Raw genomic sequence first — 57,671 nt, 5'->3', positions numbered from 1 at the left:
TCGCGGTGTTGTTGGCGAGTGCAAGAAAAGCCTAGTTAGCACAAAGCATTAGGCAAAATGCGCGCAGTCAGTTGGCTGCGCGCAGGCAAGATGAAATCTTATCGAGAAATAATCAGGTGGATGCCGAAACCGGTGAACAGCACGCCCGCCACGCCATCAATCCACTTCGCTAAACGCTGATAACCACGGCGCATCACAGGCATTGCAAACACCATCGCCACCACGGAGAACCAAGCAAAGGTCTCGGCGATGATCAGGATAAACAGCCCCCAGCGCTCGCCACTTCCCACGTCATCACCCACAAACAGCGAGAACACGCTGCCGAAGTAAATCACGGCTTTCGGGTTAGACAGATTGGTCAGGAAACCGCGCATAAAGGTGCGGCCACGCGCGGGAAGCTGCACCGGTTTTTCTGCCTCGGCTTCCACGCCAGCCTGCTTCTTAGCGCGGGCAGATTTCAGCAGCTGCCACCCCATCCAGCACAGGTAAATGCCGCCGCCGATGGTGATGACGTCATGCAGCCACGCCATTTTCTGCAAAATCAAATGCAGGCCCATCAAGGCAACACCGGCCCACACCACGATGCCGAGTGAAATCCCCACCACGCCCATCATCGCCTCTTTACGAGAACGGCTGGCGGCAGTTTGGGAAACGAAAAAAAAGTCAGGGCCTGGGCTCATTAACGCAATCAGATGCACCATCGCCACGGTCAAAAACAGAATTAACATAGCTCGTACTCAGTGTGGAAAAATAAAGAAAGAGCCCCGATCACTCGTCGCCATTATCAATGTGATCGCGAATCATCGCCATAAATGGTCTGCCAAACTTCTCGAGCTTGCGCTGGCCGACGCCGGTGATATCCAGCAGGTCGCTTGGGCTGACCGGTAACTGCTCGGCCATCTCCAGCAGGGTGGTGTCATTGAAGACCACGTAAGGCGGCACGTTATTTTCATCGGCCAGGGTTTTACGCAGCTTGCGCAATTTGGCGAAAAGCTTGCGGTCGTAATTTCCGCCATAGGTTTTCTGGCTGTTGCTGCTTTTGATTTTCAGCGTCTGAATTCGCGGCACCGCCAGTTGCAGAGCCACTTCACCACGCAGCACCGGGCGCGCAGCCTCAGTGAGTTGCAAAGCAGAGTGCATGGCGATGTTCTGCATGATCATGCCGAGATGAATCAGTTGGCGCACCACGCTGGTCCAGTGCTCGTTGCTCTGTTCTTTGCCGATGCCGTAAACCGTCAGCTTGTCGTGCCCATACTCGCGAATTCGTTGGTTATTTGCGCCGCGCAGCACTTCAACCACATAGCCCAAGCCAAAGCGTTGGCCGACGCGCGCCACCACTGAGAGCGCCTTTTGCGCGTCCAGCAAGCCGTCATAGCGTTTTGGCGGATCAAGGCAGACATCGCAGTTGCCGCAGGCGTTCTGCTTGCCTTCGCCAAAGTAGTTGAGCAGCACCAGGCGCCGACAGGTCTGAGCTTCGGCAAAGGCATTCATCGCATTGAGCTTGTGGCGCTCGACGTCCTGCTGCGGCCCGGCTGGCTTTTCATCCAGACAGCGACGCAGCCAGGCCATGTCGGCCGGGTCATACAGTAAAACGGCTTCTGCGGGCAGGCCATCACGCCCAGCACGGCCGGTTTCTTGATAATAGGATTCGATATTGCGCGGAATGTCGAAATGGACCACGAAACGCACGTTGGGTTTGTTAATCCCCATGCCGAACGCCACGGTCGCCACCACGATTTGCAAGTCATCGCGCTGGAAGGCTTCCTGCACATTGCCACGGGTTTCATTGTCCAAACCGGCGTGATAGGCCCCGACGCTCAAGCCACGGCTTTGCAGACGTGCGGCGGTGTCTTCGACTTTCGCCCGGCTATTGCAGTAGATAATGCCACTTTTGCCGCGCTGGTCTTGCACGAAGCGCAGCAGCTGGTCCAGCGGCTTGAACTTCTCCACCAAAGTATAGCGAATGTTAGGACGGTCGAAGCTGCTAACCTGAATCAGCGGGTCGTTGAGTTCCAGCAGGCGAGCGATGTCGCTGCGGGTGGCTTCGTCGGCGGTGGCGGTCAGCGCAATCACCGGCAGCTGCGGATAACGCAGCTTAAGCTGGCCCAGCGCGCGGTATTCCGGGCGGAAATCGTGGCCCCATTGGGAGATACAGTGCGCTTCGTCCACGGCGAGCATCGCCGGATTCCACTGCTGTAGCTGCTCCATAAAGTCGCCCATCATCAGGCGCTCAGGGGCGATATAGAGCATTTTGATGCGGCCAGTGCGGCAGCCGGCCATCACGTCCATCTGCTGTTCGCGGGTTTGCGTCGAGTTGAGGCAACCGGCTTCAACCCCGGCGGCCATCAGTTGGTCGACCTGATCCTTCATCAGCGAGATGAGGGGAGAGACCACCAGCGTCAGGCCGTCCATCACCAGCGCGGGAATTTGATAGCACAGTGACTTACCGCCACCCGTGGGCATCACCACCAGACAGTCTCGTCCGGAGATAGCCGCATTGATGATGGTCTGCTGACCCGGTCGGAATTGCTGATAACCGAAGGTATCGCGTAATACCTGCTGTGCCAGCTCTTCTTTGTTTATCACTGCCGCCGTAGACACTCAATTCCCCAACTGTTCAAACCGCCCGGCGCCTAAAGAGACACCGAGAATGTACACTTATCATTACCCTAAATCCTGCGAGTCGCCTTAGGGCAACCTGTAGCTTGAAGTATGACGGGTAAATTACATAATGTCGTTCAGCATAATACCAACACCGACGCGAGTCTGCTTGTAGTTGTAATCAATCAATGACTCGCCGTAGCCGCTGAAGACTTTGGTATAGAAGCGCATGTGCTTGGTGATCGGGTAGCTTACGCCCACGTCAGCGCCGCCGTAGCCGGTGTTCCAGTTGTAACGACTCTCAACGCTAATGACGCTCTCGCCCAGCGCGTAGCCCACTTTCAGACGGTAGTAACCCATGTATTTGGTGATGTCCGGGTTGTCATCGTTTTTGTCGCTTTCGGGAATGCGATACCAAGGCTTGAGATCTAACTGCCAGTTACCATTTTGTGCCATCCAGCGCGCATACACGCGGTTCCAGCTGCGCGAGGTCGGGTCTGAGCGGCCGTTGGAGTCATGATTTACACCATACTCGGCTTCGCGCAGGGTCCAGCCCATAAACTGATAATCTGTCGCCCAGGCGATAAAAATTTGCGGCTCATAGTTGGTTTCACGGAAAGGGGAAGATTCCGCACGGTTAGAAAGCTGCCAGAACGATTTTTGCGTGTAAGACGCGCCGAGCAGGGAGTTATCACCGGCAATGCCGCGCCAAATCGGGAAACCGAGGCTAAGTTGGAACTCAACTTCATCATGGCGAGCATTGTCTGCCCAGTCATAAGACTTAATGGCGTCTTTATTGATGCTGCTGGTGTCGGTGTAAACTAAATAGTTGGTGTCGTAAGGATAAAGCGTAAAAGGGTTATCGTGCTCTTGCAGTAAGTTGGCGATAACGCTGCCACGAACGCTAGGTTTATCGTGCACTTCCTGAATTGTCGCTTCTGCCGCATAGCCCAACGCAGGCATTACCATCAAGGTTGCCCCAACAGCCCAATTTTTACGCATTATGTCTCCACTCAAAAGTAGGTGCCGGTAAACGGCTTTGATTTTATAGAGTTATCTCTTGCCTGCCCGCTGGCGGCTTCCTATCCTGGCCCCAGAAGGCGAAGCTATTCTACACAAAAACTTACAATGGCTGAGGATTGATTAGATTTAGCACTTACCGTATGGAAATCAATGATACCAAGGCCTAAAATCTACAATCTATTAACATTCAAACCGGTATTCACCGCGACACCCTTCAGGAAATTGTCATGTCCGCATCTCTTAGCCACGAGGCTGCTCGCCAGCTCATTGGCGAAATTTTCGTTTACGATATGCCGTTTAACCGCGAGCTGGGCCTTGAACTCAAACATCTTGACGGGGACAGCGCCGAGCTGACCTTCACCAATCAGACGCGTTTAGTCGGCAACGCCGCGCAGAAAATCCTCCACGGCGGCGTGATTGCCTCGGTGCTGGACGTGGCCGCCGGATTGGTGTGCGTGACCAGCTCACTCATTCGCCGCGATAAGCCAGACCACCCGCTGTTGGAAGACGAAATGCGCCAGCGCCTGTCGAAAATGGGCACCATTGATCTGCGCGTCGACTACCTGCGTCCGGGGCGTGGCGAGGTGTTTACTGCCAGCGCCAAGCTGATTCGCGCGGGCAATAAAGTCTCGGTCGCACGCGTGGATTTGCACAGCGACAGCGGCGTTCACATCGCCACCGCCAACGCCACCTATCTGGTCGGCTAAATCACAGCCTGAACATATCCTAAACCCGCGGCGGCAAGATTCAGTTAGACTTGTCGCCTCACTTTCGTTTCGAGCATGAACATGGACGCACAGCGCACCCGACAGGGCATTATTTTCGCCTTCGTCGCTTATTTCATCTGGGGGATCGCCCCGGTCTATTTCAAGTTAATCCATCAAGTTCCGCCGCCGGAGATCCTGACTCACCGGGTTATCTGGTCGTTCTTCTTTATGCTGGCCCTGCTCTCTCTGAGCCGCAGTTGGGGAGACGTCTGCCGCGTGGCGAAAAAGCCCAAAACCCTGATGCTCCTGCTGGCGACTGCGCTATTAATCGGCAGTAACTGGCTGATTTATATCTGGGCCATCAATAACAATCACCTGCTGGAAGCGAGCCTCGGCTACTTTATCAACCCATTGGTGAATGTGGTGCTCGGCATGCTGTTTTTGCGAGAGCGATTCCGAAGAATGCAGTGGGTGGCGGTGCTGCTGGCCCTGATTGGGGTGCTGATTCAGGTGTGGGTGTTTGGCTCGGTGCCGGTGATTGGTCTGGCGCTGTCGATGACCTTCGCCTTCTACGGCCTGCTGCGCAAGAAGATGGGGGTGGACGCGCAAACCGGCATGTTGATTGAAACGCTTTGGCTGCTGCCGGTGGCGGCTATTTACCTGTTCCTGCTGGCGGACAGCGCCACCAGCCACCTGACGGCCAACGCGTGGTCGCTGAACCTGATGCTTATCTCGGCGGGCATCATTACCACTATCCCGCTGCTGTTCTTCACCGCGGCCACCACGCGCCTGAAGCTCTCCACGCTGGGCTTCTTCCAATACCTTGCTCCGACCTTGATGTTCCTGCTGGCGATTTTCTACGGCGAGCAGGTCACGGCGTCCATGATGATCACCTTCGGCTTTATCTGGGCCGGGCTGGCATGCTTCATCGCCGACGCCCTCTACACCCAGCGTCGGTTAAGGCGCTGAGGAAGCAGGCTTGGCGCTGCGCGAGATAAACCTCGCCATCGCCGGGCCAGTGACAATGATGGTCAGCAGGCGCAAGGTCTGCATGGCCATCACGAAGCCCAAATTAACGTTACTCCCCGCCGCGATAATCGTCACGGTGTCCAGCCCGCCGGGGCTGGTTGCCAGATAGGCCGTCAGCATATCCACGTGCAGCACTTTGGTCAGCAGCCACGCCATCGCGCCACAGAGCACCATCAAGCCAATGATTGAAGCAATCATCTGCGGCAGCGTGCGTAACGCCAGTTTGAAAATCGGACGGGTGAAGCGCAAACCGACGCTCCAGCCAATCAGCGTGTAGGCAATCGCCAGTAGCCATTCAGGCACTTGCAGCGTCATGGTGCCGGTTGAGTGCAACACCGCGCCGACGAAGGCTGGCAGCAGCAGCGCGCCGGAGGGAATGCGCAAGCGCGGCCCCAGCCAGACGCCCGCCAGCGCCAGCAGCAGCGTTACGCCAAAGCGCCAGTCAATCGGCGGAAACCAGACCACTGCGGCGGCGGCCGAGGCGCTGTCTCCGAGGCTCATGCGCGCCACAAAGGCGGCGGCCGTGGCGACAAACAGCACGCGCAGATATTGCATGAAAGCCACTAAACGCACGTCTGCGCCGAAATCTCCCGCCATGGCAACCATCGCGCTGGCCCCGCCCGGCGATGAGCCCCAGGCACCCGTCGGCCCCGGCAAATTACTGAATTTCACCAGCAGCCAGCCCGACAGCCCACTGGCCATCAGCGTGGCGATCAGCACCAGCAGCACCATCGGCCAGTCATTGAGCAAGGGAGGAATAATCGAGGGAGAGAGGCTTTGGGCGATCATACAGCCCAGAATGCCCTGTGCGATTTTGAAGAAGATCGGCGCAATTCGCACCGTGGCTCCCAGCAAACCCATCAGAACGCCGATAATCATCGGGCCGAGCAGCAAGGCGGCAGGCACGTGGAAAGCCTGAAAAATAAAGCCGAGGATCAGCGAGGAGATCACCAGCAGCGTCCACTGGCCCCAGGGAGCAATCTTTTCCATCAACATGGTTTGAATCTACATCGGCATAAGCGGAGGCATAGTTTTAGCATAAAAACTATTAACAGAATTAGAACATCTGCGGGAAAAAGGGGATTTTCGCGGGAGGCAAACCGCCAGCCCCGAGAGGCTGGCTGATAAAAACTTACAGCCAGTTTTTACGTTTGAAGTACAGGTAAGGCGCGAGTCCGGCCAGAATCATCAAGCTGATAGCGCCCGGATAGCCGAAGCTCCACTTCAATTCCGGCATGAACTCGAAGTTCATCCCGTAGCTTGATGCCACCAGCGTTGGCGGCAGGAACACCACCGAGACCACCGAGAAGATTTTTATGATGCGGTTCTGCTCGATATTGATAAAGCCCATCGCCGCCTGCATCAAGAAGTTGACCTTCTGGAACAGGGATTCGTTATGCGGCAGCAGGGATTCGATATCGCGCAATACTTCGCGCGCCTGCTCCAGCTGACCTGCTGGCAGACGAGCCTTGCGCACCAGGAAGTTTAGCGCACGCTGGGTATCCATCAGACAGAGGCGAACTTTCCAGCCCACGTCTTCCAGCTCCGCCAAGGTAGAGAGCGCGGCGTCATATTCGTCGCCCTGATGCCCTTCCATGATAACCCGGCTAAGTTTTTCTAGATCGCTGTAGATGTTTTCGATTTCATCCGCCAGCTGTTCGATTTTGGTTTCGAACAGGTCCAGCAGCAGCTCATAGGCGTTGCCGTCGCCAAGCTTTTGATTTCTGGCGCGCATGCGGTACAGGCGAAACGCGGGCAGTTCACGCTCGCGCAGGGTGTAGAGACGCCCTTCGCGAATAGTAAACGCCACGGTGCTGTTGCCCGCGTGGTCTTCGGCATCTTCGAAATAGAAAAAGGAGTGAATATGCAGGCCGTCTTCATCTTCGAAGAAACGGGCCGATGCTTCGATATCGTCCAGCTCTGGACGGGTCGCCAGGCTTTGGCCTAGCTCACATTGAACGCGCTCACGCTCTTGCTCATCGGGTTCAATCAGGTCAACCCATAACGACGTTTTCAGGTCGTCTGGCTCGCCTTCTTCCAGTTCCAAACGGGATAAGCGGCTGTTTTCTAACTTAAAAGCACTCAGCATGTGTCCGTTCTCCCTAAGGTGACAGGTGTGGACAACGCATTGAAGCACAGAAAAATACGGGGGTTGAAAGTCACCAGTACGTTTCAGACCAAATTCAGATCCGACTCACAGCGACAGACGGGGGTCGCCGACAACCACTAAGGCTATCAGCATTGAGGATAGCCTTAGAAGTGGTACCTTAAGAACAGGTTATCGAGCCAGTATCTACTGGGTGTGTCCAAGGCGCAGTTCCTCATTGATATTCGTGCGCGCATGTTACGCCGAGAAGAAAAACAGTGTCAACAAAGAACAAAACGAATTTTGCAACATTTAGGCATAATTTTCTCAGCGCCCTAACGCCCCTCACAGGCTTATGTGATGCCCGCTTTTTGGCTACACTCGGGCAACTCTTTTTCGTGCTTCACCGCCACTCGCGGTACAGGAATTCCGATGATTAAACAGATTAGCCAAGACACCCTGTGTGACTTGATCACCAAGGCGACCAACTCCCCGCGCCTGCGTCAGAACCTTAACATTCATCCTGCACCGGAAGACGAGGTTCAGCGTCTGGCCATCGCCATGGAGCCGGGCACTTACGTGCGCATCCATCGCCACCCGCACACCTGGGAGCTGCTGACCCCGCTGCGTGGCCGTTTCTTGGTGCTGACCTATGACGAATCAGGCAAAGTCGCCGACCGCCTGTGGCTCGGCGGTGAGACTCGCCTGCTGGAGATCCCCGCCAATACGTGGCACAGCGTCCTGTCTCTGGATGAAGGCGGCGTGATTTTTGAAGTGAAGCACGGCGCCTATCAGCCGGTCACCGAAGAAGATTACCTGCCGGGCTCCGCGCCAGAAGGCGACGAGCGCGTCAAAGCGACACTGGAATGGTATGCGAATGCCGAAATTGGGGATGTGTTTGCTGTCTAGTCTGCCACAGAGTAAGCGTTAACGGCGCAGCAAGGTTGAGTTCGGCCAGCGCGGAGACACCGGAATGGACACAGAGGCCATGAGGATGTCGAACACTGCCCGAACTCAAGATTGCCGGTAAGTTAGCTTACTGCCTCTAACCTTGCGTAGGCCGCAACCAGCCACTTGATCCCTTCGCCGGGGAACGCGACCTGCAAGCGGCTGTGCTCGCCGCTGCCTTCCATGTTAACGATAGTGCCTTCGCCGAATTTCGGGTGCATTACGCGCTGGCCGAGTTTAAAGCCGGTATCGCTGGTGCTGACCGGCGTTCCCATGCGTTTATGGCTGACCGGGCGCGACACGCTGGCGCGCAGGCGGACTTCCTCGACGCAGTTTTCTGGCAGTTCGCCCACAAAGCGCGAAGGCCGGTGGAACACCTCTTTGCCGTACAGACGGCGCGTTTCGGCGTAAGTCAGCGTCAGCTTTTGCATGGCGCGGGTTACGCCGACATAGGCCAGACGGCGCTCTTCTTCCAGACGGCCGCCCTCGTCGAGCGACATCTGGCTTGGGAACATGCCCTCTTCCATGCCGACGATAAACACCTGCGGGAACTCCAGACCTTTTGCCGAGTGCAGCGTCATCAGCTGCGTGGCGTCCTGATTGGCATCGGCCTGCCCCTCACCGGCTTCCAGCGCGGCGTGGGAGAGGAATGCCTGCAGCGGCATCAGGTCCTGATCTTCATCCTGATAGCTGAACTGGCGCGTCGCCGTCACCAGTTCCTCAAGGTTTTCAATTCGCGCCTGGCCTTTCTCGCCCTTCTCCTGCTCATACATCATGAACAGGCCGGAATCTTTAATCACGCGGTCCGTCTGCACGTGCAGCGGCATATCGGCAGTTTCATGGGCCAGTGCGTCAACCAGTTCGCAGAAACGTTGTAATGACGCCGCGGCGCGGCCCGCCAGCACTTTCTCTTGCAGCAGCACGCGGGTGGATTGCCACATGGTCAGCTGTCGGTCACGGGCAGTCTGGCGCACCACGTCCAGCGTGCGATCGCCAATGCCGCGCGTCGGCGTGTTGACCACGCGCTCAAAGGCGGCGTCGTCATTGCGGTTGGCCATCAGGCGCAGATAGGCCAGCGCATCTTTGATTTCCTGACGCTCGAAGAATCGCTGCCCGCCGTAAATGCGGTAAGGCATGGCCATTTGCAGTAAAGCCTCTTCCAGCACGCGCGACTGGGCGTTGCTGCGATAGAGGATGGCGCAGTCTTTCAGCGCGCCGCCGTTGTCCTGCCACGTCTTGATACGGTTGACCACGAAGCGCGCTTCATCCAGCTCGTTAAAGGCGCAATAGAGAGAAATCGGCTCGCCCTCTGGGTCTTCGGTCCACAGATTTTTGCCCATTCGCCCGCTGTTGTTGGCGATCAGGGTGTTGGCCGCGGTCAGAATGTTGCTGGTGGAGCGATAGTTCTGCTCAAGGCGGATGGTGTGCGCGTTCGGGAAATCTTTCAGGAAACGCTGAATGTTTTCGACCTGAGCGCCGCGCCAGCCGTAGATTGACTGGTCATCATCGCCAACGATCATCACATTGTTGTTATTGCCTGCCAGCAGGCGGATCCAGGCATATTGAATGCCGTTGGTGTCCTGAAACTCGTCCACCATCAGGTTGGTAAAACGTTCGCGGTAGTGCTGAAGAATGTGCGGCTTGTTGAGCCACAGCTCGTGGGCGCGCAGCAGCAGCTCGGCGAAGTCCACCAGCCCGGCGCGGTCACAGGCCTCTTGATAAGCTTGATAGATGCGCAGCCAAGTGGCTTCCACCGGATTGTTGTACGTCTCGACGTGCTGCGGGCGCAAACCTTCGTCTTTTTTGGCGTTGATGTACCACATCGCCTGACGCGGCGGCCACTGTTTATCGTCAATATTCAATGCTTTAACGATGCGTTTCAACAGGCGCAGCTGGTCATCGCTGTCGAGGATTTGGAAGTCCTGCGGCAGATTGGCGTCCAGATGGTGGGCGCGCAGCAGGCGATGCGCCAGACCGTGGAAGGTGCCGATCCACATACCGCCCTGACTGGTGCCAATCAGCTGATCGATACGATGGCGCATCTCCGCCGCCGCTTTGTTGGTAAAAGTCACCGCCATGATGGAGTACGGCGAGCAGTTCTCTACCGACAAAAGCCAGGCAATGCGGTGTACCAGCACGCGGGTCTTGCCGCTGCCCGCTCCCGCCAGCACCAACAGATTGCTGCGCGGCGCGGCCACGGCTTCACGTTGTTTTTCATTTAAGCTGTCGAGCAGGTCAGAAACGTCCATAGGCACCGTAGGTCTGGATGAGAAAAGCATCCACGGGGGACGCTTTTCTACTGTGAATTTATACAGAGAATGAGGGGATTATAGCAATGCTGTCAGCGATGCCAACTGCGAAATCTCAATGTGGGGTAGCAGGCGGGCATCTTTGACCTGCATCAGGTTGCCTTCGCGCAGGTTTATCCAGCAGGCCTGCATGCCGCAGCTTACTGAACCGGCGACATCGGTGGTCAGGTCATCGCCGACGTGCAGGAACTGCTCAAGGGGGATGCCGAGCTTCTCAGACGCCGTTTGATACATGTCGACATAAGGCTTGGCACGCCCGTCCGGGCCACCGCGCAGGGTGAACTGGAAGTATTGCGACAGGCCACAGGCATCAGGATCGGCATTGCCATTGGTGATCGCCACCAGCGGCCAGCGTTTGGCTAAGGCCGCCAGCGCATCGTGGTTTTCCTGCGGAACGGTGATTTGACTGCGCCAATGGGCGAAGTTTTCCATCGCCGCATAGGAGCCTTCGCTGGCCTCGTTTTCGTTTAAGCCAGAACGCTTCATGGCGTGAAATACCGCCTGACGCCGCCACTCGGTAACATCGTGATAAATCTCGCCGTCCTGCTCCAGCAGCTCGGCGCGCACTTCGCGGATAAACTCGCTTTGCAGATTCGCCAGCGCGGGGTGATAGCCCTGAATAAATTTCAATGTTTCGACATCGGTGCGACGGATAACCGGATAATTGTCATAAAGCGTATCGTCTAAATCGAAGCTGATCGCCTCAATCCGGTTAAGCGGACGGTAAAACTTCATCAGGTTTTTCCTCGTTTAGCGCGTGGATGTGCGGCATCGTACACCGACGCCAGATGTTGGAAGTCGAGATGGGTATAGATTTGGGTGGTCGATAAATTCGCGTGGCCCAGCAGCTCCTGCACGGCGCGCAGATCCCCACTCGACTCCAGAACGTGCGTCGCAAAGGAGTGGCGCAGCTTGTGCGGATGAATATGGCTATTCACTCCCTGCTTAACGCCCCACTCGGCAAATCGCTTTTGTACATTGCGCGCCGAGATACGCTTGCCCTGGCTCGACAGGAATAAGGCGTCATCTTCCGGCCCAAACAGGTCGCGCAGCTCCAGCCAGTGCTCAATCCACGTCACCGCAGTGCGGCCTATCGGCACTTTGCGCTCTTTGCTGCCTTTCCCCACCACCCACACTTCGCCCGAGGCCAAATCCAGATGGCGCGTATTGACGCCAACCATTTCAGACAGACGCAGCCCCGCGCCGTACATCACTTCCAGCATGGCGCGATCGCGCACCGACAGCGGGTCGTTGAGGTCGATATCCAGCAATTTATTTACTTCATCGACGTCGATATTTTTCGGCAGATGCTTAGGCGCGCGCGGCGTGGCAATGCCTTTCGCCGGGTTGGCAGGCAAAACGCCTTGAAACACTAACCAATCGAGGAAGCTGCGCAGCGCCGACATGCGCAGAGCCAAACTGGCAGCGCCAAGCCCGGCGCGTTTGCTGCGAGCTAATAACATGCGGACTTTGGGGGCATCCAACTGCTGCCAGTTGGCGATATTAATTTCACTTGCCATAGCCACCAGCGTTTCGAGCTGGCGTCCGTAGCTGGTTGAGGTGAGCGGACTGAGCTGGCGCTCAACCCGCAGATAACGCAAAAAAGCCTCGACTGCGGTATTCAGCGGCGAGTCAGTTTGCTGGCTCATGCCCGTTCTATCCAGCGTTCCAGCAAGCCCGGCAGCATTCGCGCTAACTGGTTGAGCATCACTGTGCCCATCCCCGGCTGATAATGTTGCGGGTCGCGGCTGCTGAAAATTAGCATGCCTAGCTCGCCTTGTTCCCCCATCAGGGAGAGCGCCACGGAGCCGACGGCTTTGGCCTGCGGCAATACCAGCAGCAACTCGGGGCCATTCAGGCTGCCGAGGAAGTGGTGGGTATCGCCAAGGCGTTGAATACGCAGAGATTCAAAGGCGCTGCGGCTGAGCGCTAAATGGGTGAAGTCCGACGGCGCGCCAATGCGCCAGCTTTCGCTAAACAGACGCACATTGGCACCGGCGAGGCCCAGCCCGCGCGCCCAGCGTTGCAGGCGATTGAGCATATCTTGCAGACTGGTGGCCGCCGCGAGGGTGGCCTGCAGATCGATTAAGCGCCCGAACAGGGCTTCGTTTACCGAAGCCTGCTCCATCAATAAAGTGATCTCTTCTTCCAGTTGGCCGATGTGATGACGCTGACGCCCCAACTGCCATTCCACCAGGGAAACGCTGCCTTTAACCGGGTGCGGCACGTGCATCTGCTCGACGCTGCGCGCGTTACGGATAAAGAAATCGGGGTTTTGTAGCAAATACTGCATCACGCTTTCATCGTCTAGCTCGATGGCGGCGTCTAACTGGTCGTCAAGATTGTTCATAGATGAATAAATCCGTCGTATACGTGGGTGGCTGGCCCGGTCATATAAAGTGGATGACCCGGTCCTTTCCAGCGAATGTCGAGGCTGCCTCCCGGCAGTTCCACCTGAACTTCTTCAGCAAGTATGCCCTGCTGAATGCCGACGGCAACTGCCGCACAGGCGCCACTGCCGCAGGCCTGAGTTTCACCCGCGCCGCGCTCATAGACGCGCAGTTTGACCGAGTTTCGGTCAACCACCTGCATAAAGCCGACGTTCACGCGCTCAGGAAAACGCTCGTGGCTTTCCAGCAGCGGGCCTAGCAGCTCAACGCTTGCCGTGGTGACATCTTCGACCTGCAACACGCAGTGCGGGTTGCCCATCGAGACCACGCCGCAGAATACCGTATGTTCTTCAGCGCGAAGAATATAGGTCTTTTCCTGCTTAGGCGCGCGGAACGGCACCTGCTGAGGTTCAAAAATCGGCTCGCCCATATTCACTTGTACCAGTTCGTCCTCGGTGACGGTTAATACCATACGACCGGTTTGCGTACTGACGCGAATATCACGTTTATTGGTTAAGCCTTTGATACGAACAAAGCGGGCAAAGCAGCGCGCGCCGTTACCACACTGGGCAACTTCGCTGCCATCCGCATTGAAAATACGGTAATGGAAATCCAGTTCGGGATCGTAAGGTGGCTCAACCACCAGCAGTTGGTCAAAGCCAACACCGCGAAAACGATCGGACAGACGACGGATCAATTCTGGAGAGAAATAAACATTTTGAGTGACGGCATCGACGACCATAAAGTCGTTGCCCAGGCCGTGCATTTTGGAGAACTGCATATTTTACTCCGCTTACCGCTGGTCAAATCCAGTCGCAATGATCCCTTAATCTACTGTGTTTTCCGCTAAAAATCTTACCGGAAGCGCAATATGTTCACGCCGTTAGTCGCGCGTTCTAGTGCCGAGCTTTTCTGGTGAAACGCCATTTTCTTGTGATGAACCATCGCCCGGCGTGCCTTTGACCTGACCGTTTTTATTGGTCGTCGAGCCATCGGCTGGCGGGAAATAGAGTGGGCCTTTTAGACCACAACCAGAGAGCGAAAAGAGTAATGTCGCGGCCAAAGACCAGCGTAAAGCGTTTTTCATTTTATGAATGCCTGTAATTCATGCGACCAAGCTCTCTATAATCGCAGGTGGATCATGAAAAGCAATAGGAATGACGATTTCGGGCCGCAGGTTTTAGTCGTTTGCTGCGAAGAAAGCCTATCTCCAACGGGAGAGATTAATGCAGCTGGAAGCGTTGGGGCACTTTTGCCGATTCAGGCGCGTTGTCGCCCACGGTGGCGCAAAGATGAGACAGCGGGTTGTTGCGGAACGGGATCACCTGCGTGCGGTCATCAAGCGAAACAATCTGATAGAACTGCGGCAAGTTGAAATTGATAAAGCTCGAACCATAGGTAAAGCGGTCGTGGGAGGACGAGTAGAAGCGGCTCACGTCACGCACCAAATCCTCTTTACTGCCTTCACAGTGGTGGTAAACCTCAACGCGGTTGGCTTCATCCAGTATATAGATGTTGAAGCCCACCTCATCATTCCCCTCTTCAAAGAAGAACTGGATGATACCTTCGCTGGCATAGCCATCAATCACCGCCGGAAGGTGCGCCTGGTCGGTCTGCACTTTGACAGACAGGCCGTGCAGTTTGTTATTGGAAATCGCGCCGTAGAACTCAATGGCGTTTTCCAGCTTCTGCACCGACACGCTCAGGCGTTCGAAGAATAATCCCCAGGTCTGGCCGGAAACGCGCACGGCTTTGAAACGGCCCGGCTCGAGGCGTTTGCTCGACAGGCGCAGCTCGATGCACTCAGACACCAGTTGCTGAATACGGGTGCGAATCAAACCGCGCAGATGCTGGCTGTAGCAGAACACTTCCACCGATTCCGGCGGCGCGGCGTCCTGATGCATTTTGCCCAGAATGGTTTTCAGCGCTTCCAGCACCGCCTGCTCGCCGCTGAAATGCAGAGTACGCACTTCATTCCACGAGTTACGGTAAAGCAGGTCAATACTGCCCACCAGACACTGCTGTTGCTGGCCGAAGCTGAAAACGTCCAGCTTGCGGAAGTCGAAATGCACCACCTGATTGCGGAAGGCCGCGGTCGGGTCATGCTCAAGGTTGACGATGATCGCCAGATGGCGGATTTCACACGGGCTATAGAGCGCTTTTGGCGTCGGAGCAGGCAAACGCAGCGGGAAGTGGTGCGCCACGTCGGCCACCAGTTCACGTAACTTGGCGATATCGCACAAGTTGCCGCTCTTAATGTGCAGACGCGTGGTCGGCGTCAGCAGACCGTTGAAGTAGGCCCAGGCCACCAACTTGTTCAGATAACGGTTATATTCCAGCGGCTGATGGCTGACGATAGATTCCATCGACGGCGACTGGTTATACAGATACCAACCCGCGCGGTTCGCACGGCCAATTGGCACGTGGATGAAGGTCAGGTCGCTTTCTGATAAGTCAGGGGAGATCTGCGGGTTAACCAGCGTCACCTTGCCCGGCAGGGCTTCAAAAGCGGCGTACAACTTACGGGTCAGCACGCCGATATCCTGCGGGCTGGCGCTGACGCTTAAGTTGTTGCGGCGAGCGAAACGAATCAGGTTACGGTAGCTCTGCATCATGGCGTCGAGGAGCTCGTTATGTGCTTCGCGGACGCGCTCGATTTTCCAATTTGCGCGGTTATCCAGAATCGCCAGACGCTCTTCGCTCCAACCCCACTCGCTGACCAGTTGGGTCAGGATTTCGCGACGCCAGCCCACGGAAGCGCGGGAGCGCGACAGCTTTTCGCACACTTTTAAGTAGAAGCAGCGGCGGACTAAATCGAGGCGAGTAGTGTCTTCAATCTGGGTGAGGTAGCGGGTTACGCGGTCGAGCATCATGCAGTAGGAGTCGAGGCCGAAACAGACGATTTCGCCCTGATGCAGACGCTGTTTGATGTCCATCGCCAGCAGCTGGGTATTCGGGTACTCCCACGAATAGGCTTCCAGCAGCAGGGTTTTCAGCACCGCTTTGTACGGCGAATCGATACTTTTATAGAGCTGCCACAGGCTGGCACCGAAATACTCTTCGGCAGACAGCGTGCTCAGGCCGCCGAGATCCAGCCATTCGTTTGGCGTCAGCGCGCCCTGCGCGTATAGCGACAGGACGTACTCGTCGTAATGCCCCTCTTCCTCGCCCGGCACCATATTCCACAGAATACGTTTCCCAGCCAGACGCACGGCAGTACGATAGAATTCATCGAGCAGTAAAATGTGCTGGGTCGAACCACAGTCTTCGCCGCCAAGGCTGCCACTTTCATTGTGGCGGAAGCGGTTCTCGTCGATCAGGAAGAAGCTCAGTTCCACGCCCAGCGAAGCGGCCCATTTTTCCAATAGGCTGCATTTTTCCTGCAGGCGGTTGCGCTCTTCGTTGTCGAGCCAGGATTGGTGACACACCCAGATATCTAAGTCTGAGTTGTGACTTTGACCAATGGAGGAGGTGCTACCCATGGAGTAAACGCCGGTGATCGGCAGTTCGCCCTTGGCCATCTCATCAAGCGGGCTTCCCCATTTCTCTTGAAGATCAGCAAGATAGTCGTTTTGAGTATCATCAGGCGTGAAAATGCAGACGCCGTGAGGAACCTTACCCTCAAGGTATCCCGGCATCAAAGGATGATGGTGATGTAGTAAAACTGGCAGAAGACTGTAGACCTGTTGGAAAGCCGGCCCCATAGCCGCTAAGGCGCGATCTACGCGAAGTTGGTTGATCGCATCCAATCTCTGCTTCAATGTCTCGATATACAAGTACAAGACTTTTTCGCCTGATTTTCCAGTGTCTCGAAATAACCCCGTTCCAAAGCCGTCATTTGTCGAAAAGCAGAATTAGTTGACGGATAAATGCTGGAAACGTGATCAATTTAACACCTTGCCGATTGACCGTAAAGGAAGTAACGCACCACAATTATTCTTCTGCTACTATGCATTTTACTTCTTTAACACCTGCGTAACAATTCCCTTTTGTGCTGCTTTCTTTCCTTTATTACCTTTTAACAAAATCATGCAATTTACTACCCGTTTACAAATTATCGTCACAAAGCGATGGATGCTCGCGATGGCTTCTTACGCTGACAGCTTTCCTCTGTCGGTGGTAGGATGGTCAGCGAAATAGTAAAACGGTAACAAGCATGTTAGACAAAATCATTCGAATTGCCACCCGACAGAGCCCGCTGGCTCTGTGGCAGGCACAGTACGTTCAGAAGCAATTAATGGCTTGTCATCCCGGTTTGCAGGTCGAACTGGTTCCGATGGTCACCAAAGGCGACATCATTTTAGACACCCCGCTGGCCAAGGTGGGTGGTAAAGGTCTGTTCGTTAAAGAGCTGGAATTAGCCATGCTCGATGGCCGCGCGGATATCGCGGTTCACTCAATGAAAGACGTTCCGGTGGAATTCCCGGAAGGCTTAGGGCTGGTGACGATTTGCGAGCGCGATGATCCGCGCGACGCCTTCGTGTCCAACCATTACGCCAGCCTCGCCGACCTACCAGAAGGCAGCGTCGTCGGCACCTCGAGCCTGCGCCGCCAGTGTCAGCTGCGCGAACAGCGCCCCGATTTAGTGATTCGCGATTTGCGCGGCAACGTCGGTACCCGTTTGGCGAAGCTCGATAACGGCGACTACGACGCGATTATTCTCGCCGTCGCTGGCCTGAATCGCCTTAATTTGCAAGACCGCGTGCGCACCGCGCTGACGCCGGAAGAGTGCTTGCCGGCCGTGGGCCAAGGCGCCGTGGGTATCGAATGCCGTCTTGATGACAGCGAAACCCGCGAACTGCTGGCTCCGCTGGCACACCGCGAAACCACGCTGCGCGTGCTGGCCGAACGTGCCATGAACACGCGGCTGGAAGGCGGATGTCAGGTGCCAATTGGCAGCTATGCGGAAATCGACGGCGACCAAATCTGGCTTCGCGCCCTGGTCGGCGCACCCGATGGCAGCCAAATGGTGCGTGGCGAACGGCGTGGCAACACGGCAGACGCCGAGCGCATGGGGGTTGATCTGGCAGAAGAGCTGCTGGCCAAGGGCGCCCGTGAAATTCTGCAGGAAGTCTACCAAGGTAATCCGCCAAAATGAGTATATTGGTAACCCGCCCCTCTCCTTCTGGAGAACTGTTGGTCAGTAGACTAAGAACGCTTGGTCGGGTTGCCTATCACTCCCCTTTGATTGAATTTGCGCCGGGAAGGGAACTCGCGGTTCTGCCGAACCTGCTATCCTCTTTAAACCAGCATGACTTAGTGTTTGTGCTTTCCCAGCATGTTGTTAAGTACGCAGAACGTGCTTTACAGCAGGTAAATCAGCCATGGCCCGAGCACGTCAATTATTACGCGATTGGGCGCACCACCGGCCTGCTTTTCCATCGTGTGAGTAGCCTGCCGGTGATTTATCCACACGACGGCGAAACCAGCGAAGTGCTGCTCAACCTGCCAGATTTACAACATTTGGCGGGGAAAAAAGCGCTGATTTTGCGCGGCAATGGCGGACGTGAACTGCTGGCTGAAACGCTGCGGGAACGCGGCGTAGAAGTGACTTACTGTGAGTGTTATCAGCGCAGCCAGATTTATTACGATGGTAGCGAGCAAAGCTCGAGCTGGCAGCGCGCCGGTATCAATACGCTGGTGGTCACCAGTGGAGAAATGTTAGAACAGCTTTATACGTTAGTTCCTGATTACTATCGCCAATCTTGGCTACTACGCTGTAGCCTGATAGTGGTCAGTGAACGCTTAGCGACCCTCGCCCGCCAGTATGGCTGGCAGGATATTCGGGTCGCCGAAAACGCAGATAATGATGCGCTAATTCGTGCATTAAAATAACCTGACTAAGGGATGTGCCAAGATGACGGAACAAAAAAATCCTTCCGCACAGGATGACATGATCACCCCTGCGGCTGAGAGCCCCCAACAGCCAGATGTTGATCGCCGTGAAAAACCACAAGATATTCAGTTAGATCAGCAAAATGAGCAACTGAATGCTTTGCGTAAAAAACAACGCACTGCGCCAGTTCTGGGTGCTATCGCCATCGTATTGGTGATTGCCTTAGGGGCGGGTCTTTACTATCACGGACACACTCAGGGACTGAAGCAAACGGCGGCAGTTGATGAGTTACAAGACCAACTTATTGCCTTGCAGAAAACCCAGCAGCAGGACAAGCAGCAAATTGCCGACCTGCTCAGTCAACAGGACAAATCGCAGCAGACCAGCGAGCGTCAGCAAGCCTCTTTCAGCCGCCAGTTGAACGAGTTGCAGGATAAAGTCGCCAGCATTTCCGGCAGCGATGCCAAAACCTGGCTGCTGGCTCAGGCCGACTTCCTGGTGAAGCTGGCCGGCCGTAAGCTGTGGAGCGACCAAGACGTCACCACCGCCGCCGCGCTGCTGAAAAGCGCCGACGCCAGTCTGGCCGACATGAATGACCCAAGCCTGATTGAGGTGCGTCGCGCGCTGAATGAGGATGTGTCGAGCCTGTCGGCGGTCACACAGGTCGACTTCGACGGCATCATTCTAAAGACTAATCAGCTGACGAATCAGGTAGATAACCTGCGTCTGGCCGACAACGACAGCGATGAAGCGCCGATGGATGACGACGGCACCAGCCTGTCCAGCTCCCTCAGCGAATGGCGTCAGAACCTCACCAAGAGCTGGCATAACTTTATGTCAGATTTCATCACCATTCGCCGCCGCGATAGCAGCGCAGAGCCTCTGCTGGCACCGAATCAAGATGTCTATCTGCGCGAGAATATCCGCTCCAAGCTGCTGATTGCCGCCCAGGCCGTGCCGCGCCATCAGGATGAGATCTACAAACAGTCGCTTGAATCCGTTTCCACCTGGGTTCGCGCCTACTTTGATACCAGCGACCCGGCAACCAAAGCTTTCCTTGAAGATGTGGACAACCTGAGCCAGCAGTCTATTTCGATGGACGTCCCGGACCAGCTGAAAAGCCAGCCGATGCTGGAAAAACTGATGCAAACCCGGGTGCGTAATCTGCTTCAGCAGCCCGCAGCCTCTACTCAGGGGGAATAACGCATGCTAAAGGTCTTAGTGTTATTCCTGATTATCATCGCCGGGATTGTGGTCGGCCCGATGCTCGCTGGGCATCAGGGTTATGTGTTGATCCAAACCGACAACTACAACGTTGAAACCAGCGTTACCGGCTTGGTTATCATGTTCGTGGTGCTGATGCTGGTTCTGTTCTTCATTGAATGGATCCTGCGCCGCGTGTTCCGCACCGGCGCACGCACTCGCGGCTGGTTCGCCGGGCGTAAAAGCACTAAGGCGCGTAAACAGACGCAGGCTGCCATGTTAAAACTGGCGGAAGGCGACCATCGTCAGATGGAAAAACTGTTGGCGCGCAATGCTGACCACGCCGATCAGCCGGTAGTGAACTACCTTCTGGCGGCGGAAGCGGCGCAGCAGCGCGGTGATGACATTCGCACCAATCAGTATCTGGAACGCGCCGCCGAACTCGCCGATATCGACCAGATGCCGGTGGATATCACCCGCGTGCGTATTCAGCTGGCGCAGGGAGAGATCCACGCGGCGCGCCACGGCGTGGATCGTCTGATTGGTCAGTCTCCGCGCCATCCGGAAATCCTGCGTCTGGCCGAGCAGGCCTATCTGCGCACCGGGGCTTATGCCTCATTGCTGGAGATTTTGCCGTCTATGGCAAAAACGGGCGTGCATGACGATGAAGAGCTGCGCGTGCTGCAAGAACAAGCCTATATCGGCTTGATGAATCAAATCATGGCCGAGGAAGGCAGCGACGGACTGAAACGTTGGTGGAAAGACCAGAGCCGCAAAACTCGCCATGAAGTGGCCTTGCAGGTCGCCATGGCGGCGCATCTGATTGAATGCAACGATCAGGACTTAGCGCAGGAAGTGATTCTGGACGGCATAAAGCGCCAATATGATGAACGTCTGGTCGCCATGATGCCAAAACTGCGTTCAGGTAATCCTGAACAGCTGGAGAAGGCGCTGCGTCAAATCATCAAGCAAAATGGCTCAACCGCGCTGCTGAGCAGCACGCTGGGGCAGCTGTTGATGAAACACGGCGAGTGGGCGCAGGCGGCGGACTCCTTCCGTGAAGCACTCAAACAGCGCCCGGACGCCTACGACTACGCATGGCTGGCCGACGCGCTGGATAAGCTCCACAAACCGGCAGAGGCCGCAGAAATGCGCCACAAAGGCTTGATGCTGACACTGAACAACTCGCAAGAGCAGTAAGCTTCGAGCGGCTAGAAATACTTATTGCAGAAAGGCTCCTTCGGGGGCCTTTTTTATTTCTGTCAATAAGATACGAGTTACCAGTGATTCGGGTAAGGGAGTGCAGCCAACGCCTCTGCGGCTTCAAGGATGACGGGTATTTAGGCAAAAAAAAACACTTGCCGATAGGCAAGTGCATAAAACAATCAGGTCTAAGACAACAGGGGAGTGCCTCACTCAACGATTTGCCTGCTGGTTGATAAATGCCTGATGAGAGGCGCTTATCGGTCAGATAGACAATAGGCACTATAAAGTGGCTCTGCGTCATTCCCAGTTTTATGAAGCCCTAAGGCAAACATAGGAGGTGGAATGAGCATCTACGCAGTAATTATTGCAGATTGCGTGCCACAATTCTAAAAATCATCTCCAATTGACTCAATAAATATTTATCATTTTGATTTTAGATGAATTTATAAGAGATAAATTTTCTCACGCCTTTGCGCGCTGAACCTCCCCCTAAGCCAATCCCCGACTTAAATGAAATAAGTGTTGCTGGCAAACGACACCCTTCTCAAGTGCTCTATAAGACCATAAATTTCAATGAATTAAGTGTCACCGGATAGCGACAAGCATAGGTATGGATGTTGCTGAAGGGAGACAAGAGTTGGAAAGAGGGAATTGATAAACTCCAGACGAAAAAAAACCTGCTTTAAAAAGCAGGTTTCTTCGAATTGGTCGGCGAGAGAGGATTACGCGCATCTGCGATGCTTGCCCTGCGGGCCGTTGCTAAAGCAACGTGGTCTCGCTGCGCTCGGCTCAAACCTCCTTCGGAGGTTCTCATCCTCATAAACTTTAGACGAAAAAAAACCTGCTTATGAAAGCAGGTTTCTTAAATGTGGTCGGCGAGAGAGGATTCGAACCTCCGACCCACTGGTCCCAAACCAGTTGCGCTACCAAGCTGCGCTACTCGCCGATGTCGTGCATCTTACTACTTTTTAATGCTAACAGCATCATTTAAATGCGTTTTGTGTGTGGTGCGAAGGGAGGGACTCGAACCCTCACATCCTAAGGACACTAACACCTGAAGCTAGCGCGTCTACCAATTCCGCCACCATCGCATGTCACATTCACAAAATCATTTAAAAAATTTGGGGTGGCTAATGGGACTCGAACCCACGACAACTGGAATCACAATCCAGGGCTCTACCAACTGAGCTATAGCCACCATTTCAAACTCTTCCACACGTGAACTGTTCAACATCAAACAGTACCACCGCAACTCTAGCGCAAACTTAATGGTGCGCCCGACAGGATTCGAACCTGAGACCTCTGCCTCCGGAGGGCAGCGCTCTATCCAGCTGAGCTACGGGCGCTTAGCGCCGTTGCGGGTGGGGATACTACGGTTTTAATGCCACCCTGTCTAGTGCTTTTTATTGGAAAAGTTGCGTTTGATTGCTCTTTGTCCAATACGCATTAAAAGTAGGCGTCTTACCTTCCCCACCCATGACTTACGACGTTATTTTAGGCTTTCTGCCGGTAGAGATGCTCGCTTGTGCATCCCCAGCCCGAAGTATATCAAGCTGATCGCCGCGATGAAAATACCGCCTACCAGCAAAGATACCCGCGTATCGGGGTTTATCGCCATTCCGACCAGCACGCAGGCCAAAAATGCCAGCGTCAGATAGTTGACGTAAGGGAACAGTATCGATTTAAACGGATGGTCTTTCAGCTTCTCTTTGTGCGCCTCGCGAAAACGCAGCTGGCTGACCAATACCACGAACCACGGCACCATGCCCGGCAGCACGCTGGCGCTGTAGACATACACAAACACTTTCTCGGGGTTGGGAATGACGTAATTCAGGCATGACCCTACCACCAGCACCGCGATAGACACTGTGATGCCATGCACCGGCACGCCGCTTTTCGACACTTTCCCCAGAAACGCCGGAACCTGACGATTCTTCGACAGCGCGTAGAGCATGCGCCCGCAGCTGTACATCCCGCTGTTACAGCCCGACAGCGCCGCCGTCAGCACCACAAAGTTAATAATCCCCGCCGCCGCCGTGATACCGATTTTGGCGAAGGTCAGCACAAACGGGCTACCGTGGGTGCCCATCTCATTCCACGGGAAGATAGTGATGATGACGAAGATTGCGCCGACGTAAAAAATCAGAATACGCCACAGGATGTTATTGATGGCGCGCTTTAGCGTCACCTGCGGGTTCTTGGCCTCACCGGCAGTGATACCCACTAGCTCGACACCCTGATAGGACGCCACCACGATACACAGGGCGAACAGGAAGCCTTTCCAGCCGCCGGCAAAGAAACCGCCGTGCGCCGTCAGGTTGCCAAAGCCAATGGGCTGGCCATGGTTGCCGAAGCCAAAGAAAATCACCGCCAGCCCCACCACGATCATCACAATAATGGTGGTGATTTTGATCAGCGCGAACCAGAACTCAAACTCGCCGTAGAGCTTAACCGCCGCCAGATTGGCCGCAGCGACGATAGCCACGGCGGCAATCGCCGGTATCCACTGGGGTAAGTCTGGGAACCAATATTGCGCATAAACGCCAATGGCCGTGATTTCAGAGATGCCCACCGCTATCCACATGAACCAGTAGCTCCACGCGGTCAGATAGCCATAGTAAGGCCCGAGATACTTGTGCGCATAAACTGCAAAGGAACCGGCGACCGGCTCGAGATGCAGCATTTCGCCCATCGCGCGCATGATGAAGAAGACGAACACCCCGGCCAGAATATAAGCCAGTAAAACCGAAGGTCCTGCCCATTTCAGCGTACTCGCCGCCCCCATAAACAGACCCACGCCGATCGTCCCGCCCAGGGCAATCAGCTCTATATGACGGGCTTCTAGCCCTCGGTGTAGACCACCTTTTTCCTCGTTACTTGCCATAAATCCTCAATGATATCGTTATTGTGTTTGCCTTCCGGATTGCCCGGAATGTTATTTTTATAGTCTGCTTTTCCCGCTCGGGAGTTAAAACGGGCAGTATGGTTTCGCATTTTGTGATCAGTTGCAAACCACGAATTGAGAAGCTGCGCCTCGGTTGACAACGGGCGCTGCAATAATCGGCAAATGGGCAGGAAAAACGAGAGGTGGCGCGCCGCGATAGTGAAAAAACCGCGACGCAAAGCGGGAATTAGAGCTGGTTGGTGTAGTGGTAGCGCAGATATTTGAGCAGTTTTAATTGGCGGCCCAGTCGGCTTGGCTGGCGAATCAGGCGATACAGCCACTCAAGGCCGAGCTTTTGCCAGACTTTCGGCGCGCGCTTCACATGGCCGGTGAACACATCGTAAGTGCCGCCAATCCCCATATATAAGGCCTGAGGGTGAACAAGCTGGCAGTCGCGCATCAAGATCTCTTGCTTTGGCGACCCCATCGCCACGGTGACAATTGCCGGCTGTAACGCTTTCACCTGTTCCAACAGCGATTCGCGCTGCTGCGGCGTAAAATATCCATCCTGACTGCCAACAATGTTGACGTTCCACTGCGCCCGCAGCTTGGCTTTGGTCTGCTCCAGCACCTCGGGCTTGCCGCCAATCAAAAATACCGGCGTCCCCTCCTGCCCGGCGCGCTGCATTAAGCCTTCCCACAGGTCGGCTCCTGCGATACGCGAAACCTTGGCTGCAGGGTATTTCCGACGAATAGAACGCACAATGCTGACGCCATCGGCATATTTGTAATCCGCCTGATTAATCAGCTCGGCGATGTCGGGGCGGCTTTCCATGGTCAGCACTTTTTCGGCGTTAATCGCCACCAGAGAGCCAGTTTTCAGCTGCGGACCGTCGAACAGGTAATTGATAAAGTGGTCCATATCGTAAAAGCCGCATAAATTTATGCCGCGAATGGAATACGTTGGGATGTTGTTATTTGAAATCATGAATATTCCTGCGACGACGCGGGCGTCGTTGGGTTCCCTTTAGTTGAAGCATGGTCAAGCAAGCGGCGTGGGCGGATAAGCCCGATGGCATCAAACATCCAGTAGAGTAATTTTGCGACCACCAGACACAAGCCAAAAATCATGCAGAAAAACACCACGCGGGAGAAGAAAGAGTCCACCCCTTCGCGCGCCAGCACGATCATATTGAATACCGCGCCGAAACAAAAGCTTTGCAAAATGGCGGCTTTATAGGGGTTGGTCTCGGCTTTGCCCAACTCATAGAGCCAGTCGAACCATTTGATGATTAACCCCACCACCACCGCGCCGAGCGGGATAAACCACACGCCGCCCATCACCACCAGCGAGCCAATTAGGGTCGGTGAAATCGCCAAACCAGAGTGGTTATTCAGCACGTCCCAGGTGAAGTAGTTGGCCGAGTTCAGCACCACCGCCGGGCGTTCCGGCCACAGCCAGCTTGGGATAAACACGTAAAAGTCGCGCACAATCGGCGCCAGCCCCTGAAAACTGATTTTGTCGTAGTTTTGCAGCAGCAGCCCGAGGTTTTCCCAAGGGGAGAAGGTGTCGCGAGTCAGATAGAGGAAGGTGTAGAACGCCTCGGGGCCATTCACATTCATGCCATAGCGTTTTAGCGCCAGCCAGAACATGCCGACCACCGCCATCACGCCCGCCGTCGCCAGCATCCACAGGGAAATCCAGCCGCGCACAATACCAATAAACAAGAATAAGGCGAAGGCGATGATAATGTTGGCCCGCGTGCCGCCAACAATCACATAGGTGAGCAGCCCAAAAGCCACGGTGCTGACCAAGAAGAACAGCCAGCTGCGGCTGTTTTGGCGCAGAAAATAGACCACCAGCATGGCGGGAATAAAGAAGTAGAAGAAGCGTTTTAACGCCACGCCCGACACTTCGCTGGAGAAGATCTGGCTGTAAGACTTAAGCTTAAACAGCAGAAAACCGTTGTGCAGGAAGAAGATAGACACCGTCACGATAGCCACCAGCGCCAGTAGCATCCACGTCAGGTGGGTTTCCACCCGATTCATGGTGAAAATTGGCACGCGGGGCTTGTCAGACTTCGCCCTGAGGCGCGTTTTGTAGCAGACGTAGTAAATGCCGTAGAAGCAGGTGGCCGCCAGCATAGCTTGCAGCAGATTCTCGACCGGCACCACTTTGACATCAAAACGAAACACCAACAGGCAGGTCAGCGGGAAGCCGAAATAGAATGTCAGCAGATAAAGCATGGAGAAGAAGACGTTGAAGTTAAATCTGACGCGGCGAAACTCTTTGTATGTCAGCGTCAGAATAAAAATCAGAGAGAGCGCGTAAACCAGGCTCAGACCGCCAAACTGGGTCAGCGTCATGATGCCGCTCCGCCTGTAACCAGCTCGATTGCCTGCTGCCAGCCCGCAATGTAGTTCGGGTTGAAGAAGTCGATATTCTGCCGATCGGCGCTGAGTAATTGGCGGCGGGCCTCGGCCACTGTCGCGCTATCCAAGGTATCGCCGTAAAACAGCACCGGCAGGTGTTGCTCCGCCAGATCCTGCCAGAACGGGTTTTTACGGCTGACCACAAAAGGCACGCCGAACTGAATCAGCAGGCAAAGAGTGCCAATCGCCTGTTGGCGGTCGAAAATGAAATAGCCCAGCGAGCAGCGACGCAGCAGGTTGAGATAGGCATCGAAGGGCATGGCGTCGGTCAGTAACTCAACATTCTCTGCCGGGAATAAGCCCAGCGCGGCGGCTCTAACCTGTTCAATGTATTGCTGATTATCCGCCGGATAGCCCATGGGGATAATCACCTTAATCTCCGCGCCAAACTGCTGATGCAGCGAGTTCAGTGCTTCAATGTGGCGATTACTGCGATCGCCGGAGTTGCCCACCAGCACGGTCATTGGCCCGGACGGCGCAGGCTGTTCGGCTGGCTGGGTCAGCGCCGGGTCCATGCGCGTCGGGAAATAGAGCAGTGATGACGCCACGCGCGGGTGCCGCTGGTGATAGTGATTCAGGTCGCCGCGAGTGCCAAACACGCGGCCAATGCGCCCCTGAGCCAAACGGCGCAGCAGATAGAACAGGCGGAATTTCAGGCTGCCAGAGGCTTCGTATAAATCCGCGCCCCAGATATGCCAACACGCCTGACGCGCTTTAATCTTGCCACTGAGCAATGCGAGCCACAGCGTCGGGTTGAACTGCCCGTGCAGGAAGAACTTCTGCTGACGGTTAGCCTGCGCTTGGGCAATCACCGCCTGCGCCAGCGCTTTCTTATCCTGATAGACCTCGATATTCAGCCGGGTAAACTCGCCAAAGGCTGATTTATCGGCGGCCGCCACCATAAAGCGTCGAACCTGCTCCGGCGGCAATTGCTCCGCCAGCACATCATTGAAGAAGCGCAAAACGGTAAGATTATGGTGCGGGATATCAGATCCCAAAACGTGAATCAGCGTCGTCATGCTCGTCTACGATAAATAACAAAAACGATGCTACACAGGGTGAAATAGACGATGTAAGTCGCCATGTAGGCCTGCGCAGCGCCAAGAGAACCCTTCAATGGGATCAGCCAGTGGGAAAACGCCGTCAGCAGCGCGAATTGGCTAATCTCGGTCAATATATAAAAGCGCAAAGAGGCTTTGGCAATCACCAGATAGCCAAACACATAGGAGCCCACTTTGAGCACATCGCCGACCAGCTGCCACGCAAACAAATCGCGCATGGCGGTGAACTGGTGCGAGAACAGCAGCCAAATCGCGAAGTCACGCAGCAACCAAACCACAAAGCTGGCGCAGGCCACGGCGGGAATGACAAACTTCAACGACTTCACTATTTCGCGTGAAATGGCCTGTTTATCGGTCAACCGCGACAGCGTCGGCAACAGGTAAACGCTAAAAGAGGCGGTGATGAACTGCAAATAGGCGTCAGAAATGCTGCTCACGCCCTGCCAGATCCCCACGGCGTCCCAGCTGTAATACTTCGCCAGCAGGTTTCGCATCATCACATAAGCTACCGGCAGGGTCACTGAGGTGATGAGGGCCATCAGAGTGAATTTGCCCAGATGGCTGGCTATCGCGCGATCAAAACCCAGACGCAGGAAGTGCAGAGGAAAAGGCTTACGCCGCCAGAGCATCGCGCCAGCAGGCAGCACCACCAAAGCTGGCACCAACGCCAACCCGGCCAACGCGCCTTCATAGCCGCCGAGCTTGAAGCAGAGTAAATAGGCCAGCAGGCCAATCAGACTGCCGCCAATCACCGCCAGCGCATTGCCTTGCGCGTCCCGATAACCTTTCAGGATGGCTTGGAAGTAGTTGGCGTAGGCGATGCCCATCTGGATAAAAGCCACGGCGCGCACTACCGATTGATACCTGTCGTGACCAAAAAGCCCGATGCTTATCGGCGCGGCGGCCAGCAGAAACACCAAGGCCAGCGCGGTAGAGAAAAACAGGATCAGGCTGGAAGCCGTGCCCAGTACCTCCTTTAAGCGCGCAGGGTCATGCTGGTGCTCTGCGACATACTTGGTGACGCCGTTGAAAATCCCGGCCCCGGACAGCACGCCGAGCACCGTCACCATCTGGCGGAAATTCCCCGCCTGCCCCACGCCGCTCGGGCCAAAGGCGACTGCCAACAGCTTGACCACCAGCAGGCCCGCCGCAATTTTTATCAGCGTCGAGCCAGCCGTCCATACCGATGCTTTTGCCAGTGACATATCAGGCGAAGTATTTCAGCATGGTTGCGATCACGGTCTGCTGCACGTCGTCGGTCATGTTATAGAACAACGGCAGACGCACCAGACGCTCGCTTTCTGGCGTCGTAAAACGGTCTTCGCCACTGAATCGGCCGAAGCTTAGCCCGGCAGGGCTGGTGTGCAGCGGGATATAGTGGAACACCGTCAGAATATCGGCCGCTTTCATATGGGCGATAAAGGCGTCGCGGTCGGTGATATCGTTCAGGCGCAGATAGAACATGTGGGCATTGTGCACACAGCCCTCAGGAATGGCCGGAAGCGTAATGCGCCCGGCCTGTGCCAGCGGCTGTAAGGCGCTGTGGTAGTTATCCCACAGGGCCAAACGGCGCTGGTTAATTGGCTCGGCCGCTTCCAGCTGCGCCCACAGGTAGGCCGCCTGTAGGTCGGACATCAGGTAGCTGGAGCCAATATCGCGCCAGGTATATTTGTCAACTTGCCCACGGAAGAACTGGCTGCGGTTAGTGCCTTTTTCGCGAATGATCTCAGCGCGTTCAATCAGCGCTTTATCATTGATAAGCGTCGCCCCGCCCTCGCCGCCCGCCGTGTAGTTTTTGGTTTCATGGAAGCTAAAACAGCCAATGTGGCCAATCGCCCCCAAAGCCTTACCTTTATAGGTCGACATCACGCCCTGCGCGGCATCTTCCACCACGAACAGGTTATATTTCTCGGCCAGCTGCATGATGGTGTCCATCTCACAGGCCACGCCCGCGTAATGCACCGGCACGATGACGCGGGTCTTGTCAGTGATCGCGGCTTCAATCAGCGTTTCATCAATGTTCATGGTGTCTGGGCGCACATCGACAAAGACGATTTTCGCTCCGCGCAGCACAAAGGCGTTGGCCGTGGAAACGAAGGTGAAGCTTGGCATGATCACTTCGTCGCCTTCTTTGATATCCAGCAGCAGCGCCGCCATCTCCAGCGACGCAGTGCATGACGGGGTCAGCAGAACTTTCGCGCTGCCAAAACGCTGCTCAAACCACTGTTGGCAACGCAGGCCAAACCCGCCGTCACCACACATTTTCCCGCTGCTCATCGCCGAGCGCATGTAATCAATCTCAGTACCGAAAACCGGAGGGGCGTTAAAAGGGATCATATTTTCACCTGTACAACCAATATGCCGAGCGGGTGATTTTCCCTCCGCTGGCGAGATAGAGATTAAGGGCCGCGACGTTGCCCGTTTGGGTTGCGACATGCAAATGCGACAAACCCTTCGCCACACACCACTGCTTGGCGGCGGCCATCAACTGCTTGCCAATGCCGCAGGATTGCCACTCGGGCAACACCGCCAGCAGGCCAATTCGCGCCTCACCCGGCCCAATTTCTCGCAGTGAGACAAAGCCTTGTAAGTCACCTTGCGCGTTTTTAATCAGCAAACACTGATGATCAAAAGTGCCTCGCACGGCCTTCTCGGCCCACACTGCGTAGAAACGCGCGCTATCCCCGGCTTGATACCAGGGAGCGCGGAAACGGCTGTGGGTGAACGCGGCCGAGGCGGCGGCGGTGACTTGTGGGATATCGGATTCTAAGGCCGGGGTAGCCGCGCTAACGGAGTCGGTGCCACCATTGAGCGCGATGCAAACATCAATCTCGCCCTCGGCGAACTGGAAACCTGCGGCCTGAAGCGCATTCAGCGCCGCCACGTCATTCGCGCCTATCTTGGCCTGCACCAACTCAAAGCCTGAGAGGTGCGCGACGTCCAGAGGAGGCGAGCCAGGGTCAGCGTGAAACTTTGCCGTTCGCAGATGGAAAAAATCGCTTTCCCATTCAAGAAATTCGAGCGTTCCACAAAGACTCATGCTTACCTCCGGCCAAGATGATCAGCGCCAAACCCCTTTGGTATCAACAATCCAGGACTGTTTAACCCGATCGGCGGGGATCGCTTTAAAGATTTTGTGATCGACCAGCATGACCAGCAGATCGGCATGCTTCAGCGCGTCGTCCAATGAATGCAGCGTAACTTTGTCGCTCAGCGACGCGGGAAGCTGATGCACGTGAGGCTCGACGGCCCACGTCTCACCAGCGTGCCAGTCAGCAATAAGTTTGCTGACTTCCACCGCCGGACTTTCACGCAGATCATCAATGTTCGGTTTGAAAGCCAAACCGAAACAGGCAATTTTAATCTCTGATGCCCGTTTGCCGGTGGCGGTAAGGCAGTCGGCAAGCTGAGCTTTCACCCGATCCACCACCCAGTGCGGCTTGCTGTCGTTAACTTCGCGCGCGGTGCGGATCAGCTTCGACTGCTCGGGGTTCTGCGCCACGATAAACCAGGGGTCAACCGCGATACAGTGGCCGCCAACGCCGGGACCGGGCTGCAAAATGTTAACGCGCGGATGGCGGTTGGCCAGCGCAATCAGCTCCCAGACATTAATACCCTGCGCATCACAAATCAGCGACAGCTCGTTGGCGAAAGCGATATTGACATCACGGAAGCTGTTTTCAGTCAGCTTGCACATCTCGGCGGTGCGCGAATTGGTCACCACGCACTCACCTTGCAGGAAAATATTATACAAATCGCAGGCGCGCTGAGAGCAAACGGCGGTCATTCCGCCAATTACACGGTCATTTTTAATTAATTCAACCATCACCTGGCCGGGCAATACGCGCTCAGGGCAGTAGGCAATATTGATATCAGCGCGGTCGCTCTCTTGCTGCGGGAAGCTCAAATCAGGGCGGCACTCTGCCAACCATTCGGCCATCTGCTCGGTCGTGCCGACCGGCGAGGTCGATTCGAGAATCACCAGATCGCCCTTTTTCAGCACCGGCGCAATGGAGCGCGCGGCGGCTTCAACATATTTTAAGTCCGGCTGATGCTGGCCTTTAAACGGCGTAGGCACCGCAATCAAAAAAGCATCGGCAGGATAAGGGCGGGTTGATGCTTCAAGGAAACCTTCATCAACGGCCTGCTTAACCAGCGCGTCGAGGTCAGGCTCGACGATGTGGATGCCACCACGATTAATGGTATCGACCGCGTGCTGGTTGATATCTACGCCAATGACTTTTTTCTGGCGCGAAGCAAAGGCCGCGGCCGTCGGCAATCCGATGTAGCCCAGCCCAATGACGGAAATCGTATGGAAGCTCATGGTGATACTCGATAATTCTTCAGTGCGTCTAAAATACGACGGCAAGCCTCGCCGTCGCCGTAAGGATTGTGCGCCCGGCTCATGCTTTGGTAGGCATTTTCGTCATTGAGCAAACGGGTCACTTCTTCGATCACTTTTTGCGTTTCTGTTCCGACTAATTTGACCGTGCCCGCGCTGACAGCTTCCGGCCGCTCGGTCGTCTCACGCATGACCAACACCGGTTTGCCGAGCGACGGCGCTTCTTCCTGAATACCGCCAGAATCGGTCAGGATCAGGTAGGACTTATCCATCAAATAGACGAAAGGCAGATAATCTTGCGGTTCAATCAGGATGACATTATCAATGCCATGCAAGATGCGGTTAACCGGCTCACTCACATTCGGGTTGAGATGGACCGGATAGACAATTTGCACTTCAGGGTGCTTCAACGCGATGTCGGCAAGCGCATTGCAAATCCGCTCAAAACCGCCGCCAAAGCTCTCCCGACGATGGCCGGTGACTAAGATAAGCTTCTTATTTTCATCGATAAACGGATAGCGGGCCGCCAACTTTTCGATCAGCGCCGCATCGCCCTGCACGCGGTCGCGAACCCACAGCAAGGCATCGATCACCGTATTACCGGTGACAAAGATGTCGTCAGCATCAATAGATTCGTGCAGCAGGTTGGCGCGGGAGGTCTCCGTCGGGGCAAAATGCCACTTCGCCAAGTGCGCCGTCAGCCGCCGATTCGCCTCTTCAGGCCACGGCGAAGAGAGGTCGCCGGTGCGCAGACCGGCTTCAACATGCCCGACGGGGATCTGCTGGTAAAACGCGGCCAGGCTGGCGGAAAAAGTGGTGGTGGTATCGCCATGGACCAAAACGATATCTGGCTTAAAGTCCTGAAGTACTGGCTTTAAACCCAGAAGAATGCGGCTGGTGATTTCGGTCAGGTCTTGCCCTGGCTGCATAATATTAAGATCGTAATCAGGTACGATACCGAACAGATGCAGGACTTGATCGAGCATTTCACGGTGCTGCGCCGTGACGCAGACTTTTGACTCAAAGGCATCATCCTGAGCCAACGCGTGCAGTAAAGGGGCCATTTTGATGGCCTCTGGTCGTGTGCCGAATATGGTCAACACTTTCACAATGAGTCTCTCTTTTCGGTTAGGCCGGGTGCGTTCCTACCGGCCAGACGAAATATCGTCTTTATTAAATGAGTTACGCGGCTGTGCGGCTCCGGCGTTTCGCCAATGCAATGCCAGCACCTACCAATGCGCCAACGGCACCCCACATGATCATCAGGAAAGCTCGGCGCGGACTGTCGCGTTTCACCGGCTCTTCAGGGGTACGCAGGTAGCGGTAAGTCTGGAAATGGGCCGTCAATGTAGGCCCAACATTTAGCGTCGCAAGCATGGCTCGGTTTTGGTCATAGTCGAGGTCGTAACTCGGCCCCGAGGCCTGTAGCAATTCAGCCCGCGCCTTGAGCATTGGCACACCTAACAGGAACATGTCGGAATTGGGCAACTGCTCGGCCGGGGTGTCCGTCCGGCTGCTGCTAATGTTCTGCTGTTGGGCTATCTTCAATGCTTGCTGGGTATTGTTCATTTGACGCTGGAAAATAGACTGCGCGACGGCTTCCTGACGTTTAACCTGCGCTTTCATCGACTGAGTTCTTGCAGCCCATGCGCCTTGCAGTTCATCAAACAGGTGTTGTGCCGCGCGTTTGCTGGCGAAATTAACATATTCACGCAGCAGTTTATTGGCATCAGCGGAGGTTTCGGCGGTCAGTTTCACGCTGTCGTTCGGCACTTTCAGCGCATCTCTTGCGGTAAACTGAATGTCGCTAATCATGTCATCGAGCAGGGCAGCATCGGCACGCGCGTCGCCCTCTTTACGCTGCTGGTAATAAGGGCTGTGCAGCCAGAAATCGCGACGCGTATCGTAGGAAGCCAGCTGCATCACAAACTCGCTGTAGGCGTCGTCAGAAATCGTTGGCTGGACGCCCAGCGGGGCTACCGCATTGCGCGTATCGAGATTGCGTAAGAACTGCGCCTGAGAAAAATAAGAAGCGAGGTTGTTAACCGTTGGCCGATCGGTGATCGCCGTCGAGCTCCACTCCTGCTTCATTAAATAGGAGGAACCCAAGGCGATAACGGCAAACAGCAGCCCAATACCTAAAATCCACAGTTTTCCGCTCCAAAGAGCGCAACATAAGCCACGAATATCCAGCTCATTATCGATGGATTGAACCTCGGTTACTTTCGTCTCTGACTTCATCAAAGCTTTCAAACCTCTAAATAATGACTGATTGATAACATCACTTTGCGTGGCGAAGACGTCTTTTAATCCGCTTCAACAAGCGAGCTACCCGCCATGCACGTTTAATGCAGTAGCCATAAAATAAAAATGCCAGCAGGAACAGTATCAACATTAACCATTCAGGTACAAACCCGAGATTTTCACCAATTACGCCAATGGCGGCCAACAACGCGGCGGCCAGTGTAATTAATACAAACGCCTGCCGAGGGCTAAAGCCCGCACGCATTATAAGATGGTGGATATGCTGCCTGTCCGGCGAGAAAGGGCTCATACCTTTGCGGAGACGGCGGTACATAATGGCAATCATATCCATCAGGGGAATAGCAATAAGCCACAGTGCCGTTACCGGGGTCATTGGCGCAGCAACGCCCTGAGTGCTTTGCAGCAAAATCCAAATGGCAGTGAAACCGATTAATGTACTGCCGGCATCCCCCATAAAGACTTTATACCTTGGGCCGAAAACGCCGAGATTGAGCAATATATAGGGTAATGTTGCAGCAATCATGGAGAAGCACCACAGAGCCAGCTCCATGTGCCCACTCCTATACATGACAATGCCCATTGCGCCGAAGGTTACGCTCGATAACCCGCCGAGCAGCCCATCAATACCATCGACCATGTTGAATGCGTTAATGGCCGCCCATACGGCAAATAGCGTAATAGGATAGCCAAACGGCCCCAATACCATGGCCCAAGGCCCGATAATATGGCCCAAATCCTTCAAAATCAGTCCGGCGAAGTACATCATCACTATCGCGACCAATGCCTGCACTAATGCGCGAATTTTAATACTGATATCAAAGCGATCGTCCATTGCACCGACAAATACCAGCAATCCCGCGCATCCGAGATAAAGCGAGCTATGGGCAATAGGGTAATCAGTGATCAGGAAAGTGAAACAGATCCCGGCAAATACAGAGATGCCACCCACCAGAGGGATCAAACCTTGGTGCTGCTTACGGTAATTAGGTTTATCAACTAAGCCGACTTTCTTGGCAACTTTTCGAGCCACAAATAAAAAGGCTAAAGAAAATAAGAAGATAATGAAGAGTTCAGTACTCATATTGAGTATGTTCACAGTAAACAGATCTCTGCAAATAGATAAGGCTGCTGATGGCCAACGTCATAAAATCTCATAGCCTTAGTGTCATATCCTTTGGTGACAATTAGGGTCTTTAACCGATAAATATGTCTTTTCCTAATCGCCAGGCAGGGTAGAGAAAGAGTCGCTGAAAGACTATCGGCGCTTATCCTAAATGTATCTCTTTTCAGAAGTTGCCATATCGTAGCCGCCATAAACAAAAAACGCCACGGATTAGCGTGGCGTTAGCTGACTTTTACAACAAATTGACGTCAAATTATGAACGTTTCATCATGTCGAAGAAATCATCATTGGTTTTGGTCATCGCGAGCTTATTAATGAGGAATTCCATCGCGTCAATTTCACCCATTGGATGGATGATTTTGCGCAGGATCCACATTTTCTGCAGCTCTTCAGAAGTGGTGAGTAACTCTTCTTTACGGGTACCAGAACGGTTGTAATCGATAGCCGGGAAGACGCGTTTCTCAGCGATTTTACGCGCGAGATGCAGTTCCATGTTGCCGGTACCTTTAAATTCTTCGTAGATAACTTCATCCATTTTAGAACCGGTATCCACCAGCGCCGTAGCGATGATAGTCAGGCTGCCGCCCTCTTCCACGTTACGTGCCGCACCGAAGAAGCGCTTTGGACGGTGCAAGGCGTTAGCATCCACACCACCCGTCAACACTTTACCGGACGCAGGCACCACGGTGTTGTAAGCACGAGCCAGACGCGTGATGGAGTCCAGTAAGATGATGACATCTTTCTTGTGCTCAACCAGGCGCTTCGCCTTCTCAATAACCATTTCTGCAACTTGCACGTGGCGAGAGGCTGGCTCATCGAAGGTAGAGGCGATCACTTCGCCTTTAACCAGACGCTGCATCTCTGTCACTTCTTCCGGACGCTCGTCAATCAGCAGCACCATCAGTACGCAATCAGGATGGTTGTAAGCAATGCTGGTGGCGATATTTTGCAGCAGCATCGTTTTACCGGCTTTCGGCGGTGCCACGATCAGGCCACGCTGGCCACGGCCAATTGGAGAAGCTAAGTCGAGTACGCGAGCGGTTAAATCTTCGGTGGAGCCGTTGCCGCGTTCCATACGCAAACGGGAGTTTGCATGTAACGGGGTTAAGTTTTCGAAAAGAATTTTACTGCGGGCATTTTCTGGTTTGTCGTAGTTAACTTCGTTAACTTTCAACAGGGCAAAATAACGTTCGCCTTCTTTAGGGGGACGAATTTTACCGGAAATGGTGTCTCCAGTACGGAGGTTGAAGCGGCGAATTTGGCTTGGAGAAACGTAGATGTCGTCGGGACCGGCGAGGTAGGAACTGTCTCCAGAGCGGAGGAAACCAAATCCATCCTGCAATATCTCCAGTACGCCATCACCGAAGATGTCTTCTCCGCTTTTCGCATGTTGCTTCAGAATTGAAAATATAATGTCTTGCTTGCGCATACGGGCTTGGTTTTCCAGCCCCATATTTTCGCCGAGTGCAATCAGGTCAGAGACCGGCGTGTTCTTTAATTCGGTAAGATTCATAATGGTGGGTTCTTAAACTCGGGGTATGTCTCGAACATCTGTCGTGAATGGGTATGGCAGGGTCATCCATGCCTGTTTGTGTAGGACACTCAATTAGCAGTTTCTGAATATAGGCCACAGGCAGTCGCACGCGGGCTATTCAAGATGGGAAGACTGATATTTGAAGGTGTCTTAAAGCCGATTTTGTCAAAACCGTTAGATTGTCAAAGCACAGTGCCGATTAAAGTTATTGTTATAAAAGCGACTTTATAGGTCTAGGCAGATGTTTTTGACACAGAGTAAAACGTTAGAATCAAACTACAGGTAAGCTCTATTTGCAGTGAGAGTAAACTTAACACGCTTATTGACAGGCGTCTAGCGGACAATATGAAAAACACGTCAGCCCGCTAAACACCTGGAGTGGGTCATCCCGACCGATTACAGATTTGCAGTCAGGAATTCTTTCAACTGACTTTTAGACAGTGCGCCAACCTTAGTTGCAGCGACTTCACCATCTTTAAATAACAGCAGCGTAGGAATACCACGGATGCCGTATTTAGGTGCTGTACCTGGGTTTTCATCGATATTCAGCTTCGCGATGGTCAGCTTGCCTTCGAACTCAGTGGCAATCTCATCCAGAATCGGAGCGATCATTTTACAAGGACCACACCATTCAGCCCAGAAATCGACCAGAACCGGCGCTGTGGCCTTCAATACATCATTGCCGAAACTGTCATCGGTTAGGTGAATAATTTTATCGCTCATGTTCTACTCCAAAGGATTATCTTTACCTTGTTGATGTAGCATTAACCAACATTAGGTTGACTTTATTTCACCGGATACGCTTTCGTAAAGCAATAGTTAGCTGATATTCTACCACACTATGAGCAAAACACACTTGACCGAACAGAAGTTTTCCGACTTCGCCCTGCACCCGCTTGCAGTTGAAGCCCTTGAAAAGAAAGGCTTTCATTACTGTACTCCTATTCAGGCATTGGCATTGCCAATCACGCTCGCTGGGCGTGATGTTGCAGGTCAGGCGCAAACCGGTACCGGCAAGACGCTGGCTTTTCTAGCGTCTACTTTCCATTATCTGCTTTCTAACCCGGCTGCTGAAGGTCGCCAGACCAATCAGCCACGTGCCTTAATCATGGCACCGACCCGCGAATTAGCCGTGCAAATTCACTCGGATGCAGAAGCACTTTCCGAGTCCACCGGTTTGAAACTGGGGCTAGCCTATGGCGGCGACGGTTATGACAAACAATTAAAAGTCCTGGAAAGTGGCGTTGATATTCTCATCGGCACTACCGGCCGCTTGATTGATTACGCCAAGCAAAACTACATCGATTTAGGCGCCATTCAGGTTGTGGTTCTCGATGAAGCTGACCGTATGTTCGATCTCGGCTTTATCAAAGACATCCGCTGGTTGTTCCGCCGCATGCCGCCGGCTAACCAACGCCTTAACATGCTGTTCTCAGCAACCCTTTCCTACCGTGTGAAAGAGCTGGCGTTCGAAAATATGAATAACGCCGAGTCGATTGAAATCGAACCGGAACAGAAAACGGGTCACCGAATTCAAGAAGAGCTGTTCTACCCTTCAAATGAAGAAAAAATGCGCCTGCTGCAGACGCTGATTGAAGAAGAATGGCCAGATCGCTGCATCATCTTCGCCAACACCAAACATCGCTGTGAAGACGTCTGGGGCCATCTGGCTGCCGATGGTCATCGCGTAGGTTTGTTAACGGGTGATGTGCCGCAGAAGAAACGCCTGCGCGTGCTGGAAGATTTCACAGCGGGTACCCTGGATATTCTGGTCGCCACCGACGTTGCCGCCCGTGGTTTACATATCCCAGCCGTTACACACGTATTCAACTACGACTTGCCTGACGACTGTGAAGACTACGTTCACCGTATTGGCCGTACCGGCCGTGCTGGCTTAAGTGGTCACTCTATCAGTCTGGCTTGCGAAGAATATGCGCTAAACCTGACGGCGATTGAAACTTACACCGGCCACAGTATTCCGGTTAGCAAATACAATAGCGATGCCCTGTTGACTGACTTGCCTGCACCAAAACGTTTGGCCCGTTCCCGTACTGGAAACAACGGTCAGCGTCGCAACAGCAATTCTTCATCACGCCGCAGCAGCGCGCCTCGCAATAATAACCGTAAACGCACGGGCTGATTTACTATGCTGAGCTCCACCTCATTATATGCCGCAATCGATTTAGGCTCGAACAGCTTTCACATGCTGGTTGTCCGTGAGGTGGCAGGCAGCATTCAGACGCTGGCGAAGATAAAACGCAAAGTCCGTCTGGCCGCCGGCCTTGATAAAGACAACCTGCTTTCTCAGGAAGCCATGCAGCGCGGCTGGCAATGTCTGAAGCTGTTTTCAGAGCGCCTGCAGGATATCCCTCGAGATCAAATTCGCGTGGTCGCCACGGCAACCTTGCGTTTAGCCAGTAACGCCGATGAATTCTTGCAAAAAGCGCAGGAAATCCTCGGTTGTCCGGTTCAGGTTATTGCTGGCGAAGAAGAAGCTCGCCTGATTTATCACGGCGTGGCACACACCACCGGCGGTCCCGATCAGCGTTTGGTGGTTGATATCGGCGGCGGCAGCACGGAATTAGTCACCGGAACTGGCGCACAGGCCACGGCGCTCATCAGTTTGTCGATGGGCTGCGTCACTTGGCTTGAACGCTACTTTGGCGATCGTAATCTGGGTAAAGAGAATTTCGACAAAGCGGAACAAGCCGCGCTCGATATGATCACCCCGGTTGCGCCTCGGCTATTGGCCAATGGCTGGCAGATTTGTGTTGGCGCGTCAGGCACCGTTCAGGCGCTGCAGGAAATCATGGTGGCTCAGGGCATGGATGAACGCATCACCCTCGCCAAGCTGCAACAGCTGAAACAGCGCGCTATCCTCTGCGGCAAGCTTGAAGAGCTAGAGATTGAAGGCTTAACGCTGGAACGTGCTCTGGTTTTCCCAAGCGGCCTGTCGATTCTTATCGCCATCTTCAAAGCTCTCAATATCGAAACCATGACCCTTGCTGGCGGCGCGCTTCGCGAAGGTTTGGTGTATGGCATGCTGCACTTGCCTATCGAGCAAGATATTCGCCAGCGCACCTTACGCAACCTCCAGCGTCGCTATCTGCTAGACAGTGAACAGGCTAACCGCGTCGCGCAACTGGCGGAGAACTTCTCGCTGCAAGTCGCCAGTGGCTGGCAGTTGGATGCCCGTGCTCGGGAGCTGTTGAACAGCGCCTGCCTGATCCATGAAATTGGCCTCAGCGTCGACTTCAGGCAAGCTCCGCATCATGCCGCGTATTTAATTCGCCATTTGGATTTACCGGGCTTTACTCCCGCCCAGAAAAAGCTGCTGGCAACGCTGTTGCAGAACCAGAGTCAGGCATTAGATTTGCCTCTGCTCAGCCAGCAAAACGCCGTACCGCCGCGCCAGGCCCAGCGTTTATGTCGCATCTTGCGACTGGCGATTATCTTTGCCAGCCGTCGTCGCGATGACACGCTTCCGGCCGTGCGCCTGCGCGCCAACGAGGACGATTTGAACGTGATTGTCCCTCATGGTTGGCTGGAGCAGCATCCACTGCGCGCAGAAGAGTTAGAGCAGGAGAGCCATTGGCAGAGTTACGCCCACTGGCCGTTGTTCATCGAAGAGAGTGGTAAGCCAGCTGTCTGATTGGCTCTGAAGTGACGTAAAATAGTAAAGGCGACCCAGGTCGCCTTTTTTGTTGCTGTTTTGCGAGCTGCTATTTTTTGGCGTTTGCCAGCTGAGCGCGGATCTTCTCCAGGTGGCTCTGCCCTTTGACCATACGCTCTTGCGCACTCACCACTTTACGCTCGGTTTCCCACTCAAGGTCATCCTGCGGAAGCTCCAGCAGGAAACGACTCGGCTCGGGGCGGATCAGCTCGCCGTACTGACGGCGTTCGCGGCACAAAGTGAAGATCAGCTCTTTCTGCGCGCGGGTGATCCCCACATAGGCAAGGCGGCGCTCTTCATCAACATTGTCTTCATCGATGCTGCTCTGGTGAGGCAGCAGCCCCTCCTCCATCCCGACCAAAAAGACGTAGGGGAATTCCAGACCTTTCGAGGCATGGAGGGTCATCAGTTGAACCTGATCCAGTTCTTCATCACTTTCGCCGCGCTCCATCATGTCTCGCAGGGTAAAGCGCGTCACCACCTGAGTTAGCGTCATCGGCTCGTCGAGATCGGTGCCTTCGAGCATTTCCGTCATCCAGCTAAAGAGCTGGTTAACGTTTTTCATGCGCATTTCTGCGGCTTTCGGGCTTGGCGAGGTTTCAAACAGCCAGCTTTCATAATCCACGCCGTGGATTAAGTCGCGCACGGCGGCCACCGGCTCTCTCTCAACACGGTCAGCGATGGTTCCCATCCAATGGGTGAAGCGCTGCAATGACTCCAGCCCGCGGCCGGTGAGATATTGGCTTAATCCCATGTCGAAGCTGGCTTTGAATAAGCCTTTATTGCGCTGATTTGCCCACTCCCCCAGCTTTTGCAGTGTTGCCGCACCAATCTCACGGCGCGGCGTGTTCACAATGCGCAAGAACGCGCTGTCATCGTCAGGGTTGGTCAGCACGCGTAAATAGGCCAGCAGGTCTTTAATTTCAGGCCGCGAGAAGAATGACGTGCCGCCGGAGATGCGATAAGGAATGCGGTTTTGCATCAGCATCTTTTCAAATAGCCGCGACTGGTGGTTGCCACGGTACAGAATGGCGTAGTCACCATAGTCAGTCTTATTCATGAAGTGATGGGCAATTAGCTCGCCCGCCACCCTTTCCGCCTCGTGATCTTCGTTATTGGCAGTGATGACTTTGAGTGCTTCGCCATAGCCCAGCTCGGAGAACAGACGCTTCTCGAACACGTGTGGGTTATTGGCAATCAGGATGTTGGCGGCTTTGAGAATACGTTGCGACGAGCGGTAGTTCTGTTCCAGCTTGATCACTTGCAGCGCAGGGAAGTCCTCTTTGAGCAGCACCAGATTCTGTGGACGGGCGCCGCGCCAGGAGTAAATCGACTGGTCATCATCCCCCACCACGGTGAAGCGCGCGCGACTGCCCACCAGCAATTTCACCATCATGTACTGGCTGGTGTTGGTGTCCTGATATTCATCCACCAGCAGGTAGCGCAGCTTGTTCTGCCAGCGTTCCCGCACCTCTTCATTGCGTTGCAGCAGTAAGGTCGGCAGCAGAATCAAATCATCAAAATCGAGAATATTACAGGCGCGCATGTGGTCGTGATAAAGGCTATAGCAGAGCGCGAAGATCTTGTCGCGCTCCGATCGCGCCAGATCGGCGGCGCGCGCTGGATCAACCAGATCGTTCTTCCAGTTGGAGATCGTCGAGATCAGCTGTTGCAGCAGCGTTTTATCTTGCTCCAGCCACTTCTCGCTCAGCTCCTTGAGCAGCGCTAACTGGTCTTGGTCATCAAACAGGGAGAAATTAGATTTCATGCCGAGCGCGGCATATTCCTTTTTGATGATCTCCAGACCCAAGGTGTGGAAGGTTGAAATCATCAACCCGCGCGCTTCTTTACGACCCAGCGTTTGCGCTACGCGCTCTTTCATCTCACGCGCGGCTTTATTGGTAAAGGTTACGGCGGCAATATGACGTGCCTGATACCCACATTGACGGATCAAGTGTGCGATTTTATTGGTGATCACCCTGGTTTTACCGGAACCAGCGCCGGCCAGAACCAAGCAAGGTCCGGTTACGAATTCGACGGCGTGTTGTTGACTAGGGTTTAATCGCATGACCTGTTTTTTGCTCACTTGATGGACAAGGAGGGCGATTGTAGCAGAAAGAGAAGCTGAGATTGACTGGCTTTAGCGCCCAATTTGCATCTATGGAACACAGGCTGGATTCCACTTGGCCGCTTGCAGGTGTTACATTACGCCTCTGGAAACTCTCTCGTAAAAAGGTCTTATCATGGCGAAAACTGCCGCAGCAATGCACATCCTCGTGAAGGAAGAAGCTCAAGCACAAGAAATTCTGGCCCAGTTGAAAAACGGTGGCGATTTCGAGAAGCTGGCTAAGAAACACTCTACTTGCCCGTCAGGCAAAAAAGGCGGCCACTTAGGCGAGTTCAAACAGGGCGCAATGGTCCCGGCTTTCGATAAAGTGGTATTTTCCGCTCCACTGATCGAGCCACAAGGCCCGCTGCACACCCAGTTCGGCTACCACATCATCAAAGTGCTTTATCGCAACTAAGTCGGCGATAACGTACCAAAAGAAAGGGCACCGCATTTTCATGCAGTGCCCTTTTTCATTCATACCCGTTCTAATGCTGGATATCCAAAATCATTCGAGTTGCGGGTAGGCGGCAACCGAAGTAAACCGATGAGCTTACACAAGTAAGTGATTCGGGTTACTAAGGGCAGCCAACACCCCCGCAGCTTGAAGGATGAAGAATATTAGCTTGCGACGGCGATACGCTTCATATCCGTCATATACCCACGCAGCTTATGGCCTACAGCTTCGATTGGGTGATTGCGAATGGCTTCGTTAACATCACGCAGCTGCGCGTTATCAACATTGGTGCCTGCAACAGATTTACCCAAATCGCCAGCTTGCAGCGTCGTCATGAACTCATTCAGCAATGGCACTGCGGCGTTAGCGAACAGGTAGTTGCCGTACTCAGCGGTGTCAGAGATAACCACGTTCATTTCATACAGGCGTTTACGCGCGATGGTGTTAGCAATCAGCGGCAGCTCGTGCAGAGATTCGTAGTAAGCAGACTCTTCGATGATACCAGCAGCCACCATGGTTTCGAATGCCAGCTCAACGCCTGCTTTAACCATAGCGATCATCAGAACGCCGTTGTCGAAGTACTCTTGCTCAGCGATTTTGCCTTCAAACTGTGGTGCGTTTTCGAATGCCGTCGCGCCAGTCTCTTCACGCCAGGTCAGCAATTTCTTATCGTCGTTAGCCCAGTCAGCCATCATGCCGCTAGAGAATTCGCCGGAGATGATGTCGTCCATGTGCTTCTGGAACAGTGGAGCCATAATGCCTTTCAGCTGCTCAGACAGCGCGTAAGCACGCAGTTTAGCCGGGTTGGACAGACGGTCCATCATCAGCGTAATACCGCCTTGCTTCAGGGCTTCGGTCACGGTTTCCCAGCCGAATTGCAGCAGTTTTTCTGCATAAGCTTCATCAACGCCGTCAGCGACTAATTTGTCGAAGCACAGCAGAGAACCGGCCTGCAACATGCCGCACAGAATGGTTTGCTCGCCCATCAGGTCAGATTTAACTTCCGCAACGAAAGAAGATTGCAGAACGCCCGCACGGTGACCGCCAGTTGCCGCAGCCCATGCTTTCGCAATAGCCATACCCTCGCCTTTCGGGTCGTTTTCTGGGTGAACGGCAATCAGAGTTGGAACGCCGAAACCGCGTTTGTACTCTTCACGCACTTCGGTACCCGGACATTTTGGAGCAACCATCACGACGGTGATGTCTTTACGAATTTGCTCGCCAACTTCAACGATGTTGAAGCCGTGGGAGTAACCCAGAGTTGCGCCATCTTTCATCAGGGGCTGAACGGCTTTAACAACGGAGCTGTGCTGTTTGTCTGGCGTCAAGTTAATAACCAAGTCCGCCTGTGGGATCAGCTCTTCATAAGTCCCTACTTTGAAGCCGTTTTCTGTCGCTTTACGCCATGATGCGCGTTTTTCTGCGATAGCTTCAGCACGTAAGGTGTAAGAAACATCCAGACCGGAGTCACGCATGTTCAAACCTTGGTTAAGGCCCTGCGCGCCACAACCCACAATCACGACTTTTTTACCCTTCAGGTAGCTCGCTTCATCAGCGAATTCGTCGCGACCCATAAAGCGGCATTTGCCCAATTGTTCTAACTGCTGGCGCAGGTTCAAGGTGTTGAAATAGTTAGCCATCGTAATACTCCGTTCTTTCTCTGAGGATGTTGTTATGTGTGGTTCACCGGTTTTGGGTGAACGCGATGAAATTACTATATGTTATGTACTGTGTTGCTTAAATTGATATATTGAGAAGATGACGTTGCAGAATATGCAACATGCTGTTCCGACTCACATTGGGGAAACCGCGCATGGATCTTCGCGATCTCAAACTCTTTTTACATCTGGCCGAAAGCCGCCATTTTGGGCGTTCGTCCAAGGCAATGCATGTCAGCCCCTCGACCCTTTCTCGCCAGATTCAGCGCCTGGAGGAAGAGCTGGGCCAGCCGCTGTTTCAACGTGATAACCGCACGGTACAATTGACCAGCGCGGGGGAGCAGCTTCGAAACTTTGCTCAGCAGACGTTGTTGCAGTACCAGCAGCTGCGTCACTCGCTCGACCAGCACGGGCCCTCGTTGAGTGGCGAGTTGCGACTCTTTTGTTCCGTGACGGCGGCATATAGCCATCTGCCGCCTATCCTTGATCGATTCCGCGCCCAGCATCCGTTGGTAGAAATCAAACTCACCACCGGCGACGCCGCAGACGCGGTCGAGAAAGTGCAGTCTGCCGAAGCCGACTTGGGTATCGCCGGGCATCCAGAAAACCTGCCATCCAGCGTCGATTTCATCCAAATTGGTGAAATCCCGATGATCCTCATCGCCCCGTCATTACCCTGCGCGGTGCGAAATCAAACCAGCGAGCCTCATCCGGATTGGTCGCAAATCCCGTTTATCCTGCCGGAGCACGGCCCGGCGCGTAAGCGAATCGACATTTGGTTTAAACGTAATCGCCTGATAAACCCACTCATTTACGCCACAGTGTCCGGCCACGAAGCCATCGTCTCAATGGTTGCCCTCGGCTGCGGCATTGCCCTGCTGCCTGACGTAGTGCTAGAGAATAGCCCCGAACCGGTGAGAAACCGCATTACCGTGCTGGAAAATGTGACGCTTGGCTCACCCTTAGAGCTAGGCGTGTGCGTACAGAAGAAGCGTCTTAAGGAGCCGCTCATCGACGCCTTCTGGCAACTGTTATAAACCTGTTTTGCGACAGAAAAAGGACAAATAAAAAGGGCCAAAAGGCCCTTTGATTTTCTAGCCCGCCAAGAAGAAACGGAAGGCCGGGTTTTCACTTTCGTTGTGGCAGTCATAGCCCAACGCGGAAAGATTTTTTTCAAACTCCGGCTCTTGCTCGGTCAGTTCAAAAGCGGCCAAAACGCGACCAAAATCTGTGCCGTGGCTGCGATAGTGGAACAGCGAAATATTCCAGTGCGTGCCTAAGGTTTGCAGGAATTTCAGCAACGCGCCCGGCGATTCCGGGAACTCGAAGCTGTAAAGCCTTTCGCGCAGAGGCTTGCTCGGGCGGCCGCCAACCATATAGCGGACGTGCAGTTTCGCCATTTCATCGTCGGAGAGATCAACGACCTGATACCCGCCGTGGTGCAGCTCGTCGATGATCTCTTTGCGTTCGACATTGCCACGCGTTAGGCGCACCCCCACAAAGATGCAGGCATCCTTGTCGTCGGCGTAGCGATAGTTGAACTCGGTGACCGAGCGCCCGCCGAGCAGCTGGCAGAACTTCAAGAAGCTGCCTTTTTGCTCAGGAATGGTCACGGCCAGCAAGGCTTCTCGCTGCTCGCCAAGCTCACAACGCTCTGAAACATAACGCAAACCATGGAAGTTCACGTTGGCGCCAGAAAGGACATGCGCCAGCCGTTCCCCCTGAATATTATGTTGTTGGACGTATTTCTTCAGCCCGGCCAAGGCCAGTGCGCCAGAAGGCTCGGCGATGGCGCGGACGTCTTCGAACAAATCTTTGACCGCGGCGCAAATCGCGTCGCTGTCGACGGTGATCACGTCGTCTAAATACTCGCGACACAGGCGGAAGGTTTCGTTGCCGATGCGCTTAACGGCCACGCCTTCAGCAAACAGCCCGACGCGCGCCAAGTCCACCGGCTCGCCAGCATCCAGCGCGGCGCGCAGGCAGGCGGAATCTTCAGCTTCGACACCAATCACCTGAATTTGCGGCATCAGCTGTTTAATCAGCACCGCCACGCCCGCCGCCAGACCGCCACCGCCAACAGGGACAAATACCCGGTCCAGATGAGCATCTTGCTGAAGCAGCTCCATCGCCAAGGTGCCCTGCCCGGCGATAACCGCCGGATGGTCGAATGGCGGGACGAAGGTCATGCCCTGCTGCTGAGAAAGCTCGACAGCTTTGGCCTTCGCTTCGTCAAAATTAGCGCCGTGCAGCAGCACTTCGCCGCCAAAATTGCGCACGGCATCCACTTTGATATCGGCGGTCGCCACTGGCATGACGATAAGGGATTTAATGCCTTTTTTGCTGGCTGAAAGCGCAACGCCCTGCGCGTGGTTGCCGGCCGAGGCCGTGATCACGCCGCGAGCAGCCTGCTCTTCAGTCAAGCTCGCTATCATCGAATAGGCACCGCGCAGCTTGAAACTGTGCACAGCCTGACGATCTTCGCGTTTAACCAGAATGGTGTTGTTCAGGCGGGAGGAGATTTTCTCCATCACCTGCAGTGGTGTGACCTGCGCCACTTCGTAAACCGGCGCGCGCAGTACGGCGCGGAGATACTCCGCGCCTCCCGGCTGGTCGGATAGGGGTTGTGATACCGCCATGACCGTTAGCCTCCCAGCTTACTCTTGTCACGCACTGCGCCTTTGTCGGCGCTGGTTGCCAGGCTGGCATAAGCGCGCAGCGCGAAGGAGACCACGCGCTCACGGCCGTGTGGAGTCCACGCCTGATCGCCACGGGCCAATTCAGCTTCATGGCGCGCAGCCAGTTCGGCGGCTGGAACATCCAGCACCATGCTGCGGTTTGGAATGTCGATATCAATCATGTCGCCATCTTTAACCAGCGCAATCAGACCGCCGCTGCCCGCTTCCGGAGAAACGTGGCCGATGGACAGACCTGAAGTACCCCCGGAGAAGCGACCGTCGGTGATCAGCGCACACTCTTTACCCAGACCCATCGATTTCAGATAAGTGGTTGGGTAAAGCATCTCTTGCATGCCCGGCCCGCCTTTCGGCCCTTCGTAGCGAATCACCACCACGTCGCCAGACACCACTTTGCCGCCGAGAATCGCTTCAACCGCCGTGTCCTGGCTTTCATACACTTTTGCCGGACCACGGAAGGTCAGGTTGGATTTATCCACGCCCGCCGTCTTAACGATACTGCCCGCCTCGGCCAAGTTGCCGTACAGCACGGCCAGTCCGCCGTCTTTGCTGAACGCGTGTTCCAGAGAACGGATACAGCCTTCCGCGCGGTCATCATCCAGCGTGTCCCAGCGGCAATCCTGCGAGAACGCTTGCGTGGTGCGAATGCCCGCCGGTCCTGCGCGGAACATTTTTTTCACCGCTTCGTCTTTGGTCAGCATGATGTCGTACTTATCCAAGGTCTCCGGCAGCGTCAGGCCGAGGATGTTTTTCACATCGCGATGCAGCAGGCCTGCGCGGTCCAGTTCGCCAAGAATAGCCAACACGCCGCCCGCGCGGTGAACGTCTTCCATATGGTATTTCTGGGTGCTTGGTGCCACTTTGCAAAGATGCGGGACTTTGCGGGACAGGCGATCGATGTCGGTCATGTCGAACTCAATCTCGCCTTCCTGCGCCGCAGCCAACAGGTGCAGAACGGTGTTAGTCGAGCCACCCATCGCGATATCCAGCGTCATGGCGTTTTCGAAGGCGGCTTTGCTGGCAATGCTGCGCGGCAAGGCTGTCTCATCGTCTTTTTCGTAATAACGTTTGGTCAGTTCAACAATGCGTTGACCGGCGGTCAGGAACAGCTCTTTACGATCAGCGTGGGTCGCCAACAGTGAACCGTTACCCGGCTGGGACAGGCCCAGAGCTTCAGTCAGACAGTTCATGGAGTTGGCGGTGAACATGCCGGAACAAGAGCCGCAGGTCGGACAGGCTGAACGTTCGATTTGCTCACTGTCGGCATCGCTGACGTTCGGGTTCGCGCCCTGAATCATGGCGTCAACCAAGTCGAGCTTGATGATTTTGTCGGAAAGCTTGGTTTTACCGGCTTCCATCGGGCCGCCGGAAACAAAGATAACCGGAATGTTAAGGCGCAGAGACGCCATTAGCATTCCCGGGGTGATTTTGTCGCAGTTGGAAATACACACCATGGCGTCGGCGCAGTGCGCGTTAACCATGTATTCCACCGAGTCGGCAATCAACTCGCGCGAAGGCAGTGAATACAGCATGCCGCCATGACCCATGGCAATACCGTCATCAACGGCGATAGTGTTGAACTCTTTAGCAACACCGCCGGAGGCTTCGATTTGTTCGGCAACCAGTTTACCCAAGTCGCGCAGGTGCACGTGGCCCGGTACGAACTGGGTAAAGGAGTTTACAACGGCAATAATTGGCTTACCGAAATCGTCATCGGTCATGCCGGTGGCACGCCATAAAGCGCGGGCGCCAGCCATGTTACGGCCGTGAGTGGTGGTAGCGGAACGGTACTTAGGCATGCTCTATTCACTCCAAATCAAGTCAATGTGCAGGTGACGTGTTCGCCACCTGCCGTATTTCTTATTTACCCTAAATCCTTCGAGTTGCATCAGTGTGGCAACGCAATTGCGGGTAAAATTATTGTGGGTTGATTGGATCCAACCAGCCCCATTTGTCTTCGGTTTTGCCGGTGAACAGGCCGAAGAATGCATCCTGGATTTTTTTAGTCACTGGACCACGTTTGCCGATACCCACCTGGATACCGTCAACGCTGCGAACTGGGGTGATTTCAGCCGCGGTGCCGGACATAAAGACTTCGTCAGCCAGATACAGTGATTCGCGAGACAGCACTTGCTCACGCACTTCCAGACCCATGTCTTTCGCCAGTTTGATGATGGCGTCACGGGTGATGCCCGGCAGTGCAGAAGAGGTGAATGGCGGCGTGAAGATAATGCCGTCTTTAACTTCAAACAGGTTTTCGCCCGCGCCTTCGGAAACATAACCGTGAACATCCAGCGCGATGCCTTCCTGATAGCCGTGGCGGCGAGCTTCGCTACCCACCAGCAGGGAAGAAAGATAGTTACCGCCCGCTTTCGCGGCAGTTGGGATGGTGTTAGCTGCTACGCGGTTCCATGAAGAAACCATCGCATCGATACCTTGCTCCAGGGCTTCTTCACCCAGATAGGCGCCCCAAGGGAACGCAGCGATGATCACATCAGTTTTGTAACCATCTGGCGGGTTTACACCCATGCCGACGTCGCCGATGAACACCAGCGGACGGATGTATGCGCTCACCAGTTTGTTGGTACGCAGGGTTTCGCGACAGGCTTCCATCAGCTCATCAACGCTTTGGCTGACTGGCATACGGTAGATCTTGGCTGAGTCACGCAGGCGCTGCATGTGTTCACGGTGACGGAACACCACTGGGCCTTTGTGGGAGTCGTAGCAACGAACGCCCTCAAAGACGGAGGTGCCGTAATGCAGTGCGTGTGACATTACGTGTACTTTCGCTTCCGCCCAAGGAACCATCTCGCCATTGAACCAAATGAAATCAGCTTTCTTCGTCATTCTCTCTTTCCTTAACTTACGCGTTGGCGCGTATTTGTTGTGATGTGTGCTGTTGGATCTCGACGCAGGCGACATCCATCAATTTGCGTAACTGTGAAGACAGTAAATCTACAGACCGCTGGCTGGCAACGGTCAATTCAATATTTATGTTTTCCGCATTTATCATAGGGGTCATATTCATCGCGCACACCTGAAAACCACGGTGGCGAACAACGCGTAAAACCCGTTCTAACATTTCAGGGCGGAAGCGAGCTTGAATTGAGACGTTATGCTGCATCATGACATTTTCTCCAACATATGTTCGTTGCCTGCGCCTGGCGGCACCAGTGGCCAGACGTTCTGGCTTTCGTCGATGGAAACCTGAAGCAAATAAGGACCTTCACTGTTGAAGAAAGCGTCCAGGGCGGCGTCGACTTGATCTTTACGGCTGATACGTTGGCCTGGGATATCAAACGCGCTGGCCAGCGTGACAAAATCGGGGTTATCAGAGAGGTTGGTTTCGCTATAACGTCCATCAAAGAACAGCTCCTGCCACTGTCGAACCATGCCTAAACGCTGGTTATCCAACAGCAGGATCTTTAACGGCAACTGTTTTCGCTTGATGGTGCCCAGCTCCTGAACGTTCATCATGAATGAGCCGTCGCCAGAAACGCAGATAACCATGTCGTTCGGGCGAGCAACCTGCGCGCCAACCGCCGCGGGGATACCGAAGCCCATGGTGCCCAAGCCACTGGAAGTGATGAAGTTTTCCGGGCGGCTGAACTGCATGTGCTGCGCCGTCCACATTTGATGCTGACCGACGTCGGTGGTGACGACGGTTTCCGCCGATTTGCGCTCGGAGATCTGCTTGAGCAACAGCGGCGCAAAGATGGCATCGCCCGGATGGTCGTAGCGAGGCTCGCCCTGCACTTTTAGCGTCATCACGCGATCGCGCCAGCTGTGGATAGACAGCGGCTGCTTCAAGGCGGGCAGCAAGGTTTTCAAATCGCCCTGCAATGCCACGTGGGCCTGACGCAATTTGTTCATCTCGGCAGGGTCGATATCCATATGGATAACGGCGGCGTGTGGCGCGAAGGTGTTTAATTTGCCGGTAACGCGGTCGTCGAAACGGGCGCCGACGGCGATCAGCAAGTCGCATTCTTGTACGGCAAGATTGGCGGCTTTGGTGCCATGCATACCTAACATGCCCAGATAGCACGGGTCGTTAGCATCTGGCGCGCCCAGGCCTTTAAGGGTGGCAACCGCAGGAATGCCGGTGGTGGCGATGAAATCACGCAGCGCCGGAACCGCCTGAGCGATGCCCACGCCGCCGCCAACGTACATCATCGGTTTTTGCGCGGCGGCAATCATATCGTAGGCCTGTTGCAGTTCGGCGATTGGATGCGCAAACTGCTCTTCAACCGGTATCAAGTGCGGCGGCAATTCGCCCATCGCCAGCTGGATATCTTTAGGAATATCAATCAGTACAGGCCCTGGACGGCCACTGGTTGCGATAGCAAACGCGTCAGCCATGATTTCCGGCAGAGCGTCCAGCGACTCAACTAAAAAGCTGTGTTTGGTGCAGGCGAGAGACAAGCCTAAAACATCGATTTCCTGAAAAGCATCAGTACCGATAAACGCCGAGCTAACCTGGCCGGTGATCGCCACCAGAGGAACGGAATCCATCAACGCGTCAGCCAGACCGGTGATTAAATTCGTTGCGCCAGGCCCGGAAGTGGCGATACACACGCCGACTTTCCCGGTTGAACGCGCGTAGCCAATGGCGGCCATGGCGGCGCCCTGCTCGTGTCGGCACAGTAGGTGTTCGACGCCACCGTCATACAATGCATCGTATACCGGCATAATTGCTCCGCCTGGGTAGCCGAAAACCATATCGACCCCCTGTGCGCGCAATGCTTGTACTACCCACTGTGCTCCGGTCATCGTTATTCTCCTGCCTTTTTGGGTTCTGCGCAGAATTTTATGCTGTTGCTCATTTTCTATTCTCGCCTCAATTTTGCTCTGACCAAAAAAAAACCCCGGACCTTTCGGTGCGGGGTTCTTTTCAGGTTCAGGCTTGTTTAATAAGCCTTTCTTCGTCCAAGTGCAGCCCCGCACGGTGGGATAATAATCACCACCACGCTAATCACGACTAGGCTAACTACTAGGAGAAGGGCTTTCATTTTTGGTTTCTTAAATTCTTCTTACGAATGATTGCCTACAGAGTTATCACAGTCAGTTGTGATATGACAACACTTTTCTTAGGTTATTACCTTTAGCCTGCTTACCATTAACTCAAAAATAGTTAATCAAATCAGGCATTCGTATGAACTTTCGCCCCAGATGATTTTATTTCACCAGAGAGCACTTTTCCGCGCGTATCACGTCCGAAGGAAACCAACACGGCAATGACGATGGCCACGGTTCCGGCCACAACGGCCATCGCTAAACCATAATTATGGTCGTTGCTTTCCGCAATGTAGGCCTGCAAGGTGGCGTTGACTGACGCCAGCAGATTACCCAGTTGGTAAACAAAGCCGGGCAAGACCGCGCGGGTGTTAGCTGGCACCAGTTCGGTAAGGTAACTCGGCACCACGCCCCACGCGCCCTGCACCATCAACTGCATCAAGAATGCGCCCAAACCGATGGTCCATACGCCACTGGAGAATGCCCATAACGGGATTACCGGAAGTGACAGTAAGGCCGCGATAATAATGGCTTTTTTTCGGCCAATTTTTTCGGAAAGTGAACCAAAGAAAATGCCGCCGATGATAGAAGCGATGGTGTAGCCAATCGCAATCAGGCTGACCGTGTGGGCATCAAATCCGTGCTGAATTTTCAGGAAGGACGGATAGAGATCCTGAGTTCCGTGGCTGAAGAAGTTGAAAGCGGCCATCAGCACCACCAGATAAACGCACAACTTCCAGTGAGATTTAAGCACTGGCAGCAAAGCCGTGCTCTCTTTGCGCTCTCTGGCGGCAAGCCATACCGGCGATTCCTGAACTTTAAACCAGATGAAGGGCAGCAGGAAAATCGGCACCGCGCCGATCACGAACATGCCTCTCCAGCCGACCACGTTCGAGAACAACCCGTAAACTACCGCGGCCAGCAGATAACCAAAGGGATAGCCCGCCTGGAAGACGCCCGACATAAATCCGCGAGAGCGATCCGGGATGGTTTCCATTGCCAGCGAAGAGGCCACGCCCCAAACACCGCCCATCGCCACGCCATAAATCACTCTTAATACTAAGAAAACGGTTAGCGAAGGCGCCGCCGCTGTGCAGAGTTCAAAGACTGAGAAGAAGGCAATATTGATCATCAATATCGGCTTACGACCATACTTCTCTGCCGCGCGTCCGAACAGCAATGCCCCTATCGGCCTCACTGCGAGGGTCAGCAAGATGGCAAGAGTCACCTCTTTGATATCCACGCTAAAAGCCGTAGCAATGTCGCTGAGTAAGAAGACGAGAATGAAGAAATCGAACGCGTCGAGCGTCCAACTTAAAAAACTGGCAATAGCGACATTACGCTGTCTGGAGGTCCAACCGAACATGGTGTGTTTCCTATCCCGGAAAAGTGTAGGGGGCGCTCATTGCTGTATCCGGAACAAATCAATGAGGCTGAAGCAGTGTTAAACAAGAAAACGAAATGTTTATTTATTGTTAATATCCAATTAAATTAAACACTCTGATTCAAAAACCAGCAAGATTATTAGTTTGCTAATTTGTTTCCAGATAGCGCAAAGTGTTAACAGCTATTGCTCAATTTGCGATCCTCCTCGCACTCTCCCCCTGCAAGTTCACCCCTGAAAATTATGTTTTCGAGCTGTGCTGGAGAGTCAGTCATCGCCTAATTCTTCGCCAGTCGATTGCGACATACTGCGTCCTTCACATGGCTTTGACGCAGGGAGATGCTGATGGCATTAGCAGTTGTTCACACCCGAGCCTCGCTTGGCGTGCAGGCTCCGGGCGTTTCGGTTGAGGTTCATATCAGCAATGGTCTACCCGCCCTGACGCTCGTTGGGCTGCCAGAAACGACGGTGAAAGAAGCGCGGGATCGAGTTCGCAGCGCCATTATCAACTGCGGGTTTACCTTTCCTGCCAAGCGCATCACCGTCAATCTGGCTCCCGCCGATTTGCCTAAGGAGGGTGGCCGGTATGACTTATCCATCGCGCTAGCCATTCTCGTCGCTTCTGAGCAGCTTTCAGGGGATAAGTTGAATGAGTATGAGTTCGTGGGGGAGTTAGGCCTTTCAGGAGCGTTACGCGGCGTAAATGGCGCTATTCCTGCTGCCTTGGAAGCTCAAAAAGAGGGCCGACGGTTAATCCTCCCCCAAGATAATCGCCAAGAGATGTCTCTGCTGGAGACGGGCGTCGCCAAAGTCGCCGATCATCTTCTGCAGGTCTGCGCGTTCTTACAGGGGGAAGCGGATTTGTGCAACGTCGAGCGCGTCGACCCCCCTGATATCTATGCGAATCAGCCCGACCTTGCTGACATCATTGGGCAGGAGCAATCCAAGCGGGCCTTAGAAGTGGCCGCCGCCGGTGGCCATAACCTGTTGCTGATTGGCCCGCCGGGTACTGGGAAAACCATGCTGGCAAGCCGCCTGCCGGCGCTGCTTCCCCCCTTAAGCAATCAAGAAACCTTGGAGACAGCGGCAATAGCCAGTCTGGTCTACAACCCAGAAGAGAATGGGAATTTCTCACGCAGCCGCCCTTTCCGCGCTCCCCACCACAGTACCTCCATGAGTGCTTTGGTCGGCGGAGGCTCTTTGCCCCGCCCTGGCGAGATTTCGTTGGCACACAATGGTGTTCTGTTTCTTGATGAACTGCCGGAATTCGAACGCAAAGTGCTTGATGCGCTGCGACAGCCCATGGAGTCAGGCGAGATCACCATCTCCCGCGCCCGCGCTAAGGTGCGTTATCCCGCCAGAGCGCAGCTCATTGCCGCCATGAATCCTAGCCCTACAGGTCATTACCAAGGGGTACATAACCGTACTCCCCCCCAACAGGTACTTCGTTATCTCAGCAGGCTTTCAGGCCCCTTTCTCGACCGTTTTGATTTATCGATTGAAGTGCCGCTACTGCCACCGGGCGTTCTGAGTTTGCAAAGCCAAAGGTTAGGCTCTCGCGCCAAAGAGAGCAGCGCACAGGTGCGTGAGCGAGTGATCGATGCCCGTGAGCGCCAGTTGGCCCGAGCAGGGAAAATCAATGCGCACATGAATAGCAGTGAAGTAGAAAAATTTTGTGAGCTTAAAAAGGAAGATGCTGAATTTCTGGAAGGGGTGCTGCACAAGCTAGGATTATCGGTTCGGGCATGGCATCGCATTCTTAAAGTGGCGAGAACAATAGCCGATCTCAATAATCAGGCTATGATTGAGAAAGCCCATATCTCTGAAGCGCTAAGCTACAGATGTATGGATAGATTGCTGCTGAAGTTACACAAAAGCCTGGCATAAAAAAACGGGGCAAAGCCCCGTTTCATTAATCATCGCTTTCCGTGTAATCTTCCACGGCGTCAGCTTGCGGCTTACCGCCAGACAACGTGTGGAATTTCTTCGGGCGACGTGTGCGAGTAATGTATTTATTCCACACTTTTTCCGCTTCGGTTGCCGGATCACGGCTGCCGCGGCAGACCTCAAGAAAGAGCTTTTCTTCCTCGGTTGCAGGTTCGCGTTTTCCCAAGTCCAGCTCATTGAAAGCAAAGCCGTAACGTTCTAGCATTTGCGCTTCTTTAATGGTGAAATCGCCATGCCGGGAGAACCCGCGAGGGTAGTGTTTATTGTCAAAAAAACGATTTGTCGTGATGAAGCTTTCCGCCATCTGACACGCTCCTAATTCTCTCATGGTCGTGCTGTTATGGCGCGGAGTATTAGATAGGCTTGACAATGTGTAAAACAAAACATTTAAATCTTAACGACAAAAAATATTGGAGATAGTTTTGGATACGGAATTACTGAAAACCTTTTTGGAGGTGAGTAGAACGCGCCACTTTGGTAGAGCCGCTGAATCCCTCTATTTGACGCAATCAGCAGTCAGTTTTCGCATCCGCCAACTGGAGACCCAGCTTGGGGCAAATTTATTCACACGCCATCGCAATAACATTCGCTTAACGCCCGCTGGCGAGCGTTTACTTCCGTATGCTGAAAACCTCATGTCCACCTGGCAAATGGCTAAAAAAGAGGTTGTACGCTCTCTACAGCACACAGAATTGTCTATCGGGGCTACGGCTTCGCTCTGGGAAGCCTATCTAACACCTTGGTTGCAATCTCTTTACACCCAGCGTGAAGCATTGCGCCTCGAAGCACGCGTGGCACTGCGGCACTCTCTGGTTAAGCAGCTGCATGAAAGACAGTTAGATCTCCTCATCACCACAGAACCACCCAAGATGGATGAGCTTTCCAGCCAGCTGCTAGGTAATTTCTCGTTACGTCTTTTCGCTTCAGCCAAGCATGACAAGACCGAACATGCGCCGTACGTGCGTTTGGAATGGGGTGCAGATTTCACGCAACAAGAAAGCAAAATGCAGACCAATGAGCAGGAACCTGTCCTAACCACCACGTCAGCACACCTGACGCGCCAGTTGTTAGAGACTACCGGAGGCTGTGCTTATCTGCCGACACATTGGGCAAAAGAGTACCCACAATTGTCGCCTTACCATGAGATCCCTCCTGTTATTCGGCCTCTGTATGCCGTGTGGCTACAAAGCAGCGATCAGCAGGTGTTGATTCGTCAATTGCTCAAAACGCCTTTAATGACCCACCTGTGATGATTTAGCACAGCACCTTTAAGCTTTCCCGTAAACGTTCAGTGCATCAATTTCAATAACTTTATTCGGCATCATTGGCGCCATTGAAAGCATTAAAGCGCCTTTAATTCCTTAACTTCGCTACTCTTTCATCCCTTCAAAATTGATCGAATATCCCACTCTGGGGATCCAGACACTCACCATATTTGAGGGTTTTCCATCCAAAGATTGGTTGAAACTACGTCATAAACTAAAAGATAAATGATGAAAAAGCCTGTCTCACATTCGGGTTGTGGCTATTTTGTGAGCAAAATAAGAAGTGAGTGCGAGGAGATATTGGCAGGTTTAGCAGGTTTGTTTAAAGCATAAAAAAAAGCCCTTCGCTTTCGCAAAGGGCCTTTATATGGCAGGGGCGGAGAGACTCGAACTCGCGACACCCGGTTTTGGAGACCGGTGCTCTACCAACTGAGCTACGCCCCTAGATTCTGCTTAACATTATGCCTGCTAAGATTAGCAGGCATAATTTA

General features: G+C 54.2%; 49 protein-coding genes, 5 tRNA genes and 1 other RNA gene (1 of these 55 running past the window's edge). 14 read left to right on the top strand and 41 right to left on the bottom strand.

Features of this window, described 5'->3' with window-relative positions:
• Positions 1-35: the 3' end of a homoserine/homoserine lactone efflux protein gene (gene rhtB, locus V2154_RS24450; RefSeq protein ID WP_034794819.1), read on the top strand. The gene continues 586 nt to the left of window position 1, outside the view; the window shows 35 of its 621 coding nt (coding positions 587-621); its start codon lies beyond the left edge, outside the window; its stop codon occupies positions 33-35.
• A 63-nt stretch (positions 36-98) separates the two neighbouring features.
• On the opposite strand, the gene rhtC is transcribed toward rhtB, so the two are convergent.
• The 3 genes from rhtC to pldA form a co-directional block, all read right to left on the bottom strand.
• Positions 99-728, bottom strand: coding sequence for a threonine export protein RhtC (gene rhtC / locus V2154_RS24445; RefSeq protein WP_034794816.1), 630 nt, complete (start codon positions 726-728; stop codon positions 99-101).
• 40 nt (positions 729-768) lie between these two features.
• Complete coding sequence (recQ, locus tag V2154_RS24440; RefSeq protein ID WP_353504387.1) at positions 769-2,601, bottom strand: ATP-dependent DNA helicase RecQ; 1,833 nt, start codon at positions 2,599-2,601, stop codon at positions 769-771.
• Between the two features lie 123 nt (positions 2,602-2,724).
• Positions 2,725-3,603 carry a phospholipase A gene (pldA, locus tag V2154_RS24435; RefSeq protein ID WP_034794811.1) on the bottom strand — a complete coding sequence of 293 codons (879 nt, stop codon included), beginning with the start codon at positions 3,601-3,603 and terminating at the stop codon, positions 2,725-2,727.
• Positions 3,604-3,851: 248 nt separating this feature from the next.
• Here pldA and V2154_RS24430 point away from each other — a divergent pair, with 248 nt between their 5' ends.
• Together V2154_RS24430 and rarD are read left to right on the top strand one after the other, a co-directional pair.
• A complete protein-coding gene (locus V2154_RS24430; protein WP_100935225.1) occupies positions 3,852-4,331 on the top strand; it encodes a thioesterase family protein in 480 nt (159 codons plus the stop codon).
• 81 nt (positions 4,332-4,412) lie between these two features.
• Positions 4,413-5,300, top strand: coding sequence for an EamA family transporter RarD (gene rarD / locus V2154_RS24425; RefSeq protein ID WP_353504386.1), 888 nt, complete (start codon positions 4,413-4,415; stop codon positions 5,298-5,300).
• Here the strand turns inward: rarD and V2154_RS24420 are convergent.
• Together V2154_RS24420 and corA are read right to left on the bottom strand one after the other, a co-directional pair.
• Positions 5,289-6,350, bottom strand: a complete 1,062-nt coding sequence (locus V2154_RS24420; RefSeq protein WP_353504433.1) for an AbrB family transcriptional regulator — start codon at positions 6,348-6,350, stop codon at positions 5,289-5,291. The two genes, rarD and V2154_RS24420, sit on opposite strands and share 12 nt — an antisense overlap.
• Before the next feature lie 142 nt (positions 6,351-6,492).
• On the bottom strand, positions 6,493-7,449 hold the full coding sequence (corA, locus tag V2154_RS24415) for a magnesium/cobalt transporter CorA (protein ID WP_034794805.1): 957 nt from the start codon (positions 7,447-7,449) through the stop codon (positions 6,493-6,495).
• A gap of 429 nt (positions 7,450-7,878) precedes the next feature.
• On the opposite strand from corA, the gene V2154_RS24410 reads away from it, so the two are divergent.
• The gene (locus V2154_RS24410) at positions 7,879-8,355 is read left to right on the top strand and encodes a WbuC family cupin fold metalloprotein (protein ID WP_353504385.1); all 477 of its coding nucleotides are present in this window, start codon (positions 7,879-7,881) and stop codon (positions 8,353-8,355) included.
• 122 nt (positions 8,356-8,477) lie between these two features.
• Here the strand turns inward: V2154_RS24410 and uvrD are convergent, their stop codons facing one another.
• From uvrD to V2154_RS24375, 7 genes are all read right to left on the bottom strand, one after another.
• On the bottom strand, positions 8,478-10,643 hold the full coding sequence (uvrD, locus tag V2154_RS24405) for a DNA helicase II (protein ID WP_353504384.1): 2,166 nt from the start codon (positions 10,641-10,643) through the stop codon (positions 8,478-8,480).
• Between the two features lie 78 nt (positions 10,644-10,721).
• The gene (gene yigB / locus V2154_RS24400; RefSeq protein ID WP_353504383.1) at positions 10,722-11,438 is read right to left on the bottom strand and encodes a 5-amino-6-(5-phospho-D-ribitylamino)uracil phosphatase YigB; all 717 of its coding nucleotides are present in this window, start codon (positions 11,436-11,438) and stop codon (positions 10,722-10,724) included.
• Positions 11,438-12,352 carry a tyrosine recombinase XerC gene (gene xerC, locus V2154_RS24395; RefSeq protein WP_353504382.1) on the bottom strand — a complete coding sequence of 305 codons (915 nt, stop codon included), beginning with the start codon at positions 12,350-12,352 and terminating at the stop codon, positions 11,438-11,440. The genes yigB and xerC overlap by 1 nt, the downstream gene beginning before the upstream one ends.
• Positions 12,349-13,053: a DUF484 domain-containing protein gene (locus V2154_RS24390; RefSeq protein WP_353504381.1), complete on the bottom strand. Its 705-nt coding sequence runs from the start codon at positions 13,051-13,053 to the stop codon at positions 12,349-12,351. Before V2154_RS24390 ends, xerC begins: the two co-directional genes overlap by 4 nt.
• Complete coding sequence (gene dapF, locus V2154_RS24385; RefSeq protein ID WP_185688847.1) at positions 13,050-13,874, bottom strand: diaminopimelate epimerase; 825 nt, start codon at positions 13,872-13,874, stop codon at positions 13,050-13,052. The genes V2154_RS24390 and dapF overlap by 4 nt, the downstream gene beginning before the upstream one ends.
• 102 nt (positions 13,875-13,976) lie before the next feature.
• Positions 13,977-14,180 (bottom strand): LPS translocon maturation chaperone LptM, encoded by a 204-nt coding sequence (gene lptM, locus V2154_RS24380; RefSeq protein WP_353504380.1) that lies wholly within the window; start codon positions 14,178-14,180, stop codon positions 13,977-13,979.
• Positions 14,181-14,316: 136 nt separating this feature from the next.
• The gene (locus V2154_RS24375) at positions 14,317-16,875 is read right to left on the bottom strand and encodes a class I adenylate cyclase (RefSeq protein WP_353504379.1); all 2,559 of its coding nucleotides are present in this window, start codon (positions 16,873-16,875) and stop codon (positions 14,317-14,319) included.
• 374 nt (positions 16,876-17,249) lie between these two features.
• Here V2154_RS24375 and hemC point away from each other — a divergent pair, with 374 nt between their 5' ends.
• From hemC to hemY, 4 genes are read left to right on the top strand one after another with little or no spacing between them, the layout of a single operon-like run.
• On the top strand, positions 17,250-18,191 hold the full coding sequence (gene hemC, locus V2154_RS24370; RefSeq protein ID WP_353504378.1) for a hydroxymethylbilane synthase: 942 nt from the start codon (positions 17,250-17,252) through the stop codon (positions 18,189-18,191).
• Positions 18,188-18,928 carry a uroporphyrinogen-III synthase gene (gene hemD / locus V2154_RS24365; protein WP_353504377.1) on the top strand — a complete coding sequence of 247 codons (741 nt, stop codon included), beginning with the start codon at positions 18,188-18,190 and terminating at the stop codon, positions 18,926-18,928. The genes hemC and hemD overlap by 4 nt, the downstream gene beginning before the upstream one ends.
• Positions 18,929-18,950: 22 nt before the next feature.
• Positions 18,951-20,132 carry a uroporphyrinogen-III C-methyltransferase gene (gene hemX / locus V2154_RS24360; RefSeq protein ID WP_353504376.1) on the top strand — a complete coding sequence of 394 codons (1,182 nt, stop codon included), beginning with the start codon at positions 18,951-18,953 and terminating at the stop codon, positions 20,130-20,132.
• A 3-nt stretch (positions 20,133-20,135) separates the two neighbouring features.
• A complete protein-coding gene (gene hemY / locus V2154_RS24355) occupies positions 20,136-21,332 on the top strand; it encodes a protoheme IX biogenesis protein HemY (protein ID WP_353504375.1) in 1,197 nt (398 codons plus the stop codon).
• Positions 21,333-22,043: 711 nt separating this feature from the next.
• On the opposite strand, the gene V2154_RS24350 is transcribed toward hemY, so the two are convergent.
• From V2154_RS24350 to trxA, 18 genes are all read right to left on the bottom strand, one after another.
• A non-coding RNA gene (locus tag V2154_RS24350) (RtT sRNA) lies at positions 22,044-22,172 on the bottom strand.
• A gap of 35 nt (positions 22,173-22,207) precedes the next feature.
• Positions 22,208-22,284 (bottom strand) — tRNA-Pro (locus V2154_RS24345).
• 59 nt (positions 22,285-22,343) lie between these two features.
• A tRNA-Leu gene (locus tag V2154_RS24340) sits at positions 22,344-22,429 on the bottom strand.
• Positions 22,430-22,460: 31 nt separating this feature from the next.
• Positions 22,461-22,536: transfer RNA gene (locus tag V2154_RS24335), tRNA-His, on the bottom strand.
• 71 nt (positions 22,537-22,607) lie between these two features.
• Positions 22,608-22,684: transfer RNA gene (locus V2154_RS24330), tRNA-Arg, on the bottom strand.
• A gap of 143 nt (positions 22,685-22,827) precedes the next feature.
• The gene (gene thrP / locus V2154_RS24325; protein ID WP_353504374.1) at positions 22,828-24,222 is read right to left on the bottom strand and encodes a bifunctional threonine/serine APC transporter ThrP; all 1,395 of its coding nucleotides are present in this window, start codon (positions 24,220-24,222) and stop codon (positions 22,828-22,830) included.
• Between the two features lie 247 nt (positions 24,223-24,469).
• A complete protein-coding gene (gene wecG / locus V2154_RS24320; protein ID WP_353504373.1) occupies positions 24,470-25,210 on the bottom strand; it encodes a lipopolysaccharide N-acetylmannosaminouronosyltransferase in 741 nt (246 codons plus the stop codon).
• Positions 25,207-26,589, bottom strand: a complete 1,383-nt coding sequence (gene wzyE / locus V2154_RS24315; RefSeq protein WP_437342054.1) for an ECA oligosaccharide polymerase — start codon at positions 26,587-26,589, stop codon at positions 25,207-25,209. Before wzyE ends, wecG begins: the two co-directional genes overlap by 4 nt.
• Entirely contained in the window at positions 26,586-27,674 is a 1,089-nt protein-coding gene (locus tag V2154_RS24310) for a TDP-N-acetylfucosamine:lipid II N-acetylfucosaminyltransferase (RefSeq protein ID WP_353504372.1), read from the bottom strand. The genes wzyE and V2154_RS24310 overlap by 4 nt, the downstream gene beginning before the upstream one ends.
• Positions 27,671-28,921 carry a lipid III flippase WzxE gene (gene wzxE, locus V2154_RS24305; RefSeq protein WP_353504371.1) on the bottom strand — a complete coding sequence of 417 codons (1,251 nt, stop codon included), beginning with the start codon at positions 28,919-28,921 and terminating at the stop codon, positions 27,671-27,673. Before wzxE ends, V2154_RS24310 begins: the two co-directional genes overlap by 4 nt.
• Position 28,922: 1 nt before the next feature.
• Positions 28,923-30,053 carry a dTDP-4-amino-4,6-dideoxygalactose transaminase gene (rffA, locus tag V2154_RS24300; protein ID WP_353504370.1) on the bottom strand — a complete coding sequence of 377 codons (1,131 nt, stop codon included), beginning with the start codon at positions 30,051-30,053 and terminating at the stop codon, positions 28,923-28,925.
• A gap of 4 nt (positions 30,054-30,057) precedes the next feature.
• Complete coding sequence (gene rffC / locus V2154_RS24295; protein WP_353504369.1) at positions 30,058-30,756, bottom strand: dTDP-4-amino-4,6-dideoxy-D-galactose acyltransferase; 699 nt, start codon at positions 30,754-30,756, stop codon at positions 30,058-30,060.
• Positions 30,757-30,777: 21 nt separating this feature from the next.
• Positions 30,778-32,040 (bottom strand): UDP-N-acetyl-D-mannosamine dehydrogenase, encoded by a 1,263-nt coding sequence (wecC, locus tag V2154_RS24290; protein WP_353504368.1) that lies wholly within the window; start codon positions 32,038-32,040, stop codon positions 30,778-30,780.
• Positions 32,037-33,167 (bottom strand): non-hydrolyzing UDP-N-acetylglucosamine 2-epimerase, encoded by a 1,131-nt coding sequence (gene wecB / locus V2154_RS24285; protein ID WP_353504367.1) that lies wholly within the window; start codon positions 33,165-33,167, stop codon positions 32,037-32,039. The genes wecC and wecB overlap by 4 nt, the downstream gene beginning before the upstream one ends.
• 73 nt (positions 33,168-33,240) lie before the next feature.
• Complete coding sequence (wzzE, locus tag V2154_RS24280; RefSeq protein WP_353504366.1) at positions 33,241-34,299, bottom strand: ECA polysaccharide chain length modulation protein; 1,059 nt, start codon at positions 34,297-34,299, stop codon at positions 33,241-33,243.
• A 40-nt stretch (positions 34,300-34,339) separates the two neighbouring features.
• Positions 34,340-35,419, bottom strand: coding sequence for a UDP-N-acetylglucosamine--undecaprenyl-phosphate N-acetylglucosaminephosphotransferase (gene wecA, locus V2154_RS24275; RefSeq protein WP_353504365.1), 1,080 nt, complete (start codon positions 35,417-35,419; stop codon positions 34,340-34,342).
• 280 nt (positions 35,420-35,699) lie between these two features.
• Complete coding sequence (gene rho / locus V2154_RS24270) at positions 35,700-36,959, bottom strand: transcription termination factor Rho (protein WP_013577536.1); 1,260 nt, start codon at positions 36,957-36,959, stop codon at positions 35,700-35,702.
• Positions 36,960-37,376: 417 nt separating this feature from the next.
• Positions 37,377-37,703, bottom strand: a complete 327-nt coding sequence (trxA, locus tag V2154_RS24265) for a thioredoxin TrxA (protein WP_353504364.1) — start codon at positions 37,701-37,703, stop codon at positions 37,377-37,379.
• A 118-nt stretch (positions 37,704-37,821) separates the two neighbouring features.
• Here trxA and rhlB point away from each other — a divergent pair, with 118 nt between their 5' ends.
• Together rhlB and gppA are read left to right on the top strand one after the other, a co-directional pair.
• A complete protein-coding gene (gene rhlB, locus V2154_RS24260) occupies positions 37,822-39,120 on the top strand; it encodes an ATP-dependent RNA helicase RhlB (RefSeq protein ID WP_353504363.1) in 1,299 nt (432 codons plus the stop codon).
• 6 nt (positions 39,121-39,126) lie between these two features.
• Positions 39,127-40,632: a guanosine-5'-triphosphate,3'-diphosphate diphosphatase gene (gene gppA / locus V2154_RS24255; protein ID WP_353504362.1), complete on the top strand. Its 1,506-nt coding sequence runs from the start codon at positions 39,127-39,129 to the stop codon at positions 40,630-40,632.
• A 70-nt stretch (positions 40,633-40,702) separates the two neighbouring features.
• Here gppA and rep read toward each other — a convergent pair whose 3' ends face one another.
• Positions 40,703-42,721: a DNA helicase Rep gene (gene rep / locus V2154_RS24250; protein WP_353504361.1), complete on the bottom strand. Its 2,019-nt coding sequence runs from the start codon at positions 42,719-42,721 to the stop codon at positions 40,703-40,705.
• 175 nt (positions 42,722-42,896) lie between these two features.
• Here rep and ppiC point away from each other — a divergent pair, with 175 nt between their 5' ends.
• Positions 42,897-43,178 carry a peptidylprolyl isomerase PpiC gene (ppiC, locus tag V2154_RS24245; protein WP_034794724.1) on the top strand — a complete coding sequence of 94 codons (282 nt, stop codon included), beginning with the start codon at positions 42,897-42,899 and terminating at the stop codon, positions 43,176-43,178.
• A gap of 203 nt (positions 43,179-43,381) precedes the next feature.
• Here ppiC and ilvC read toward each other — a convergent pair whose 3' ends face one another.
• The gene (gene ilvC / locus V2154_RS24240) at positions 43,382-44,857 is read right to left on the bottom strand and encodes a ketol-acid reductoisomerase (protein WP_353504360.1); all 1,476 of its coding nucleotides are present in this window, start codon (positions 44,855-44,857) and stop codon (positions 43,382-43,384) included.
• 173 nt (positions 44,858-45,030) lie between these two features.
• Between ilvC and ilvY the strand changes: the two genes are divergently transcribed.
• A complete protein-coding gene (gene ilvY / locus V2154_RS24235; protein ID WP_353504359.1) occupies positions 45,031-45,912 on the top strand; it encodes an HTH-type transcriptional activator IlvY in 882 nt (293 codons plus the stop codon).
• Between the two features lie 57 nt (positions 45,913-45,969).
• Here the strand turns inward: ilvY and ilvA are convergent, their stop codons facing one another.
• The 7 genes from ilvA to V2154_RS24200 form a co-directional block, all read right to left on the bottom strand.
• The gene (gene ilvA, locus V2154_RS24230) at positions 45,970-47,514 is read right to left on the bottom strand and encodes a threonine ammonia-lyase, biosynthetic (protein ID WP_353504358.1); all 1,545 of its coding nucleotides are present in this window, start codon (positions 47,512-47,514) and stop codon (positions 45,970-45,972) included.
• A 5-nt stretch (positions 47,515-47,519) separates the two neighbouring features.
• On the bottom strand, positions 47,520-49,370 hold the full coding sequence (gene ilvD, locus V2154_RS24225; protein WP_353504357.1) for a dihydroxy-acid dehydratase: 1,851 nt from the start codon (positions 49,368-49,370) through the stop codon (positions 47,520-47,522).
• 118 nt (positions 49,371-49,488) lie between these two features.
• Positions 49,489-50,418 (bottom strand): branched-chain amino acid transaminase, encoded by a 930-nt coding sequence (locus tag V2154_RS24220; RefSeq protein WP_034794715.1) that lies wholly within the window; start codon positions 50,416-50,418, stop codon positions 49,489-49,491.
• A gap of 16 nt (positions 50,419-50,434) precedes the next feature.
• Positions 50,435-50,698, bottom strand: coding sequence for an acetolactate synthase 2 small subunit (ilvM, locus tag V2154_RS24215; protein ID WP_034794713.1), 264 nt, complete (start codon positions 50,696-50,698; stop codon positions 50,435-50,437).
• Positions 50,695-52,341 carry an acetolactate synthase 2 catalytic subunit gene (gene ilvG / locus V2154_RS24210; RefSeq protein WP_353504356.1) on the bottom strand — a complete coding sequence of 549 codons (1,647 nt, stop codon included), beginning with the start codon at positions 52,339-52,341 and terminating at the stop codon, positions 50,695-50,697. The genes ilvM and ilvG overlap by 4 nt, the downstream gene beginning before the upstream one ends.
• 137 nt (positions 52,342-52,478) lie before the next feature.
• Positions 52,479-52,580 (bottom strand): ilv operon leader peptide, encoded by a 102-nt coding sequence (ilvL, locus tag V2154_RS24205; protein WP_015699153.1) that lies wholly within the window; start codon positions 52,578-52,580, stop codon positions 52,479-52,481.
• A 131-nt stretch (positions 52,581-52,711) separates the two neighbouring features.
• Entirely contained in the window at positions 52,712-53,950 is a 1,239-nt protein-coding gene (locus tag V2154_RS24200) for an MFS transporter (RefSeq protein ID WP_353504355.1), read from the bottom strand.
• A gap of 363 nt (positions 53,951-54,313) precedes the next feature.
• On the opposite strand from V2154_RS24200, the gene V2154_RS24195 reads away from it, so the two are divergent.
• Positions 54,314-55,855, top strand: a complete 1,542-nt coding sequence (locus V2154_RS24195; protein ID WP_353504354.1) for a YifB family Mg chelatase-like AAA ATPase — start codon at positions 54,314-54,316, stop codon at positions 55,853-55,855.
• 25 nt (positions 55,856-55,880) lie between these two features.
• On the opposite strand, the gene V2154_RS24190 is transcribed toward V2154_RS24195, so the two are convergent.
• Positions 55,881-56,219: a MaoP family protein gene (locus V2154_RS24190; protein WP_034794706.1), complete on the bottom strand. Its 339-nt coding sequence runs from the start codon at positions 56,217-56,219 to the stop codon at positions 55,881-55,883.
• A gap of 118 nt (positions 56,220-56,337) precedes the next feature.
• On the opposite strand from V2154_RS24190, the gene hdfR reads away from it, so the two are divergent.
• Positions 56,338-57,165, top strand: coding sequence for an HTH-type transcriptional regulator HdfR (gene hdfR, locus V2154_RS24185; protein WP_353504353.1), 828 nt, complete (start codon positions 56,338-56,340; stop codon positions 57,163-57,165).
• A 383-nt stretch (positions 57,166-57,548) separates the two neighbouring features.
• On the opposite strand, the gene V2154_RS24180 is transcribed toward hdfR, so the two are convergent.
• Positions 57,549-57,624, bottom strand: a tRNA-Trp gene (locus tag V2154_RS24180).
• Positions 57,625-57,671 lie beyond the last annotated feature (47 nt).

Source organism: Ewingella sp. CoE-038-23 (assembly GCF_040419245.1).
In the GTDB taxonomy this organism is placed as follows: domain Bacteria; phylum Pseudomonadota; class Gammaproteobacteria; order Enterobacterales; family Enterobacteriaceae; genus Ewingella; species Ewingella allii.
Note: the sequence above shows the minus strand (reverse complement) of the source record. Positions and strands in the feature narration are given on the sequence as shown.

What these genes read in the sequence shown, in the direction of transcription:
- rhtC (WP_034794816.1), bottom strand. Translation starts at nt 728, where the DNA reads ATGTTAATTCTGTTTTTGACCGTGGCGATGGTGCATCTGATTGCGTTA.
- pldA (WP_034794811.1), bottom strand. Translation starts at nt 3,603, where the DNA reads ATGCGTAAAAATTGGGCTGTTGGGGCAACCTTGATGGTAATGCCTGCG.
- V2154_RS24430 (WP_100935225.1), top strand. Translation starts at nt 3,852, where the DNA reads ATGTCCGCATCTCTTAGCCACGAGGCTGCTCGCCAGCTCATTGGCGAA.
- rarD (WP_353504386.1), top strand. Translation starts at nt 4,413, where the DNA reads ATGGACGCACAGCGCACCCGACAGGGCATTATTTTCGCCTTCGTCGCT.
- V2154_RS24420 (WP_353504433.1), bottom strand. Translation starts at nt 6,350, where the DNA reads ATGGAAAAGATTGCTCCCTGGGGCCAGTGGACGCTGCTGGTGATCTCC.
- corA (WP_034794805.1), bottom strand. Translation starts at nt 7,449, where the DNA reads ATGCTGAGTGCTTTTAAGTTAGAAAACAGCCGCTTATCCCGTTTGGAA.
- V2154_RS24410 (WP_353504385.1), top strand. Translation starts at nt 7,879, where the DNA reads ATGATTAAACAGATTAGCCAAGACACCCTGTGTGACTTGATCACCAAG.
- uvrD (WP_353504384.1), bottom strand. Translation starts at nt 10,643, where the DNA reads ATGGACGTTTCTGACCTGCTCGACAGCTTAAATGAAAAACAACGTGAA.
- yigB (WP_353504383.1), bottom strand. Translation starts at nt 11,438, where the DNA reads ATGAAGTTTTACCGTCCGCTTAACCGGATTGAGGCGATCAGCTTCGAT.
- xerC (WP_353504382.1), bottom strand. Translation starts at nt 12,352, where the DNA reads ATGAGCCAGCAAACTGACTCGCCGCTGAATACCGCAGTCGAGGCTTTT.
- V2154_RS24390 (WP_353504381.1), bottom strand. Translation starts at nt 13,053, where the DNA reads ATGAACAATCTTGACGACCAGTTAGACGCCGCCATCGAGCTAGACGAT.
- dapF (WP_185688847.1), bottom strand. Translation starts at nt 13,874, where the DNA reads ATGCAGTTCTCCAAAATGCACGGCCTGGGCAACGACTTTATGGTCGTC.
- lptM (WP_353504380.1), bottom strand. Translation starts at nt 14,180, where the DNA reads ATGAAAAACGCTTTACGCTGGTCTTTGGCCGCGACATTACTCTTTTCG.
- hemC (WP_353504378.1), top strand. Translation starts at nt 17,250, where the DNA reads ATGTTAGACAAAATCATTCGAATTGCCACCCGACAGAGCCCGCTGGCT.
- hemD (WP_353504377.1), top strand. Translation starts at nt 18,188, where the DNA reads ATGAGTATATTGGTAACCCGCCCCTCTCCTTCTGGAGAACTGTTGGTC.
- hemX (WP_353504376.1), top strand. Translation starts at nt 18,951, where the DNA reads ATGACGGAACAAAAAAATCCTTCCGCACAGGATGACATGATCACCCCT.
- hemY (WP_353504375.1), top strand. Translation starts at nt 20,136, where the DNA reads ATGCTAAAGGTCTTAGTGTTATTCCTGATTATCATCGCCGGGATTGTG.
- thrP (WP_353504374.1), bottom strand. Translation starts at nt 24,222, where the DNA reads ATGGCAAGTAACGAGGAAAAAGGTGGTCTACACCGAGGGCTAGAAGCC.
- wecG (WP_353504373.1), bottom strand. Translation starts at nt 25,210, where the DNA reads ATGATTTCAAATAACAACATCCCAACGTATTCCATTCGCGGCATAAAT.
- wzyE (WP_437342054.1), bottom strand. Translation starts at nt 26,589, where the DNA reads ATGACGCTGACCCAGTTTGGCGGTCTGAGCCTGGTTTACGCGCTCTCT.
- V2154_RS24310 (WP_353504372.1), bottom strand. Translation starts at nt 27,674, where the DNA reads ATGACGACGCTGATTCACGTTTTGGGATCTGATATCCCGCACCATAAT.
- wzxE (WP_353504371.1), bottom strand. Translation starts at nt 28,921, where the DNA reads ATGTCACTGGCAAAAGCATCGGTATGGACGGCTGGCTCGACGCTGATA.
- rffA (WP_353504370.1), bottom strand. Translation starts at nt 30,053, where the DNA reads ATGATCCCTTTTAACGCCCCTCCGGTTTTCGGTACTGAGATTGATTAC.
- rffC (WP_353504369.1), bottom strand. Translation starts at nt 30,756, where the DNA reads ATGAGTCTTTGTGGAACGCTCGAATTTCTTGAATGGGAAAGCGATTTT.
- wecC (WP_353504368.1), bottom strand. Translation starts at nt 32,040, where the DNA reads ATGAGCTTCCATACGATTTCCGTCATTGGGCTGGGCTACATCGGATTG.
- wzzE (WP_353504366.1), bottom strand. Translation starts at nt 34,299, where the DNA reads ATGAAGTCAGAGACGAAAGTAACCGAGGTTCAATCCATCGATAATGAG.
- rho (WP_013577536.1), bottom strand. Translation starts at nt 36,959, where the DNA reads ATGAATCTTACCGAATTAAAGAACACGCCGGTCTCTGACCTGATTGCA.
- trxA (WP_353504364.1), bottom strand. Translation starts at nt 37,703, where the DNA reads ATGAGCGATAAAATTATTCACCTAACCGATGACAGTTTCGGCAATGAT.
- rhlB (WP_353504363.1), top strand. Translation starts at nt 37,822, where the DNA reads ATGAGCAAAACACACTTGACCGAACAGAAGTTTTCCGACTTCGCCCTG.
- gppA (WP_353504362.1), top strand. Translation starts at nt 39,127, where the DNA reads ATGCTGAGCTCCACCTCATTATATGCCGCAATCGATTTAGGCTCGAAC.
- rep (WP_353504361.1), bottom strand. Translation starts at nt 42,721, where the DNA reads ATGCGATTAAACCCTAGTCAACAACACGCCGTCGAATTCGTAACCGGA.
- ppiC (WP_034794724.1), top strand. Translation starts at nt 42,897, where the DNA reads ATGGCGAAAACTGCCGCAGCAATGCACATCCTCGTGAAGGAAGAAGCT.
- ilvC (WP_353504360.1), bottom strand. Translation starts at nt 44,857, where the DNA reads ATGGCTAACTATTTCAACACCTTGAACCTGCGCCAGCAGTTAGAACAA.
- ilvY (WP_353504359.1), top strand. Translation starts at nt 45,031, where the DNA reads ATGGATCTTCGCGATCTCAAACTCTTTTTACATCTGGCCGAAAGCCGC.
- ilvA (WP_353504358.1), bottom strand. Translation starts at nt 47,514, where the DNA reads ATGGCGGTATCACAACCCCTATCCGACCAGCCGGGAGGCGCGGAGTAT.
- ilvD (WP_353504357.1), bottom strand. Translation starts at nt 49,370, where the DNA reads ATGCCTAAGTACCGTTCCGCTACCACCACTCACGGCCGTAACATGGCT.
- V2154_RS24220 (WP_034794715.1), bottom strand. Translation starts at nt 50,418, where the DNA reads ATGACGAAGAAAGCTGATTTCATTTGGTTCAATGGCGAGATGGTTCCT.
- ilvM (WP_034794713.1), bottom strand. Translation starts at nt 50,698, where the DNA reads ATGATGCAGCATAACGTCTCAATTCAAGCTCGCTTCCGCCCTGAAATG.
- ilvG (WP_353504356.1), bottom strand. Translation starts at nt 52,341, where the DNA reads ATGACCGGAGCACAGTGGGTAGTACAAGCATTGCGCGCACAGGGGGTC.
- ilvL (WP_015699153.1), bottom strand. Translation starts at nt 52,580, where the DNA reads ATGAAAGCCCTTCTCCTAGTAGTTAGCCTAGTCGTGATTAGCGTGGTG.
- V2154_RS24200 (WP_353504355.1), bottom strand. Translation starts at nt 53,950, where the DNA reads ATGTTCGGTTGGACCTCCAGACAGCGTAATGTCGCTATTGCCAGTTTT.
- V2154_RS24195 (WP_353504354.1), top strand. Translation starts at nt 54,314, where the DNA reads ATGGCATTAGCAGTTGTTCACACCCGAGCCTCGCTTGGCGTGCAGGCT.
- V2154_RS24190 (WP_034794706.1), bottom strand. Translation starts at nt 56,219, where the DNA reads ATGGCGGAAAGCTTCATCACGACAAATCGTTTTTTTGACAATAAACAC.